General features: G+C 66.4%; 48 protein-coding genes and 1 pseudogene (1 of these 49 running past the window's edge). 19 read left to right on the forward strand and 30 right to left on the reverse strand.

The window, feature by feature from the left end; all coding sequences use genetic code 11:
- On the forward strand, nt 1-1355 hold a 1355-nt coding region (locus tag AC1DHX_RS06280), incomplete at its 5' end, for an FGGY family carbohydrate kinase (protein ID WP_476899907.1).
- Nucleotides 1356-1518: 163 nt separating this feature from the next.
- Here AC1DHX_RS06280 and AC1DHX_RS06285 read toward each other — a convergent pair.
- The 6 genes from AC1DHX_RS06285 to AC1DHX_RS06310 form a co-directional block, all read right to left on the reverse strand.
- Entirely contained in the window at nt 1519-2355 is an 837-nt protein-coding gene (locus AC1DHX_RS06285; RefSeq protein ID WP_476859964.1) for a hypothetical protein, read from the reverse strand.
- Between the two features lie 217 nt (nt 2356-2572).
- On the reverse strand, nt 2573-3883 hold the full coding sequence (locus AC1DHX_RS06290) for an MFS transporter (protein WP_476899908.1): 1311 nt from the start codon (nt 3881-3883) through the stop codon (nt 2573-2575).
- Nucleotides 3880-5010 carry a sugar phosphate isomerase/epimerase family protein gene (locus tag AC1DHX_RS06295; RefSeq protein ID WP_476859963.1) on the reverse strand — a complete coding sequence of 377 codons (1131 nt, stop codon included), beginning with the start codon at nt 5008-5010 and terminating at the stop codon, nt 3880-3882. Before AC1DHX_RS06295 ends, AC1DHX_RS06290 begins: the two co-directional genes overlap by 4 nt.
- Before the next feature lie 66 nt (nt 5011-5076).
- Nucleotides 5077-6567, reverse strand: a complete 1491-nt coding sequence (gene pdxR / locus AC1DHX_RS06300; RefSeq protein ID WP_476857603.1) for a MocR-like pyridoxine biosynthesis transcription factor PdxR — start codon at nt 6565-6567, stop codon at nt 5077-5079.
- Between the two features lie 151 nt (nt 6568-6718).
- On the reverse strand, nt 6719-7420 hold the full coding sequence (locus AC1DHX_RS06305) for an SCO1664 family protein (RefSeq protein WP_476849699.1): 702 nt from the start codon (nt 7418-7420) through the stop codon (nt 6719-6721).
- A gap of 43 nt (nt 7421-7463) precedes the next feature.
- Nucleotides 7464-8138 (reverse strand): MSMEG_4193 family putative phosphomutase, encoded by a 675-nt coding sequence (locus tag AC1DHX_RS06310; RefSeq protein ID WP_476849698.1) that lies wholly within the window; start codon nt 8136-8138, stop codon nt 7464-7466.
- A gap of 148 nt (nt 8139-8286) precedes the next feature.
- Here AC1DHX_RS06310 and AC1DHX_RS06315 point away from each other — a divergent pair, with 148 nt between their 5' ends.
- Nucleotides 8287-9675 (forward strand): sigma 54-interacting transcriptional regulator, encoded by a 1389-nt coding sequence (locus AC1DHX_RS06315; protein WP_476899909.1) that lies wholly within the window; start codon nt 8287-8289, stop codon nt 9673-9675.
- A gap of 25 nt (nt 9676-9700) precedes the next feature.
- Nucleotides 9701-11704 (forward strand): vWA domain-containing protein, encoded by a 2004-nt coding sequence (locus AC1DHX_RS06320; protein ID WP_476859962.1) that lies wholly within the window; start codon nt 9701-9703, stop codon nt 11702-11704.
- Nucleotides 11705-11773: 69 nt separating this feature from the next.
- On the opposite strand, the gene AC1DHX_RS06325 is transcribed toward AC1DHX_RS06320, so the two are convergent.
- The 4 genes and pseudogenes from AC1DHX_RS06325 to AC1DHX_RS06340 form a co-directional block, all read right to left on the reverse strand.
- A complete protein-coding gene (locus tag AC1DHX_RS06325; RefSeq protein WP_476899917.1) occupies nt 11774-13816 on the reverse strand; it encodes an ATP-binding cassette domain-containing protein in 2043 nt (680 codons plus the stop codon).
- A 15-nt stretch (nt 13817-13831) separates the two neighbouring features.
- Nucleotides 13832-14038: pseudogene (locus tag AC1DHX_RS06330) on the reverse strand (FHA domain-containing protein); the annotation flags it as partial.
- Between the two features lie 11 nt (nt 14039-14049).
- Complete coding sequence (locus tag AC1DHX_RS06335) at nt 14050-15702, reverse strand: serine/threonine-protein kinase (protein ID WP_476899910.1); 1653 nt, start codon at nt 15700-15702, stop codon at nt 14050-14052.
- Between the two features lie 3 nt (nt 15703-15705).
- Nucleotides 15706-17466 carry a zinc ribbon domain-containing protein gene (locus tag AC1DHX_RS06340; protein WP_476859960.1) on the reverse strand — a complete coding sequence of 587 codons (1761 nt, stop codon included), beginning with the start codon at nt 17464-17466 and terminating at the stop codon, nt 15706-15708.
- A gap of 293 nt (nt 17467-17759) precedes the next feature.
- Between AC1DHX_RS06340 and AC1DHX_RS06345 the strand changes: the two genes are divergently transcribed.
- Nucleotides 17760-19217 (forward strand): MFS transporter, encoded by a 1458-nt coding sequence (locus AC1DHX_RS06345; RefSeq protein WP_476859959.1) that lies wholly within the window; start codon nt 17760-17762, stop codon nt 19215-19217.
- 40 nt (nt 19218-19257) lie between these two features.
- Here AC1DHX_RS06345 and AC1DHX_RS06350 read toward each other — a convergent pair whose 3' ends face one another.
- The 10 genes from AC1DHX_RS06350 to AC1DHX_RS06395 form a co-directional block, all read right to left on the reverse strand.
- Entirely contained in the window at nt 19258-19863 is a 606-nt protein-coding gene (locus AC1DHX_RS06350; RefSeq protein ID WP_476859958.1) for a hypothetical protein, read from the reverse strand.
- Entirely contained in the window at nt 19860-20255 is a 396-nt protein-coding gene (locus AC1DHX_RS06355) for a PEP-utilizing enzyme (protein WP_476859957.1), read from the reverse strand. The genes AC1DHX_RS06350 and AC1DHX_RS06355 overlap by 4 nt, the downstream gene beginning before the upstream one ends.
- Nucleotide 20256: 1 nt before the next feature.
- Entirely contained in the window at nt 20257-20670 is a 414-nt protein-coding gene (locus tag AC1DHX_RS06360; protein ID WP_476859956.1) for a hypothetical protein, read from the reverse strand.
- 207 nt (nt 20671-20877) lie between these two features.
- The gene (locus AC1DHX_RS06365; RefSeq protein ID WP_476859955.1) at nt 20878-22587 is read right to left on the reverse strand and encodes a phospholipase C; all 1710 of its coding nucleotides are present in this window, start codon (nt 22585-22587) and stop codon (nt 20878-20880) included.
- Nucleotides 22588-22668: 81 nt separating this feature from the next.
- The gene (locus tag AC1DHX_RS06370; protein WP_476899911.1) at nt 22669-23676 is read right to left on the reverse strand and encodes a DUF6454 family protein; all 1008 of its coding nucleotides are present in this window, start codon (nt 23674-23676) and stop codon (nt 22669-22671) included.
- 174 nt (nt 23677-23850) lie between these two features.
- Nucleotides 23851-25392: a glycoside hydrolase family 32 protein gene (locus AC1DHX_RS06375; protein WP_476899912.1), complete on the reverse strand. Its 1542-nt coding sequence runs from the start codon at nt 25390-25392 to the stop codon at nt 23851-23853.
- Between the two features lie 36 nt (nt 25393-25428).
- Complete coding sequence (locus AC1DHX_RS06380) at nt 25429-26316, reverse strand: carbohydrate ABC transporter permease (RefSeq protein WP_374706634.1); 888 nt, start codon at nt 26314-26316, stop codon at nt 25429-25431.
- Nucleotide 26317: 1 nt separating this feature from the next.
- Nucleotides 26318-27277, reverse strand: a complete 960-nt coding sequence (locus AC1DHX_RS06385; protein ID WP_476849686.1) for a carbohydrate ABC transporter permease — start codon at nt 27275-27277, stop codon at nt 26318-26320.
- 83 nt (nt 27278-27360) lie between these two features.
- Nucleotides 27361-28656 (reverse strand): sugar ABC transporter substrate-binding protein, encoded by a 1296-nt coding sequence (locus tag AC1DHX_RS06390; RefSeq protein WP_476859952.1) that lies wholly within the window; start codon nt 28654-28656, stop codon nt 27361-27363.
- A gap of 153 nt (nt 28657-28809) precedes the next feature.
- Nucleotides 28810-29832, reverse strand: a complete 1023-nt coding sequence (locus tag AC1DHX_RS06395; RefSeq protein ID WP_476859951.1) for a LacI family DNA-binding transcriptional regulator — start codon at nt 29830-29832, stop codon at nt 28810-28812.
- Nucleotides 29833-30058: 226 nt separating this feature from the next.
- Here AC1DHX_RS06395 and AC1DHX_RS06400 point away from each other — a divergent pair, with 226 nt between their 5' ends.
- Genes AC1DHX_RS06400 through AC1DHX_RS06410 form a run of 3 tightly spaced genes read left to right on the forward strand, consistent with a single transcriptional unit; the run spans nt 30059 to nt 33677 of the window.
- Entirely contained in the window at nt 30059-30835 is a 777-nt protein-coding gene (locus tag AC1DHX_RS06400; RefSeq protein WP_476859950.1) for an electron transfer flavoprotein subunit beta/FixA family protein, read from the forward strand.
- 11 nt (nt 30836-30846) lie between these two features.
- Nucleotides 30847-31830, forward strand: coding sequence for an electron transfer flavoprotein subunit alpha/FixB family protein (locus AC1DHX_RS06405; protein WP_476859949.1), 984 nt, complete (start codon nt 30847-30849; stop codon nt 31828-31830).
- 2 nt (nt 31831-31832) lie between these two features.
- Nucleotides 31833-33677: a cytochrome b/b6 domain-containing protein gene (locus AC1DHX_RS06410; RefSeq protein WP_476859948.1), complete on the forward strand. Its 1845-nt coding sequence runs from the start codon at nt 31833-31835 to the stop codon at nt 33675-33677.
- A gap of 16 nt (nt 33678-33693) precedes the next feature.
- Here AC1DHX_RS06410 and AC1DHX_RS06415 read toward each other — a convergent pair whose 3' ends face one another.
- Nucleotides 33694-34362: an alpha/beta fold hydrolase gene (locus tag AC1DHX_RS06415; RefSeq protein WP_459385649.1), complete on the reverse strand. Its 669-nt coding sequence runs from the start codon at nt 34360-34362 to the stop codon at nt 33694-33696.
- A gap of 102 nt (nt 34363-34464) precedes the next feature.
- Entirely contained in the window at nt 34465-35079 is a 615-nt protein-coding gene (locus tag AC1DHX_RS06420; RefSeq protein WP_476859947.1) for a TetR family transcriptional regulator, read from the reverse strand.
- Nucleotides 35080-35162: 83 nt separating this feature from the next.
- Here AC1DHX_RS06420 and AC1DHX_RS06425 point away from each other — a divergent pair, with 83 nt between their 5' ends.
- Both AC1DHX_RS06425 and AC1DHX_RS06430 read left to right on the forward strand, forming a co-directional pair.
- Nucleotides 35163-35942, forward strand: a complete 780-nt coding sequence (locus AC1DHX_RS06425; protein ID WP_476860001.1) for an SDR family NAD(P)-dependent oxidoreductase — start codon at nt 35163-35165, stop codon at nt 35940-35942.
- A gap of 179 nt (nt 35943-36121) precedes the next feature.
- On the forward strand, nt 36122-36604 hold the full coding sequence (locus tag AC1DHX_RS06430) for a hypothetical protein (RefSeq protein WP_476859946.1): 483 nt from the start codon (nt 36122-36124) through the stop codon (nt 36602-36604).
- A 329-nt stretch (nt 36605-36933) separates the two neighbouring features.
- On the opposite strand, the gene AC1DHX_RS06435 is transcribed toward AC1DHX_RS06430, so the two are convergent.
- Nucleotides 36934-38277: an MFS transporter gene (locus AC1DHX_RS06435; RefSeq protein WP_476859945.1), complete on the reverse strand. Its 1344-nt coding sequence runs from the start codon at nt 38275-38277 to the stop codon at nt 36934-36936.
- 267 nt (nt 38278-38544) lie between these two features.
- On the opposite strand from AC1DHX_RS06435, the gene AC1DHX_RS06440 reads away from it, so the two are divergent.
- The 3 genes from AC1DHX_RS06440 (at nt 38545) to AC1DHX_RS06450 (ending at nt 41438) form a co-directional block, all read left to right on the forward strand.
- Nucleotides 38545-39126, forward strand: coding sequence for a PadR family transcriptional regulator (locus tag AC1DHX_RS06440; RefSeq protein WP_459385646.1), 582 nt, complete (start codon nt 38545-38547; stop codon nt 39124-39126).
- 174 nt (nt 39127-39300) lie between these two features.
- Nucleotides 39301-40398, forward strand: a complete 1098-nt coding sequence (locus AC1DHX_RS06445) for an aromatic ring-hydroxylating oxygenase subunit alpha (RefSeq protein WP_028277775.1) — start codon at nt 39301-39303, stop codon at nt 40396-40398.
- Between the two features lie 35 nt (nt 40399-40433).
- Complete coding sequence (locus AC1DHX_RS06450; protein WP_476859944.1) at nt 40434-41438, forward strand: PDR/VanB family oxidoreductase; 1005 nt, start codon at nt 40434-40436, stop codon at nt 41436-41438.
- A 67-nt stretch (nt 41439-41505) separates the two neighbouring features.
- Here AC1DHX_RS06450 and AC1DHX_RS06455 read toward each other — a convergent pair whose 3' ends face one another.
- The gene (locus AC1DHX_RS06455; RefSeq protein ID WP_476859943.1) at nt 41506-41982 is read right to left on the reverse strand and encodes a hypothetical protein; all 477 of its coding nucleotides are present in this window, start codon (nt 41980-41982) and stop codon (nt 41506-41508) included.
- Between the two features lie 134 nt (nt 41983-42116).
- A complete protein-coding gene (locus AC1DHX_RS06460) occupies nt 42117-44327 on the reverse strand; it encodes a hypothetical protein (protein WP_476899913.1) in 2211 nt (736 codons plus the stop codon).
- A 1046-nt stretch (nt 44328-45373) separates the two neighbouring features.
- Here AC1DHX_RS06460 and AC1DHX_RS06465 point away from each other — a divergent pair.
- Complete coding sequence (locus AC1DHX_RS06465) at nt 45374-46549, forward strand: zinc-dependent alcohol dehydrogenase (protein ID WP_476859941.1); 1176 nt, start codon at nt 45374-45376, stop codon at nt 46547-46549.
- Between the two features lie 152 nt (nt 46550-46701).
- Here AC1DHX_RS06465 and AC1DHX_RS06470 read toward each other — a convergent pair whose 3' ends face one another.
- Both AC1DHX_RS06470 and AC1DHX_RS06475 read right to left on the reverse strand, forming a co-directional pair.
- Nucleotides 46702-47094, reverse strand: coding sequence for a VOC family protein (locus tag AC1DHX_RS06470; protein WP_476859940.1), 393 nt, complete (start codon nt 47092-47094; stop codon nt 46702-46704).
- Between the two features lie 102 nt (nt 47095-47196).
- Nucleotides 47197-48456 carry an NYN domain-containing protein gene (locus AC1DHX_RS06475; RefSeq protein WP_476859939.1) on the reverse strand — a complete coding sequence of 420 codons (1260 nt, stop codon included), beginning with the start codon at nt 48454-48456 and terminating at the stop codon, nt 47197-47199.
- 399 nt (nt 48457-48855) lie between these two features.
- On the opposite strand from AC1DHX_RS06475, the gene AC1DHX_RS06480 reads away from it, so the two are divergent.
- Nucleotides 48856-49671 (forward strand): alpha/beta fold hydrolase, encoded by an 816-nt coding sequence (locus tag AC1DHX_RS06480; RefSeq protein WP_476859938.1) that lies wholly within the window; start codon nt 48856-48858, stop codon nt 49669-49671.
- Complete coding sequence (locus AC1DHX_RS06485) at nt 49668-50639, forward strand: PAS domain-containing protein (protein WP_476859937.1); 972 nt, start codon at nt 49668-49670, stop codon at nt 50637-50639. Before AC1DHX_RS06480 ends, AC1DHX_RS06485 begins: the two co-directional genes overlap by 4 nt.
- A gap of 83 nt (nt 50640-50722) precedes the next feature.
- Here AC1DHX_RS06485 and AC1DHX_RS06490 read toward each other — a convergent pair whose 3' ends face one another.
- The 3 genes from AC1DHX_RS06490 to AC1DHX_RS06500 all read right to left on the reverse strand — a co-directional run bounded on the left by AC1DHX_RS06490 (nt 50723) and on the right by AC1DHX_RS06500 (nt 53852).
- Nucleotides 50723-50902, reverse strand: a complete 180-nt coding sequence (locus AC1DHX_RS06490; RefSeq protein WP_018775517.1) for a hypothetical protein — start codon at nt 50900-50902, stop codon at nt 50723-50725.
- 365 nt (nt 50903-51267) lie between these two features.
- On the reverse strand, nt 51268-52563 hold the full coding sequence (locus AC1DHX_RS06495; protein WP_476859936.1) for a cation:proton antiporter: 1296 nt from the start codon (nt 52561-52563) through the stop codon (nt 51268-51270).
- Between the two features lie 206 nt (nt 52564-52769).
- A complete protein-coding gene (locus AC1DHX_RS06500) occupies nt 52770-53852 on the reverse strand; it encodes a LacI family DNA-binding transcriptional regulator (RefSeq protein ID WP_476859935.1) in 1083 nt (360 codons plus the stop codon).
- Nucleotides 53853-54057: 205 nt separating this feature from the next.
- Here AC1DHX_RS06500 and AC1DHX_RS06505 point away from each other — a divergent pair, with 205 nt between their 5' ends.
- The 4 genes from AC1DHX_RS06505 to AC1DHX_RS06520 form a co-directional block, all read left to right on the forward strand.
- Nucleotides 54058-54903, forward strand: a complete 846-nt coding sequence (locus AC1DHX_RS06505; protein WP_223913949.1) for an ABC transporter substrate-binding protein — start codon at nt 54058-54060, stop codon at nt 54901-54903.
- Between the two features lie 142 nt (nt 54904-55045).
- Entirely contained in the window at nt 55046-55834 is a 789-nt protein-coding gene (locus AC1DHX_RS06510; RefSeq protein ID WP_018775513.1) for an amino acid ABC transporter permease, read from the forward strand.
- The gene (locus AC1DHX_RS06515) at nt 55831-56637 is read left to right on the forward strand and encodes an amino acid ABC transporter ATP-binding protein (protein ID WP_290370353.1); all 807 of its coding nucleotides are present in this window, start codon (nt 55831-55833) and stop codon (nt 56635-56637) included. Before AC1DHX_RS06510 ends, AC1DHX_RS06515 begins: the two co-directional genes overlap by 4 nt.
- Nucleotides 56637-57671: the 5' portion of a Gfo/Idh/MocA family protein gene (locus tag AC1DHX_RS06520; RefSeq protein ID WP_476859934.1), read on the forward strand. It continues 21 nt past the right edge of the window; only the first 1035 of its 1056 coding nucleotides appear in the window; it begins with the start codon at nt 56637-56639; the stop codon falls past the right edge of the window. Before AC1DHX_RS06515 ends, AC1DHX_RS06520 begins: the two co-directional genes overlap by 1 nt.

Here is a 57671-nt window from a genome sequence, read left to right on the forward strand (position 1 = left end):
GGCTGGCGGACGTCAGCGCGCTCTCGGTGGGGGGACAGCAGCACGGCATGGTGCTGCTGGACCACGACGGCAACGTGGTGCGCCCGGCGCTGCTGTGGAACGACACCCGATCGGCGTCGGCAGCGGCCGCACTCACCGACGAAGTGGGGGCGGACGACTTTGCCCGCAGGACCGGGCTGGTCCCGGTGGCCTCCTTCACCATCACCAAGATCCGCTGGGTCCGGGACCACGAACCGGACCTGGCGGACCGGGTGGCGGCTGTTGCGCTGCCCCACGACTGGCTGACCTGGCGGCTCCGCGGTTACGGCCCGGCAGCAACCAGCCCGCTGGGCCCGGACCTGGACCAGCTCACCACCGACCGCTCCGATGCCAGCGGCACCGGATACTGGAGCCCTTCGGCCGGCGAATACGATGTGGAGCTGTTCAAACTGGCCTTCGGCCGGGACGCCAGGGAAGCCGGCGGGGGTGCCGGGCACCGGGATYCAGGCACCGTGGTTCTGCCGCGGGTGCTGGGCCCCGGCGGCTCCGCCGGGGCGGTTCACCCCGGCTGCTTCGGCTCCGCGACTCAGTTGCCCGGCCAGTCCGGATCAAGCCCGGCCGGACCCGGGCACCGCATTCTCCTCGGTGCCGGCGCCGGAGACAATGCGGCCGCCGCCCTGGGTCTGGGGGCCGAACCCGGGGACGTGGTGGTGTCCGTCGGCACCAGTGGCACGGTGTTCTCGGTGGCGTCCCGTGCCGTCGCCGATCCCAGCGGAACAGTGGCGGGCTTCGCGGACGCCAGCGGAGAATACCTGCCCATCGCCGTCGCGCTTAATGCCGCGCGCGTGCTCGGCTCCGTGGCAGGCATCCTGGGCGTGGACTTCGACGAACTTGCGCGACTTGCCCTGGGCGCCGAACCCGGCGCCGGCGGCGTGGTGCTCGTGCCCTACTTCGAAGGTGAGCGCACGCCCAACCTGCCCCACGCCAAGGCCAGCTTCCACGGGCTCAGCATTGCCTCCAGCACCAGGAGCAATCTGGCCCGGGCCGCCATCGAAGGCATGCTCTGCGGACTGTCCGGCGGCCTGGATGCCCTCCGGGCGCAAGGGAGCCCCGCAACACGGCTCCTGCTGATCGGCGGCGCCGTGCAGAACCCCGCGGTGCAGGCCATCGCGGCCCAGGTCTTCGACCTGCCGGTCGTGGTCCCGAGCCCGGGGGAGTACGTGGCCCGGGGTGCTGCCGTCCAGGCAGTCTGGGCCTCCAGCGGCAACCGGCCGGATTGGCCGGTCGCGGTGGACGCCGCACCCGCCCCGGACTTCCACCCGGCCATCAGGCAAAACTACCTGCGGGCGAGCAGTCGCGTTGACCCCGGCAACTGAGCCGGAGCTCGTGAATGCCTTTGCTTCAACGCGGCAACGAAATGCCGGCTGACCGCTGAGAATACGGTGGTCCTCGTCGGATGAGCCAGCCGCCACAACACCGCCGCCCCGACCCCGCCATCCCTAACAGGTTCCTATCGGTCCTTGATCCCTATCATCGCCATTACGGTGCGGGCTGCTCGGCCGATCCCGAATCCGAGGACACCTCGGGCTGCGGCGTCTGTTCGGTTGCGGGGGCAGGCTGCGGGGTCTGTTCGGTTGCGGGGGCGACGTCCGCCGGCGTGGTGTCGCTTGGTGCGCCGGCTCCCGGCACTGCGGTTCCGGCCGAGCCGCTGTCCGTGCCACTGGGGCTACCCTCCGTGGTCAGGCCATCTGTCTTGGTGGCACCTTGCTCGACCTGCCCGGGCACTTGCGCGACTTGCCCGGGTCCTTCCGTCACGTCCTTGGTCGATGCGTCCGTTTTGTCCGGGACAGTCGGAGTGCCACCCAGGGCCGTGCCCAGCGTCGTCGTGGGGCCAGCCGCACCGTCGATGCTCGACGCCGACGAGACCAGGCTGGAGATGGGCTTGTTGGTTCCGAATTCGACTGCAGTGACACCGACCATCGCGATCACGAATGCGGCAGCACTGACCGCCCCGATCTTAATCCAGGTCTTTGGGGTGACCTGCCTCTTCAACCGGTTGGCTTGAGGTCCGTCGCTTTCGGCCGGGGCGCTGGCGGCCAGCATGCCGGCGTCGTCAGCGGGCAGTCCACTCCTGCGTCGCTTTGGGATTTTCGTCATTGCCACGGTGGCGGCCGAACTGAGTGTCCGGGCATACAGGGCGGCGCCCACCGTGGCAACGATGGAGCCGAGTGCGGCGCCAATAAGCGTCCCGGCAACGCCTAGAAAGGACCCCACCAAGGCAGAGGTCACCGCGGCCAACGCCGAGCCAATAGTCTGGGTGCCACTTAGCCCGAGGAGCTGTTTCGGCTTGTCTTCAATAGCGGAGTCTGCAGGCATCTTCAAACACATTTCAGTCAGATAAATGTTACGAACAGATAACTTTACCCTGCCGGCGGGTTGCACCCGGCTGCCTCCGTAATAATTTGAGACGCTTCTCACGGTAGATCTTCGGCGCCATCCATGCCTCCGACGGCGGCTCGCCCGCGCTGTCCAGCACCTCACCAAAACGGAAGCGGACGACGGCGGGAAGTCCCCGCCGTCGTCCGGTACACGATCAAACCTCGGCCGCAGCCCGTCGGGCCCGGGCGGCTCGCACGAGCCCGCTGGACACGGCCGCTCCCACGAGGGCGAGCGCCGCGAGCACGAGGAACACGATGTGGTAACCGGCGGCTCCCGGATTTGCGTCGAGGATTGTCCCGTAGACGATGAAAGCGAACATCCCTGGTGCATAACCGACCAGGCATGCGATTCCGAAAGCCGTGCCGCTGGTCTCCTCCGGAATCCCGACCTCGTCCATCGGCGCCCAGAACACACCCCGCATGGTGAAGACGATAAGCGAGAACAGCAGGGTCACGATCATCGCCGGGATCTGGCTGCCGGGATCGGCCGGGAGGAGCAGCAGCACCGCCACCACCGGGATCAGGCACAGGAACGCCAACCGGATGTACCGGCTCGCACCCTTGACCACCTTGTCCGCGAGGACTCCGCCGATCGGGCCACCGATGATTTTCAGGCCGTACTGGTTGATGATGCCGTAGGCGCCGACCAGCGCGACAGGCAGCCCGTACACGTAGGTCAAATACGGGATGAAATAGGTGAGGCCGCAGTACACGACGTACACCATGAACACGGTGAAGCTCACCCACCACAGCTGCGGCTGCTGAGCGGCACGCCAGATTTCGCCGAGGCCGGCCTTCTGCTTCTTCGCCACGGGCTGCTCGCTCGCCTGCTCGCTTGWCTGATTGCTTGGCTGACTGCGAAGCAGCAGGAACAACAGCACGCCGACGACGACGTCAATGATGGCGTAGAAGGCAATGGCCGCACGGAATCCGCCGGTACCCGAACCGAGCAGGACGAAAATTCCCAGCGCGGAGAACGCCACGGCAGTGTCGACGACGCCGCGACCGCCCTCGAGGAGGCCGAAGAGCCGCCCCTGTTCCTTCGAGCCGCCAAGCTGACGGATGCTCTTCAGCAACGCGGGCCAGACCAGGCAGTCCGAGCACACGGCGAGCAGCGCGAACAGGAGCAGGAGCGTGCTGAAGCCGGGGAACGTGCTGAGGAACAGGCCCAGCGCTCCGGTGCCCACGAGTCCGAGCGGGATGAGGATCCGCGTGGAGAAGCGATCGGCGAGGTAGCCGCCGACGATGAAGAGCGCCGTCGCGACCATCGAGTTGACGCTCAGCAGGGTGCCGATCTCAGTGTGGCTGAGGCCCATTGCCTCCTGCATGGGGACGTAGAACGCGTCCTTGAGGTTGGCGAGCTTGTAGATGGTGCCGCCCGCCATGACGAGCAGAGCGAAGCGGATCCACTTGCTCCAGTCGACGCGGTTCGTGGACTTCCCGGGGGTCTGAGTCAATGTGGTCATCGTGCACCTGCCAGGGACTTCGTTGTGTCGAGCTGCGCGACGGCGATGTCGCGCAGCGAGGCGAGCAGCTCCTTCACGTGGGCCACCTGGTGGTCGGCCCAGCCGGGTTCTGCAGCGAGCAGTTCATCCCGGGTCCATCCGGGCGGGATGCCGGTAGTGCTCAGATCGCGGTACGGGATGAACGGGTCCGCGCCTTCGCCGGCGTGGCGGAAGGCGGGAGCGTAGTAAAGATTTTCCTGTTCGAGGGCCAGGGCGATGACCTGAGGCTCGTCCTCGCCGAGCATCAGGAGCTCGAAGAGCATCCGCGCACCGGGCAAGTCGTCCTCGGGGCTTCCCTGCAGGACACCGCGGTGACCGTATCCGTCTCCCTCGGGAAGAACATGGACCCCTTTCAGGTGAACCTGCAGGATGTGCGGCGCGAGCGCGGAGAGGGCATCCATGGGACGCTCGCAGGCATTGATCATGTTCCCGAAATCGAACATGGCGTGCAGGCGCGGATGGGAGACCCGGCGCAGCAACTCGGCGATCTCGGTGGAGCGCAGTTCCTCGTGCTGCTCGAAGGAGAAGTGCAGATCGTGCTCGTCTGCGAGCACGGCGAGCCGGCGCAGGTCCTGCTCGATTAGTGTCATCACCTGCGAGAGCGTGCCCTCGAAGCGCGAGTAGACGCGGATGTGCCGGACGCCGAGGACCCCCGCGATGCGGACTACCTCGTCCACGTCCGCGCGCAGGGTGGTGCTGATTTCGAGGTGGATCCCCAGACCCAGGTGGCGCGCGCGGTCGGCGAACTCGCGAAGCCTGTTCTCGCTCATCCGGCCCAGGCTCCGCTCCTCGCCGTCGAGGAGGTGGATGCAGGCGCCGGCCAGGCCGTGCCGATGCGCGAAGTCGAGCACGTCATCGGGCCCGTACCCGCCGTAGGTCAGGTTGCCAAGGAGGGCGTAGGCGTGGGCGAACAGAGGGGCGCGGTCGATCCGTTCGATCAGGGTCCGGGCCAGCTCGTCGGTCAGGCGGGGCAGGGACTCGATCTCCTCTTGGTTGAGGCGGGATCTTAGGAGCGCCTGAAATTGGGCGTCGGCAGGGGGCATCGTTGGCTCCTCGGGAGGCGTGTCAGGGGTGGTGGCGAATGTCACTCATCATTTGTACGCCGGTAATGGATCCCAAAAAAGATCCATTAAGGCCACAGTCGTTAAGTCCATTCATGAACCTGCGGCGATGCGCTCCCATCGGTCCCACGCGGCGGCCATCCTGCCGACAGCCTGCGGCATGTGCTCCTCCGCGGTGCCGGCGAACCCGATCAGCAGCGCCGGGGGCAGCTGCCGGGTGAGCCGGTACTCGCCGAGGGGGTAGGTGTACACCCGGCCCGCGGCCAGTCCCCTGGCTACCTCGATATCGTCGACCGGTTCACGGAGCCAACCCATGACGTGCAGGCCAGCGTCGACCGGGGCGGCTTCAATCCTGTGGCTCAACTGGTGATCGATTGCTTCGAGCAGGGCGTCCTGACGTGCCGCGTAGAGACGCCGGGTGCGGCGAAGGTGGGCGTGCAGATGCCCTTCCGACAGGAAGTCCGTGAGGGCCATCTGGAGCACCATCGCGGGCGGGCGCCCAATGACCGATGATGCGGATGCGAACGGCTTCACCAGGTCCTCCGGCAGCACGCAGTATCCGAGGCGGATCGACGGCGCGAGCACCTTGCTGAAGGAGCCCACAGTGATCACCTGCCTGCTCAAATCGAGCCCGAACAGGGTGGGGAGGAATTTCCCGCGGTAGCGCAGCTCGCTGTCGCAGTCGTCCTCGACGATCCAGCTCCCGTTTCGTTGCGCCCACGCGATCCACTCCGCCCTTCGCCCCGGGCTCATCGCAATGCCGAGCGGATGCTGCCGCGCGGGGGTCAGACAGGCCAGGCGTGCCGGAGCCGCGTCGTCGTCCGGGAGGACTGCTCCCTCGTCGTCGACTGGGACGCCTCGGACAGGACAGCCCTGGGACTGGAAGGCGAGCCGTCCGGAGATGTGCCCCGGGTCCTCGACGACGACGGGGTCGCCGGCGTCGAGCAGGAGAACCGCCAGCACGTTGAAGGCCTGCTGCGCACCGGAGGTGACGACCACCTGGTCCGCCGTGCACCCCAGGGCTCTCACGTCGTTGACGTATTCCGCGATCGCTTCCCGCAGTGGGCGGTAGCCGTGGGGATCGCTGTACCCGATCGCAAGCGGATCGGTGCGCCCGGCATGGCGCCCCAACAGGCGCTTCCAGGTCGCCGCGGGGAAAGCCGAGGACGCAACCTGGCTGGCAACGAACGATTCGGTCTCGGCGGGCGCCCACGTGTGCGGCGCCTCGCTGAACAGGTCGGTGCCCCGCGAAGAGGTGGCGGCTCCGCGTTCGGACAGCGGCGGCCGGGACATCGGCCGCTGCGGGGCGGCATCGCTCCACAGGGTGTCGACGTATGTGCCGTCACCCGCACGTGAGCGCAGGAAGCCCTCAGCAGTGAGTTGCTCGAACGCAGACACGACAGTGATCCGCGATACTCCCAGCTCGGTGACGAGTGTGCGGGTCGAGGGCAAGCGGGTTCCGCTCGGCATTGAACCCGTCAGGATCTGGGTGCGCAACTGCGCATACAGCTGCTGGTGCAAAGGCTCAGCCGCTGCGCGGTCGAGCTCAAGTCCGGCCAGCAGTCGGCCACCAGCGCTCTTCATCCCGCGAACCGCGGAGCGGATTTCACCATGGCCCCATTTTACGGGCCCGATTCTAGCTGGCCGTCGGTCCGGACGTTGCGCCAGATGGCGGGATCGTTGGACAGGCCGCGGTCCCCGGCGGCATATCCGAGCCACCCGGACGGGCGGGTGCTTAAACGAGCGGCCAGGGGTAGCGCATGCCGGTGCGGTCAACCGGCAGGACCCGGGCGTGCAGCAGGCGCTGGACGCGGCGCTGCAGGGCGGTGACCTCGTCGTCGTCGAGGAGCTCGGCCACCTCGGGAGGAGCGGCCTCGGCGAGCGGGGCGATGTCCTCGAGCAGGGCATCGGGGATAGGTTCGCCGGCGAAGTCCCAGATCACGGTGCGGAGTTTGAAAGCGGCGGAGAAGCACAGTCCGTGGTCGATGCCCCAGACCCGTCCGTCGTCGCCGCGCAGCACGTGCCCGCTCTTGCGGTCGGTGTTGTTGGCGACGTAGTCGAACAGGGCAATCCGCGCCAGGTCGCGGTGCGTCTCTGGGGCGTCCTCGAACAGCGTGAAGTAGTGCTCGCGGAAGTCGCACTCGATGAACCACTGCAGCGACCCGACCCCCAGCGGAGCTTCCTCGCGGATCACGGTCGGCGGGACGAAACCCCAGCCCAGGGACTCGCTGAGCAGGTAGGCGGCGCGTTCCCGCCGGTAGAGGCCGGGCTCGAAATCGGACAGCGGCCTTTCCCCGGCCTCGGGCTTGTAGACCGCATAGGCGGCGTCGTCCCCGCAGGAGACCTGGGCGAGGAACGTCTCGTTGCTGCTGCGCGGGATACGTCCGAGCAGCTCGACGCGGCCCCCGGCGAGCAGGGTCAGCTCCCGGCCGGACACCGGCTGTACCGTATCACTGGCGGTCCCACAGTCTGTCCCGAATTCACGGCGTCCTCAGCCCGCTGAGGGGTTCCGACGTCGAATTCACCATGAGCACGGCGGGTCCCTGGCCGTCCACATAGGAGATGGCGGACACCGAGCCAGGGCTGATGACGATCCGCTGGAAGAGGTCCAGGGGCGTGCCCAGGGCGTGGGCGACGGCGGCCTTGATGGGGTCGGCGTGGGAGAAGCACACGACGACGCCGCCGGGGTGGGCTGTGCGCAGCACCTCAAGCGCTCCAACAATCCGCGCCTGCATTTCCGTGAAGCTCTCGCCCTTCGGGAAACGGAAGGTCGATGGGCTGTGCTGGACTGTCTGCCACGCCCGCAAGCGCGCCAGTTCGGCCAGCGAGGCGCCCGTCCACTCGCCGAAGTCGCATTCGAGCAGGCCGGCATCTTGCTTTACGCCCAATCCGGTGCGGGATGCCGCCGGCTCCGCCGTCTCGCGGGTGCGCTCCAGCGGCGAGGAGTAGATGCCGTCGACCCGAAGTCCCGCGAGCCGTTCCGCGACCCGGTCAGCCTGGTCCCGGCCCCGGTCGGACAGATGCAGCCCCGGTGCCCGCCCCGGCAGCAACCTGCCCGTCGTCGGCGTCTCCCCGTGGCGCACGAGAAGCAGGAGCGTGCCCTGCTGCTCGGGTGAGGGCCCGGCAGATGGTTTCGGCGCGGTTGATGCAGTCATCAAGAATCAGCCTAACGCTCACCGCCTGCCCCGTCCCTCGCAGGCTCGGACCGGGGACCCCGGGCGGCTCTCTTGCACCCCGCCCCAATGCGCAGGAATCTGCAAGAATCCCTCGATTCCCCGCACGATAGAGGTCTACGGTGGAGGAGTGAGTGATCGCCCCGATATCTTCACTGTTGGTGAACTGCGTGCCTCCGGCCACGTCCACAAGGACCTGCGCCGCGAAATCCGCGACAACCTGCTCGCCGCGCTCGCCGCCGGCCGGGATCCCTGGCCCGGGATGTTCGGGTTCAGCCGGACCGTCCTGCCCCAGCTCGAGCGGGCCCTGCTCGCCGRGCATGACGTCGTCCTGCTGGGCGAACGGGGCCAGGGCAAGACGCGGCTCCTGCGCACCCTGGCCGGGCTGCTGGACGAGTGGTCGCCGGTGATCGAGGACTCGGAACTGAACGAACACCCGTACGAACCCATCACGGAGCACTCCCGCGCCCAGGCCCTCACCGAGGGGGACCGGCTTCGGGTGGCGTGGCGGCACCGCTCGGAACGGTACGTCGAAAAACTCGCGACGCCGGACACCTCCGTCGCGGACCTGATCGGCGACGTCGACCCGATGCGGGTGGCCGAGGGACGCCGTCTCGGGGACCCGGAAACCATCCACTACGGCCTGGTCCCGCGCTCCAACCGCGGAATCATCGCCATCAACGAGCTGCCCGACCTGGCCGAGCGGATCCAGGTCTCGATGCTCAACGTGATGGAGGAACGCGACATCCAGATCCGCGGCTACGTGCTGCGACTGCCGCTGGACGTCCTGGTGGTCGCGTCCGCCAACCCGGAGGACTACACGAACCGCGGCCGGATCATCACGCCCCTGCGGGACCGCTTCGGCGCCGAGATCCGCACCCACTACCCGATCGAGCTCGACGACGAGGTCGCCGTCATCCGGCAGGAGGGGCAGCTGGTGGCCGGCGTCCCGCCCGTCATCCTCGAGATCCTGGCCCGCTACACCCGGGCGCTGCGGCAGTCGCCGGCGGTCAACCAGACCTCCGGGGTTTCCGCGCGGTTCGCCATCGCCGGCGCCGAAACCGTTGCCGCGGCGGCCCTGCGCCGGGCCAGCGTGCGCGGCGAAGACGAGGCCGTCGCCCGGATCATCGACCTGGACGCCGCCGTGGACGTCCTCGCCGGGAAGATCGAGTTCGAATCCGGCGAGGAAGGCCGGGAACAGGACGTCCTGGACCACCTCCTGCGCATGGCCACCGCGGAAGCCGTGCGGGCCCACTTCCACGGCCTGGACATGGGCCCGCTCGTGGCCGCGCTCGACGGCCACGCCACGGTCACCACCGGTGAACTGGTCACTGCGCGGGAGTTCCTCCACAACCTGCCGTCCCTCAACGGATCCAGCCTCTACGACGACATCAGTGAGCGCCTGGGCGCGGAAAACGACGGGCAGCGCGCCGCCGCCGTCGAACTTGCACTGGAAGGGCTCTACCTCGCCCGGCGGATCTCCAAGGAGTCCGACGACGAGGAGACGATCTACGGGTAGGCAGCTTTACGGCTAAGGAGGCCTCATGACCGCTCACAACCGGTCCAGGTACGGCCGGTACACGGGAGGACCGGATCCGCTCGCCCCGCCGGTGGACCTGGCGGAGGCGCTGGACGCCGTCGCCGAGGACGTCATGGCCGGCTACTCGCCCCGGCACGCCCTCCGGGAGTTCCTGCGCCGCGGCGGCCGGAACCGGGAAGGCCTCGACGAGCTCGCCGGCCGCGTCCAGCAGCGGCGCAGTGAACTGCTGGGCCGGCACAACCTGGACGGCACCCTCAGCGAAGTCCAGAAGCTGCTTGAGACTGCGGTGCTGGAGGAACGCAAGCAGCTCGCCCGCGACGCGATGATGGACGACACCGACCGCGCCTTCCGGGAGATGCAACTGCAGAACCTGCCGCGCTCCACGGCGGCGGCGGTCAACGAGCTCGCCTCCTATGACTGGCAGTCGAGCACCGCGCGGGAGGCCTACGAGCGGATCAAGGACCTGCTCGGCCGCGAACTCCTGGACCAGCGGTTCGCCGGCATGAAGGAGGCCCTCGAAGGCGCCACCGAGGAGGACCGCGCGGCCGTGGCCGAGATGCTGCAGGACCTCAACGGGCTCCTCGGCAAACACCGCCGCGGTGAGGACACCGACGCGGACTTCCAGGAATTCATGGCCAAGCACGGCCAGTTCTTCCCGGAGAACCCGCAGTCGGTCGAGGAGCTGGTGGACGCGCTCGCCCAGCGCGCGGCCGCCGCCCAGCGGCTCCTGCAATCCATGTCCGCCGAGCAGCGCGAGGAGCTGATGCGGCTCTCCGCCCAGGCGTTCGGCTCGCCCGAGCTTATGGCACAGCTGGGCCAACTCGATTCCAACCTGCAGGCTTTGCGCCCCGGCGAGGACTGGTCCGGCTCCGAACGCTTCGAGGGCGAGGAAGGACTCGGACTCGGCGACGGCACCGGCGTGCTCCAGGACATCGCCGAACTGGACGAGCTGGCCGAACAGCTCTCCCCGGCCTACAGCGGGTCACGCCTCGATGACCTGGACCTGGACGCCCTCGCCCGCCAGCTCGGACAGAATGCCGCCGTGACGGCCCGCACCCTCGCGGAGATCGAACGGGCAATGCAGGACGGCGGTTTCCTCCAGCGCGGCGCCGACGGCGATCTCCGGCTGTCCCCGCAGGCCATGCGGCGGCTCGGCAGGTCGCTGTTGCGGGACACCGCCAAGCAGCTCTCCGGCCGGCAGGGCCGCCGGGACACGCGGGTTGCCGGGGCGGCCGGGGAGCAGACCGGCTCCAGCCGCCAATGGGAGTTCGGCGACGCCGAACCGTGGGACGTCACCCGCACCATCACCAACGCGATCCGCCGCACGATCGCCGACGGCGGTGACCCGGGCCGCGGACTGCGCCTCGCCGTGGGCGACATCGAAGTCACGGAGACGGAGGCGCGCACGCAGGCCGCCGTCGTCCTGCTTGCGGACGTGTCCTTCTCGATGGCCGCCGAGGGACGCTGGGTGCCCATGAAACGCACCGCCCTCGCCCTGCACCACCTCGTCTCAACCCGGTTCCGCGGCGACCGGCTGCAGCTGATCACGTTCGGCCGCTACGCGCAGACCATGGACATTGGCGAGCTCACGGCCCTGCCGGCCCTGCGGGAGCAGGGAACCAACCTGCACCACGGCCTGCTGCTGGCCGGCCGGTTCTTCCGTCAGCACCCGTCGATGCAGCCCGTCCTCCTCGTGGTGACCGACGGCGAACCCACCGCGCACCTGCTGGCCGACGGCGAGTCCTGGTTCTGCTGGCCGCCGGACCCGGAGACCATCCGCGTCACGGTCGCCGAACTGGACCGCCTGGCCCGCGCCGGCACGCAGGCCACGTTCTTCCGGCTCGGCGACGACCCTTCCCTGGAACGTTTCGTCCAGCGGATGGCCCGCCGCATCGACGGCCGCGTGGTGGCGCCCGAGGCCGGAGACCTGGGCGCTGCCGTGGTGGGCGAATACCTCCGCGCCCACTTCCGCGGACGCCCCTACGACGACGCCGACTGGGCCCAATAGATCCGCGGCGACTCTCCACCACTGGCGGGGTAATTGGCCACGCCGTCGGGGTTTGACCGCAGTTCGATCTCACCGCCAAGGGTTTCGGTTGACAGAATGGTGCAACGCCCAATAGGCCAGTGCGAGGAACGCGACGGCTTGAATTCCGAGGAACCCGGTGTCTGTGAGCCATTGCTCGGCTGTCGGGTCGTAGAGCGTGTCCACTTCGGGTGCTGGCGGTTTCTGGAGCCCGACAGTGGCCGCCGCAGCCGCGTAGCCAAAACGTGCAGGGAGCAGCCACGACACCTCCTCAAGTCCGGCGCGGCCTTGGATAGCGAACAGCCCACCGCAAAGGACCAATTGAGCCATCACCAAGGCGACGAGCGCAGGCATGGTTTGTTCAGTCGATGTCGCGGCAGCCGAGATCACCAGCGCGGCGGCGGTCATGGCGACGCCAACCGCTGCCACAGCCACCGCAATCTCCAGGTGCCCATTGCCGAGTACCAAGGCATCGTCCGGTCCCGGCAGACCGAGGAGAGCCATCACGGTGAACAGGATGCACTGGATTGCGACCAAGGCGCCAAGCACCACAAACTTGCCGAGCAGGTAAGCCGTAGGGGAGAGGCCAACGGCCTGTTCCCGCCGGTAGATCGGCCGTTCCGCGACCAGTTCGCGCACCGTGAGGGCTGTTCCCATGAGCGCTGCTCCGACCACCAGGACAATGAGCCGCTGTTGGACCTGATACAGATCGCCCCCGGCCTCCCGCATGGACAGCCCGGCCTCGCCGGGGAAGGCGTGCGCCATCAGGGCGAGCAGCATCGGCATGCCGACAAGGAGGACCACGAAGAGGCGGTCTGCGGCGACGACGGCGGCGTTGCGCCGCATCAGCGTCCACAACTGGCGCAGCGGGGCCGCGCGGGGCGGAGGGGGCGTGTCGCCCACAGGTACGGGCACTTTGGCTGAAGCGGTCCTTCCTATGTACGCGTCACGAGCAGGCGATTGGGCGTATTTACCCACCCACGTCGGGTCCTCGAGTGCCGCAAACGCCGCAGGGTAGTTGTCCACACCGAAGAATGGGAGTACTTCGGCCGGTGGTCCAAAGAACGCCACGCGTCCGCCCCGGGCGAGGACCAGCACACGGTCGCATTCGTCCAGGGCCAGGACGCTGTGGGTGACCACCAGCACGACGCGGCCGGCGTCGGCGAGTGAGCGCAAGCTGCCCATGACCTGCTTGTCCAGGCCGGGGTCGAGCCCGGAGGTAGGTTCGTCCAAAAAGAGCAGCTGGGGCGCTGTGAGCAGCTCGAGGGCGATCGAGGTCCGCTTTCGTTGCCCACCGGAGAGGGAATCGATGCGCTGGTCGATTTGGTTCGTCAGATCGACCTCGGCGACGACTTGATTGACCCGTTCGTCGCGCTCTGCGGAGCTAGTGTCTGGGGGCAGGCGCAACTGAGCGGCGAAATGGAGCGCGCGGCGGACAGTGAGTTGCCGGTGGAGGATGTCCTCCTGGGGAACCAGGCCCACCAGGAACCGGAGCTGGGCGTACTCGGCGTAGAGATCCCGCCCGTTCCAGCTGACGTGCCCGCGAGTGGCCGGACGCAGCCCGGTAAGGGCGCCCAGGAGGGTGGATTTGCCAGCGCCGGAAGGCCCTATGACCGCCACGAGCGTCCCGGCCGGGACGGTGATGGACACATCGTCCATCAGGTGGGCGCCAGTCTTGGTGGTGACCTCCAGGTGCCGGGCGCTGAACGCGGGACGTTGCGGTGGCGGCATGGCCGCGGTGGCGCCGTCCCAGAGTAAAGTGCTCGATCCGATACCGATGAGGTCACCGATTGAGAGCAGGGCGTCACCGTGGACGCGTTCCCCGTTGAGGAATGTTCCATTGAAGCTGCCGGCGTCGCGCAGGACGGCGGCTTCGCCGACCTCGACCACGGCGTGACTCCGGGACGCGAGGGGGTCATCCACCACAACGTCGCACGAGTGTGACCGCCCAAGGGTGAGCATCCGTGGCCTCACCGGCTGTCCGGGCGGGTGGGCCCTGAGGAGCACCTCGGGTCCGTCCATAGCGCCAAGACGGAGCCGAAGCCCGCCGGTGAGTAGCGGCACCGGGCCGTCCAGCACCCGGTCCGACTCCATGTCCCAGGTGCCGTTGCGGCTTGCCTGATCTGCCGCCCACCATCTGCCCTCGCTGTGCCAGAGCCGGACGTGTTCGCGGCTGACACGATCGTCATCGATAGGGACATCGGCGCCAGCATCCCGACCAACCTGAACTGTCTGCTGCGGCGGAAAGCTCCACTCACGGCCATTTGCGCGCACGAAAAGCGCAGTTCCGTCCGGGGGTGGCACTTGGTCCGGCATGGCGACCTTCCTTACTTCGTCCGGCGTAGAGAACCGACGACGTGATCGAAAGTTTCCGTGCGCTGCTCGAACAGCGACGAGGGGGCGAAAAAAACCAGGAGTTGGACCGGATCGGTCTCAACGACGAAGACCSGGACCTGCAGCGTGACGGCGGATGAGAGGGGAATCGTCCCCTCCATGGCCTGCCCCTTAACCTCCCCGACGGTAGCCGGCCCGCGGTCCACCAGATGCGCGTCCCGGCCGGGCAGGAGCGCCTCCGCCGTGCGGACGCGGGCGGTGGGGGATTGATTGGTCAGCCCGGCGGGCCGGTGGTAGATGGCGAGTCCGGCGACTTTCTCCGGTTCACTGGCCGTTCGGGCCGCGGCAGCCGGAGCGTCCGGCTCGTCGGCGAAAAGCGCCGTCAGGTCCGCGTCCGAGAGCACACTGACGGTGCTGTCGCCCGCTTCGTGAGTTCGAGCGGTCCAGCTCTGCGGGACATCGAGGGTGTACGGGACGCCATCCGCACGAAAGGTCACGTACTTTTCTCCAGACAGCATCGGCGGGAGCAGCGCRCCGGCGAGGATGGCGAGGATTAGGAGGAGGAGCGCCCCGCCTAGCAGAGTCAGCCGTGCGGCCCGGCCCGGCCGCCGATCAGCGCGCCTACCCCGGGACCCGGTGGAGCGTCCGCCCAAGTGGGCGTTCCCGCCCGCGCGGGCGAGGGTCCCCACTTCCACCGGGGCGCCGCCGTCGTTGTCCTTGCCGGGTGTAGTGGCGCGGGGCGGGACTGCGTGTTTCCCCGCGCCTCGGGGCTGCTGCGCTGGAACAACCTTGCCAGGCGGGCCGCCGGACATCATGGTAACGAGCGCGCCGCATGTTGGAGGCCGGTCCTCGGGTTGTTTCGCCATGCCTTTGACGATGGCAGCCTCCATTGCAGGAGGGACCTCCGGCCGTTCCAAGGTGAGGCGCGGCGGCTCCTCGGTCATGTGTGCCCACAGTTGGGCCGAGTCGTCGTCATGGTCGAACGGCGGGTGGCCTGCGAACAGCGTGTAGGCCACGCACGCCAGCGCGTACACATCGGCCCGACTATCGATGGTCCCGCCGCGGATCTGCTCGGGTGCGACGTAGTCCAAGGTGCCGAGGAAATGACCGGCCGTCGTCACGCCCGTGGCGGAGGTGGTGCGCTTTGTGAGACCGAAGTCCGTGAGGTAGACGAGCCGATGGCCGTTTGCCGGGTCGTCAGAGAGCAGTATGTTGCCGGGCTTGACGTCCCGGTGGACAAGGCCCGCGCCGTGCGCGGCGTCCAGGGCCGCGGCCGTGTGGGAAAGAATGCCCAAGGCCTCGGTCAGCGGGAGAGGGCCGCGTGCGTCAAGTTCTGCCTTGAGATCAGTGCCGTGCACAAAGCGCATGGCGATGTAGAGCAGTCCCGACCATTCCCCGGCAGCGTAGATCGGCAAGATGTTGGGGTGGTCCACCGAGGCGGCGAGCCGGGACTCACGGACAAACCGCTGGCGGAACTTCTCGTTGGCTGCAAGTTCCGGGGCCAGGAGCTTGAGTGCGACGGGTCGGCCGAGCTGCACGTCCAGCGCCCGGTACACGACTCCCATGCCGCCGCGGGCGACCAGGGACTGGATCTGATAACCCGCGAATTCTGCCCCGGGATAGAGGTAATCCTGAACGGGCTCCACGGTTCACCCGACCGGGTAACCGCAGCTGGAGCAGAACCGCGCTCCGGGGCGCACTGATCTGCCGCACTGGGAACAAAACGTCCTGCCCTGTCTCTCCGCGGCGCGGGGTGCCAGCGGTCCGGCCGTGCGGGTTTCGCCACCATCTGGGCCCGTATTTACGTCCCCGGTCGCCCCCGAAGCCGGCTGACCTCGCCCGCCAGATGCCGGAGATTGCGACGGAGGAGAACTCTTGTGCCCGGCTGCTTCGGTCCGCACGGGGCCCGTCCCGCCGTGTCCGGCCTGCTGTCGCAGGACCTGATCTTCATCAGCCCGCGCAGCCCGGGTCATTGCGGTCTGGCTCTCGCCGGTTTGGGGTTTCAGAGGGGCAACAGGTCTCCCTTCGGCACCCTTTGAGCTTGAACGGCCAGCGGGGCGAGGCGGGGCCCCGCCGACGCCCCGAGCGGCTGACGCCCTGCCGCGACGCAGGACCAGTACGGCCAGGATTCCGGCCAGGAGCAGGAATCCGGCGAAGCCGGGCAGGAGGGCAGCCTGCAGGGGGCCGTCCTTGCCAGCGTCTGCGGCGGCGGTCGTCTGGTCTCCCATCGGGTGCTCGCTACTCATTTTTCGGGCCTGCTCAAGATAACTTGTCGCCAAGGCGGAATCGAAGTAGGTCAAGGACTCTTCGAGTGCGCTCTCGGCCGATCCGCCCATGCCCGATGAGAGGTGATCGATGCCCCGCCGGAATACAGCATCGAACTTCGATGGGGAGGCCTCAACGCCCGCCGCGGCCATCGCTGCTTGAATAGACGCGGCCGGCACCAGAGTGCCCTGGCCGTCTGGCTGGCGGGGCCCCATCAGGCCGAGGACCTGGCCGGTTGCCCCGTCGAGCACGGGGCCGCCGGACACGCCGGCGTCGAGCGGCCCGGCAAGGTCCTGACTAGAGCGGATTCGGCCCGCGGCGGTGTCCACCGCCACCGGAAACTGCGCCGGTCCCGCCTTAGGGCTCGGATCCTCGGTGAAGCCGACCAGTACGGGATTCGCACCTGGTGCTGCGGCCGGCGCGGCCAGCGTGGCTGTCGGCGCGCCACCGCCGCCACTGATCCTGAGCAACGCGATGTCCTTGGGCCCGGTCGGGTGGTTGAGCAGTTCGGCCATGACGGTCGCAGGCTCCGCCGTGTAAGTGTGCACCCGGTACTGGGGGACGCGAAAGACGATACAGTGCTCCACCTGGTCGTAGCAGTGCTGCAGGTGCGGCGCCCAGTATCGATCAGGCGTCGAGCCTCGCCGCAGCGGATTCCCGCCGTTTCCAACGATCGGCACTCCGATCACTTTGGCGAAGAGCTCGTTCGCGCTGTAAGCGGCCACAGCGCCCTCGTCGACGGCAAGATTCTCCCAGGTGGTCGCCACAATCCCGTCTGCTGAAACGACGACGCCGGTAGCGGAACCGAGCGGCACTGTGGACCGGCCACGGGAGATCACTACCTCGCCTGTGCTGTGGTCAATATGGGCGATCTCCGCGATGGCAAGGAGGTCGATTCGCACGAGAGCAGCCTTGGACCCCTCGGCATCGCTYTTCAATGTGGCAGATGGAGTAGGCATAGGACTGGCCGCCGATGTCAGCGTCAGTGCAGCGGCGACGCCGACGAGAAAGACCAGGAAGCCGGAAATGCGCCTGTGCATCATCCAAAGCTTCGCCATGAACAGATACATGACGACGGCCATGCCCGTGTCGCGAGACGTGAGGCGGGAACAGAAGACGGTGGCGGCAATTCGCTTTTGGTTCATGGCGGATCCTCTGGTCGAATATGAGACCGTCACGCGGATACGCCTGTGGGTTTGATCAGCCCGTCCCCCGCCATAATGCTAAGCCTTCTGATCATTTGTGTCATCGGAGTTCTTCGGAATAGTTCACAGATCAGGAAGCCGCGGTGGAACGCCATTTGAAGGGACAAGCCGGTCAATCTCCCGTCTGCCCGGGCTGCAAGATCCTGGACCGGGACTAATTTGTCGAACGGGGAAGTTATGCTGTCGGGGCCGTAACCGGTTCACGCACCGCGCTTCGGGCGCCGATGGGAGTGATGCACGTGACCACCATGCCTGCCGAGGGAGTCGGTTTCCGCTCCAAACGCGGACCCGTCCTCATCGCCCTGATGCTCTCCACCGGCCTGGTGGCGATCGACGCGACCGTGGTGGCGACAGCAGTGCCCGCGATCGTGCACGACATAGGCGGGTTCACCTCGTTCCCCTGGCTTTTCTCCGCCTATCTGCTGGCGCAGGCCGTGTCCGTCCCGGTCTACGCGAAGCTCTCCGACACCATCGGCCGCAAGCCGATCATGCTGATCGGAATCGGCCTGTTCCTGCTCGGCTCGATCCTTTGCGGAGTCGCCTGGAGCATGCCGGTCCTCATCGCCTTCCGCGTCGTGCAGGGCCTGGGCGCGGGCGCGGTCCAGCCGATGGCCATCACCATCGCCGGCGATATCTACACCCTCGCCGAGCGGGCAAAGGTGCAGGGCTACCTGGCGAGCGTGTGGGCGGTCTCATCAGTGGTGGGTCCGACGCTCGGGGGAGTGTTTGCCTCACTCGGCATCTGGCGCGGCATTTTCCTTGTGAACATCCCGCTGTGCCTGGTGGCCGGATGGATGCTGGTCCGGTCCTTCCATGAGAACATCGAGCCCGTAAAGCACCGGGTCGACTATCTCGGCGCGGGGCTGCTCACCGTGTCGCTCACCCTGCTCATTCTCGGGGCCCTCGAGGGCGGCCAGGCCTGGGCCTGGGACTCCGCCATCAGCGACGCAGTGTTCGCCGGCGGTGCCCTCCTGTTCGTCGCGTTCATCCTCGTCGAACGGAGGGCGGCGGAGCCGGTGCTGCCGCCGTGGGTGGTTTCCCGGCGGCTGCTGGCGACGACGGCGATGGTCGCCTTCGGTGTCGGAGCGGTCATGCTGGGCATCACTTCGTACGTTCCGACGTTCCTCGTGGGAGCCCTCTCGACCTCCCCGATCGTGGCCGGACTCGCCCTGGCAGCGCTGACCATCGGCTGGCCGATCAGTGCCTCCCAATCGGGCCGCCTGTATCTGCGCATCGGGTTCCGGAACACTGCCCTGATCGGCATCGCGGTCACCGTCATCGGCACAGCGGTCCTGGCCGTCACGGCCTCCGTCCCCAACGTTGCGCTGGTCGCCGTCAGCTGCTTCATCGTCGGGCTCGGACTCGGCCTGGTCGCGACCCCCACCCTGATCGCCGCCCAGACGAGCGTCGAATGGAACGAGCGCGGCGTGGTCACTGGCACCAACCTTTTCGCCCGGTCGATCGGCAGCTCCATCGGCGTCGCCGTCTTCGGCGCGATAGCGAACGCTGTCTACGCCGGCACCCCGCACGGCGACACGGATCCCCACACCATCGTGGCGGCCTCATCCGCCGTGTTCCTGGCCGTCATGATCGCCGCCGTCCTCACCGTCATCGCCGTGCTCGGCATGCCCGCCACCAAACCCGTCAACCAGGTCCAAGCCGCCGCGCGCGGGTCATCCAGCACCGGTTGACCGCGGTTCCGCTGTCACTTTTGGGGTCGTGCTGGGGCGTTCATCGCCGGATGCCGAGGGTGGCGATGAGATCTTCGTGCAATTCGAACCAGATGCGGTGGAAGGAGTCGCGGTCTGTGGCGGTGAGCCACGCTGGCTCCGTGGCTGCGTTTTCCACTGCCAGCTCGAGGCGTTCCGCGTATCCGCTGAACCGCGGCAACACAGCGGTCAGGCGGACTTCCAGATCGCTGAAGGACGCCAACGCCTGGGTGAAGGTTTGCTGTGTCGGCTCGTCGATCCCATCGTTGGGCTGAATTCCCTCGGCGAGCCGGCGGAGTTGGAGTTTGCTGCAGGCGGCCACGACTCCTGCGTTCAGCGGTGCAAACTTCGCGTGCACGGCGGTGACTGCTGCCTGGCCGCCCACGCTGTCCAGCTCCTCGGCCAGGAGCCGTTCGTTTTCAGTCCTGCCGGCCACGGTCAGGGACCAGCCCCGGTTTCCGCCGAATGAGGAGCGCGACGCCCACCCGTTCGCGCCGGCGTCAATGAGGAGCCGTTCGACGTCGTGCAGATCCTGGCCAAACCGGGCGGCAACTGACTCAGTGTCAGCGAAGCCGAGCAGCCTCAGGGCGTGGAGGGTGAGCAGCATGGATGGCTGCTGCGGGCTCATGGACCCGCTCCGGGACCTGCTGGTTTCGCGTGGACGGTTCCGTGGGTTCCGTCGACCACGAGCGTCGTTCCGTCCGTGATGCGGGTCAGCGCGCCGGTTACCCCCAGAACGGCGGGGATGCCCTGTTCGCGGGCCACGATGGCGGCGTGCGAGAGCATCCCGCCCGTTTCTGTGATGACGGCAGCGGCGATCCCGAACAGTGGCGTCCAGGCGGGGTCAGTGGTGCGGCAGACCAAAACGTCGCCGGGGGCCGCCGCGGAGAATTCGTCGACGCTGTGAACTGTCCGGGCCGTCCCGCAGGCGGTGCCCGGGCTGGCGCCGATGCCGGTGAGAACCGCGCCGGCGGGATCGCGGCCTTCCCTTCCGGCACTGGCCTGAGGAGTGAATTCCACGTCAGCCCACCACACCCGTCTCGGGCCTGCCGGACAGCCGATCCAGTCTCTGCTGCGCGGCCTGCGCCGAGCGGAGACCAAGGCTCTGGGCAATCTGGGGCCAGGTCATCCCCTCGGCCCGCGCCAGGAACAGGAGTGCCGTTTCCAGGCCATCCGTCTCTGCCCGCGCGGCTGACACAAGGGTGAGGGCGGCCCGCACGTCCAGACCATCCACCGGCTCTCCGCGGTCGGTCCCGTTGGACCGCCACAGGACGTGCTGGATCAGGTCACTCGCCGAAGGGGGCTGCCGCTCATCGAGCCAGGGCCGGGGCGGCAGTTCGGAAGCGCCCCGGTCCAGCAACATCCGCGTGGCCTGGCTTTGGCGCTGAGCCTCCGCAGCGTCGCCGCCCGGACGGGTCCAGTCGGTCTCGTTCATTCCAGACTCCATTTTCCCGTCGGCTCGGCACCCCTCAACACCACCAGCTTCTGGCATCAACATCCTGTTGTCAACAAACTGTTGATGCTTCGGTGGGAGGACGAGTCGTTGAGGCGGCGCGGACAGGAACGCCACCCGGCCGTTAGCCGGGTGGCGTTCCAAGGGGGGTGTTTTGCCGGCGGTCCAGGACCGTGCTGTTGCAGGTGTTTACTTTCCGGAGTTGTTGTGGGAATTGTTGTTGCCGTGTTCGGTGGAGGCGACGGCGCCGGTCTGTTCGTTGAGCAGGACCTGGTCGTTGCGCTGTCTGCCGAAGTTGAACATGGCGTTCACCGACCCGGCGGTGGCGTCGGCGGAGGCGTCGCCGATCCGGCCGGTGTGCCAGTTGTCCTCGATGAAGCGCAGGATCGACGCCTGGTCGGTCTGGGTGTGGTCCACAAAGTTCTTCTTCGCGTAGGGGGAAATGACTACCAGCGGCTGGCGCGGGCCGGGGCCGCAGCGGTCAGCGTAGCCGCCGGCCATCGGGACGCCGCTGGCTGCGGCGTGCTGGCACCAGGCGTCGTCGTCGGCGGTGTTGGAGGAGTTCTTTGCCTTGGCGGCGACGTGGTCGTACCAGCCGTCCGAGTCGTCGTAGGCAAGCACCACGGCAGTGTTGTCCCAGTTCCGGGATTTCTGGATCTGGTTCACGGTGCTGGTGATGAAGTTCTGCTCGTCGATCGGGTCAGAGTAGGCGGCGTGGCCGTCCTGGAACATTCCCGCTTTCAGGAAGGACACGGCGGGCATGTTGTCGGTGTTGACCACCTTGTTGAACGCGGTGAGGTCGTACTGGTGGTTCGCCTGTCCGTTGTGGCCGATTTCCGCGTCGGACGCCGGTGCCAGGTGGTGCGGGTTGGCGGTGGAGGCGTAGTACTGGAACGGCTGGTGGTGAGGGGAGTAGTCAACCACGCTGGCGCCGGCGGCGTTCGTGTGGCTGGACAGGCACGACGCCGGGGAGTCCGCGGTCGCGGCGGTGGTCGGCGTGAAACCGCCCTGGAACCAGCCCCAGGACGTGCCCTTGGCGTTGAGCAGGTCGCCGATGTTCCTGCCGCTCATGCCGGCCAGGTTGCCGGTTTTGGCGTGGCTGCTGTTCGAGCAGTCGTCGTGGACCGGGTCCGGGTCGTTGATGACGGTGCCGACGCCGTTCGCATCAGGCAGGCTGACAGCACTGCTCCCGGCCGCCGGGGTGGCCACAGGTTGTCCTGCGGCGGTGTACTCGGTGGCCCCGTGGGTCTGGCCGGATACCAGATTCAGCGCCCCGGGTGTGGAGGGTCCGAAGACAGTGCTGAAGTGGTTGTCGCTCATGGAGTAGTTCTGGGCGTAGTTCCAGATGCCGGTGACGGTGTTGCCGTCGTAGTAGTCCATGGTGAGGCCGGGGCGGCCGTACTGGTTGGTGCCGCAGGCGTCGCGGCTGGTGAACTCGACGAACTTGTCCATCGCCCCGCCGTTGTATGCCTTCTGCTCGGCGGTGTATCCGTGGTCCTGGTCGCAGGTGACGGCCTGCGCCGGCGAGAGCCGGGCAGGCTGCGCCGAGTTGGGGTTGTTCGGTGCCAGGAGGCCGGCGGTGGCCAGAGTGTTGATGTCCTTGGGGGTGTTTTTGGCGGCGGTGAAGGAGGCCGTCGCGGTGCCGGTGCCCTGCTGGGTTTCACCCGGGAGATTGGCGGCCTTGGGGTAGGTGGCGAAGTAGTGGTCGAAGGAAACGTTCTCCTGGAAGATCACCACCACGTGCTTGATTGGCGTCGCGGTACCGTTGTGGTTTTCACCGGCGGAGGCCGGACCTGCGCCGATACCGAACATTCCGGCTGTCAGTGCCGAGGCGGCCAGGGCTGCCGCGCCCGTGGCGGCGACCCGCTTCCGGGTGAATCGTTGTGCTGGATGAGGCATGGGGGTAGCCAATCGTTGGTGTTCAGGGATGCCGGCGGCTGATGGCAGGCATTCGTATGCTGCTTGGGTGAGCGGCCTGCGTTACTTGGCCGGCGTGACCGTGGCCTCGTAGGTGAGGATTTCGGTGCCGTTGCCTTCCTCGCCGTTGTCGGGGGCCACCTTCATGGTGAGGTGCCCGCCGTCGGCCGTCATTTTGAACGGGTTGCGCGTGGCCACATGGCCTGCGGTGGACCACTGCTGGAAGGGGACCTCGCGGATTACGCTGCGGGATTTGAGGTCGATCATCGCCATGCCGCCGAGTTCGTAGGTGGCGCCGGTGCCGCCGGCCGCCGGGGTCTGCGGGAGGTTGGTGATCCCGCTGCAGAGCATCCGGGAGTTGGCCACGTACTGGCAGTCCTGGTAGTCGATGAAGTAGTTCGGGTTCTGCCAGGTCGAGAGCTGCTTGCCCTGCAGATCCCATTCGGCGAAGCGGCRCGAGCCCCAGGTGTTGCCGACCAGGTGGCCGGTCTGCTTGTCCATCACGATGCCGCCGAAGTGGTCCTTCACCTCGAACTGCTTGTGCACGTCCAGGGTGGTCGCGTCGACTCGGTAGATGATGGCGCTGCTGTCCGGCCGGTACTGGGCCACGGGGATCCAGACGCTGGTGCCGTCGAAGTCGATGCCGCCGGGGTGGTACATGTCGCCCTCTCCCAGGACGATGTCCTTTTGCAGGGCGCCGGACTTGTCCATGACGAACAGGTGGCCGACGCCCTTGCCGGGGGTTCGGTCGAAGCCGTTTTGCGGGGTCGGGAACTTCACGGTCGGTTCGATGATCTGAACGGCCGAGAGGAAGATGTGGTCCTGGCTGTAGGCGATTCCCTCCGTGTGGTACGTCGGGAAATTCAGCTTCAGCTTCGACGTCTGCTGCCAGTTCGTGTTCCGGTCAACGCCGTTGAAGGCGTCGGCCAGGGCCGTGTTCCTGTCACCGTGGTTGCCGGCGCCGGTGGGATTGTCTGCGGCCTGGGCGGCCGCGGTGATGCTGATTGCGGACGCGGCCAGGACGATTGCTGCGGCGGCCGTGAGGATGCCTCGGGTGTGAGTCGTGCTCATTCGGGAGCCTCTCAAAGGTTGGATCTCAACAAGAGATCGCAACGCTACTTCCCGGTAATTAATCCCCGATACGGGCAGGTGAACGGCAGATGGCCGGCAGCGGTCCGGCGGACCGGCTTCGTTTCAACACGGATCTGCCCCCCGCCGTCGCTGGCTTTGGGCCCTTTCAGCCGCTCAGGCGAGGACGGCGAGGCCCGCCAGGGTGCTGCCCTCGCCTTCGGCCAGCAGCCCGACGGCGGTGCCGGAGTTCGCGGGAAAGACCAGATCGGTGATGGTGGCCAGGCCGTCCTGCGCGAAGACCTCGACCGAGCAGCGGTCCAGGAAGACCCGGAGCCTTAGCCGGCCGTCCTCCAAGGACACGGCAACGTGCTCCACCGACGGGAACGACTCGTGGAACCCCACGTTGCCGGATTCGGTCCGGTCCAGGCTGAGCTCCGCCGTGCGGCAGTCGTAGGCCAGGACAGTGCGCGCTCCGGCTCCGGGCCCGGACCTGGAGCCGGATTCCCCGTCCGTTGCGCCGCCGGCCCGGAGCACCAGACCCACCCTGCCGGCGGCGCCGGGCTCGAAGTCCGCATCGATGCGCAGCACATCACCGCAGGCCTCGGCCGGAAGCCAGGTCACCCCGTCCGCCAACGGCTGCCGGTCCAGCGCGAACACCTCGGTACCGTGGGTGTGGAACGGGTCCACCGCCTCCTGCACCAGCACCGGGCGGCCGCCGCGGCACACCAGCCTGACCTCGCGGACCAGGGACATCGCGCTGCGCCAGCCGTCCGAGGGCGTTGAGGCGGCGTACTGCCAGTTGTTCATCCAGCCGATCATGAGCCGCCGTCCGTCCGGGACGTTGCTGAACGACACGGCCGCGTAGTAGTCCCGGCCCCAGTCGAGCCACCCGTAGTCGGCCATCCGGCTGTCGTCGGCCTGCACGCCGTCGGTGACGGTGGTTTCGGAACGGAACGTCACGCCGTCGAAGGTTCCGATGAAGTACTGGCCGCCCGATCCGCCGGCGATGCCGCCGGGGCTCAGGTTGACCACCAGGACCCACCGGGTGTTGGAGGCGTCGCCGTCCACCGGCAGTTCGAAAAGGTCCGGGCATTCCCACACCCCTTCCGTGGCGTTCGCCGGGCCGAAGGTGCTCAGGTACTCCCAGACCAACAGGTCAGCCGACTTGTAAAGGACCACCTCGTGGTGGACCGCCTCGACGGCGACCATCACCCAGTAGCTGCCGGCGGCGCCGTCGTGCCAAAAGACCTTGGGGTCGCGGAAGTCCGCGGAGGCGCGGTCCAGCACCGGGTTCCCGGCGTACTTGGTCCAGGTGGCGCCGTCGTCCGTGCTGTAGGCGAGGGACTGTGCCTGCCGTCCGGCGAGCGGTGAGGCGGGCGAGTACGCGCTGGTGTAGATGGCCACCAGCGGGGGCACGCCTCCGACGCCGAAACCGCTGGTGTTGTGGACATCGACCACCGCGGAGCCGGAAAAGATGGCCTCCTGCTCATCGCAGGCGATGGCCACGGGTTGTTCGTCCCAGTGCTGCAGGTCCGTGGAGGTGGCGTGGCCCCAGGACATGTTGCCCCACTCCTCGCCGTGCGGGTTGTGCTGGTAGAAGAGGTGGTAGATGCCGTTGGCGTAGACCAGCCCGTTGGGGTCGTTGAGCCAGTTGCGCTCCRCCGAGTAGTGCCACTTTGGCCGGTACTGGCAGTCGAGTTCTGTGAATGCTTTCATGAGGGTTCTTTGCAGGCTTTCGCGTGAGGAGGCTGGTCAGCCCTTGACGCCGCTGGAGGCGATGCTGTTGATGAAGGATCGCTGGAACGCGATGAACAGGACCACCACGGGAATGGTGATGAGGGACGCGTAAGCCATCACCTCGCCCCAGGAGACGTTGAGCTGGAAGAAGTACTGGATGCCGATCATCACCGGGCGGAGTTCCTCGGACTGGACCACCATGAGCGGCCAGAGGTAGGAGTTCCAGGCGGGCAGAAAAGTCAGGATGGCCACGGTGGCGGTGGCCGGTCCCGCGAGCGGCATCACCACCTTGCGGTAGATGGTGAACCAGCCCGCGCCGTCGATCCGGGCGGCCTCGTCCAGTTCCTTCGGGATGGACTCGAAGTACTGGTGAAACAGGTAGATGGAGAACGCGTTGGCGATGAACGGGATGATCTGGACCTGGTAGGTGTCCAGCCAGCCCTTCGAGATCTCGAGGCTGAACCCGTTGAGCTCAAAGTACGGCAGCTGGTTGACCCACCACACCAGCGGCAGCGCCAGCGTCTGGAAGGGCACGATGAGGGTGGCGAGGATCGCGGTGAACACCACGCGCTTGCCGCGGACCTCCATCCGGGACAGGGCAAACGCGCAGAGGCTGTTGATGAAGATGCCGAGCACCACCGTGACGGCGGAAATGCCGATGGAGTTGATCAGGAAGCGGGCGGCCGGCACCCGGTCGAACACGGCAGCGTAGTTGTCCAGTGAAATGTTGCCGACCGGCAGGAACGCCGCCACCGAGGACATGTCGCCGAAGATCTGCTGGTCCGGCTTGAGCGAGGACACCATCATGAACACGATGGGGAAGGCGGCGACGGCGGCGAACAGGAGGCGGACCGCCGTGGTCGCGGCATTGCCGAGACCCTTGGAAATGAGTGTCTGTTTCACGTCAGTCCTTCTCTCGGGTCAGGTAGCGCTGCACCGCGGAGATCAGCAGCACGAGCACGAAGAACACGAGCGAGATGGCCGAGGCGTAGGAGGTCTCCTGCTGCTTGAAGCCGGAGCGCACCGCCTCGTAGATGATGGTGGTGGTGGAATCGAGGGGCCCGCCCTGGGTCATGACGCTGACCTGGTCGAAGAGCCCGAGCGCCTGGATGGTGATGGTCACCAGGACCAGGGTGCGGGTGTGGGTGAGGCCGGGCCAGGTCACGAAGCGGAACTGGTGCCAGCGGCTGGCCCCGTCGAGTTGGGCGGCCTCGTAGAGTTCCCCGGAAATGCTTTGCAGGCCTGCGAGCCAGATGATCATGTGGAAGCCTGCGGCCTGCCAGATGGACAGGGCAATGATGGCCGGCATGGCGGTGGCGGGATCGTTGAGCCAGTCCGGGCCGTTGATGAGGCCGAAACTGGCCGCCGACAGCAACTCATTGATCAGGCCGTCCTTGCGGTACATGAACATCCACAGCAGGGACACCACCACCATGGACGTCACCACGGGAAGGAAGTAGATGGTGCGGAAGAAGTTCACGCCGCGGAACTTCTTGTTGATCAGGAGGGCCATCGCCAGGGCGAGTCCGGACTGGACGGGCACCACCACGACGGCGAAGTAGCTGACGTTCAGCAGTGAGCGCCAGAACACGGGATCCGCGAAGAGCCGCGCGAAGTTGTCCGTGCCGACAAACTCGACGGGCCGCGGGGAAACAAGCCTGGCGTTCGTGAATGCCAGGCCGAAGCCCAGGATCGCCGGGAGAAAGACGAAGGCGAGCAGGAGGACCGCGGCCGGGGCGATCATGCCCCACCCGCTGATCTGTTCGCGAAGGTGGCGCGGCCGGCGACGCGGTTTGCTGGGCGGTGCGGCCGGGGCCGGGTCCGCCAGACGGCGGCCGGGGGAGGGGAGTTGGGTGGTTGTCATGGTTTTCTCCGTCGACAGTCAGGGCCTGAGGTACTTTCGACGGCGGTTGCGCACCGCCGTCGAAAGTACCGTTTGGCAGCCGGCTAGTTCTTGTAGCCGCCGTTGGACTTGATGTTGGCGTCGATGGCCTTGACCGACTTGTCCAGCGCCGTCTTGGGGTCGGCGCCGGCCAGGATGTCCTGAACCGCCTTGCCGTATTCGGTGGCGATGAAGGGATAGGCCGGGGTCTCGGGACGCATCACCGCGTAGTTGCGGGAAAGTTCCATGAAGATCCGGTTCGTGCCGTCCTTGGCATATGCGGGGATGAGCGCGGCGGCTTCGTCGGTGGCCGGGATGGTGCCCGTTGCCTTAGCCACCGCGGCCAGGTTTTCCGGCTTCAGTGAGTAGGAGAGGTAGTCCATGGCTGCCGCGGAGTTGTTGCAGCCGCTGGTCACGCCCCACTGCCAGGAGGCGCCGCCGATCTTGGGGCCGGTCCCGAGATCCACGGACGGCATGACCACAAGGTCCTTACCTACCGCTGCGCGTGCCTTGTCCGCGGCCCAGGAGCCGGTGTAGAGAAGGCCGCTCTTGTTGTTGAGGAAGTCCTGGGTGGAGTCCTTGCCGCTCTTCTTAGCCATGAAGCCCTGGTCGGCAAGGCCGCGGAACCACTGGGCCCACTCGATGGCCTTGTCGCCATTGAGGACGCCGTCTGCCGACTGGAACCCGTCGCGGTTGATCAGGTCCCCACCGAAGGACTGCAGGAACGGGGAGTAGGCGTAGGGCAGCCATTCGCCGGTTCCGGCGGTACCCATGTCCAGCGGGTATTCCCACTTGCCCAGCGCCTTGAGCTTGGTCAGCGCGTCCTGGAACTCGTCCTTGGTCCACGGCTTCTCGACCGTGGCGACGCGGATACCGGCTGCCTTGAGGTCAGAGGCGCGTGCGAGCATCGCCAGTGCGACGTCATAGGTGCCAACGGCGTAGGTCTCGCCCTCCCATTTGGCCACCGTGCTCGGCAGGTTCTTGGAAACATCCGCGTCGAGTTTCAGGGGTGTCAGGTACTTCGCCCAGGCCCAGTTGGGAACATTGGGGCCATCGATGTCAACAATGCAGGGGAGCTTTCCGGCGGCCGCGGCCGAGACCACGGAGTCGTTGTAGGAGTCCTGCGGGAACGCCTGGACCTTGATCTTGGCCTTGGCACCGGCGCTCTTGTTGTAGGAATCGACGATGTTTTCAACCGCCTTGAGTTCTTCGGCGTTGCCCGCGTTGTGGGTCCACATGGTGATCTCATTGGAGCCGGCGGACGGGGCGGAGGCGCTGCCCTTGCCGCAGGCGCCCAGGGAGCCGACAAGTGCCGCCGCAGCTACACTGGTGGCGAGGATCCGGGTGAATCGCTTGTTCATGATGGTCAATCTTTCTGCTGAATTTGGCGTGGGAGATTGCCCCGGGTCCTTCGGGACGCGGCCGGTGCAACGGCTGCGTCCCTTCTTATTGCGGTCCCCGGGCGGCGGAGCAGTGGAACGGTGTGGTGCTGCCGGCTTGATGCCGGCAATCGGCTAACTTGGCGGCGGGCCGAGCGACCCCCGCTCAATCAGGGGGCAGTCCAGTTGCGTCTGGACTGCGGGTGCGCCGGGATTTTCGATGTCGTCCAGGATTCGGTGGACCGCCCAACTGCCCATTTCGTAGTGGGGGAGGGCTACGGTGGTGAGCCCCGGCCAAAGGGCGTCCGCGATGATTTCGAGATTGTCGATTCCCACAATGGACACGTCCTCCGGAATGCGYAGGCCCAATGCGGTGGCCGCCTGGTAGGCGCCCATGGCAACCCTGTCACTGAAGCAGAACAGTGCTGTGGGGCGGTCGGGCTGACCGAGCAGGCCCAGCGCGGCCTCGCGGCCTCCCGTGGTTTCGGGCTGGCCGATCACGAGGTGGCGGGGGTCGTGCTGCAGGCCGTGCCGCCGGAGAGCGTTGAGGAAGCCCTCCCTGCGGCCGTGCGTGGCGGGGATGTCGTCGATGTTGTTGATCATCCCGATCCGGGTGTGGCCCGCCTGGATGATTGCTTCAACGGCCGTCTCGGCGGCGCCCACCTCGTCGGGGATAACCGAGGAAATGGACTTGTCGTCAGTGATGGAATCCAGCAGCACGGTGGGAAGTCCCTCCAGTTCCGCGGGGACCTGCACGCTTTGGTGGTACATCCTGGCGTAGACCACGCCGTCCACCTGGTGCTGCCGCAGCATATTGATTTCACGGTTTTCCAGCTCGCTGTCCAGGCCCGAATTGACCACCATCACCACGTAGCCGCGGTCGTAGGCGGCGTCCTGCGCCCCGCGGATCATGGCCCCGGCAAAGGGGGTGGTGGTGATTTCGTCACTGACCAGGCCAAGGATCTGGGAGCGCTGGTTGCGCAGTCCGCTGGCCATCTTGTTCGGGGCGTACCCAAGATCCCTGGCCACGTCCCGGACGAGTTGCTGCGTCGCTGCCTTCACCCGGAAGCTCGTGGCGTCGTTCAGGGCATGCGACACCGTGGTGACGGAGACCCCGGCGGCCTTGGCCACGTCGCGTATTCCCACTCTTGTCGTCATTGACTTCCCTTTGCAAAACGTTTTGTATCTGGTGTGAGACACGTTACACAAAACGTTTTGCAGTTGTCAACGGGACGTCCGGCTTTACCTTGATCCCGGTCCCATGGCCAGGCACTTCACTTCACGACACGGGCTCTGTCAGCCGGAAAGGGCACTAGTTTCGTAGACTCGATGGGTTCGACAATGTCTCCTCTCCAGGGACAAGCCGCCACAGGAAGAGCCATCGATGAAGATTATCGTCCTAGTAAAGGAGGTCCCCGACACGTACGGGGACCGAAAACTGAACCTTGAAACCGGCCTCGCCGATCGAGGAGTCAGCGAGGCAGTCATTGATGAGATCGGTGAGCGGGCCCTGGAGCTGGCACTGACGCACGCCGACGCGAACGAGGGCACTGAGGTCGCGATTCTTTCCCTCGCCCCCGAAGGTGCGACGGCAACCATCCGCAAGGGGCTTGCGATGGGCGCGGGAAGCGCCACCCACGTCTCTGACGAGGCGCTCCGGGGTGCGGATCTTGGACTTACCGCTGAAACCCTCGCCGCAGCGATCCGCCGCATGGGGTTTGACCTGGTGATCACCGGCAACGTCTCCACTGACGGATCCGGCGGCATGATTCCCGCGATGCTTGCAGAATTGCTTGACGTGCCGCATGCCACCGGCCTCAGCTTCGTCGAGATCAGCGACGGTGCGGTGTCTGGCTCCAGGGCCGTTGACTCCGGCGTGCAGAAGGTCTCAGCCAACCTGCCCGCGGTGATCTCCATTACCGAGGCACTTCCCGAGGCGCGCTTCCCGAACTTCAAGGGCATTATGGCCGCGAAGAAGAAGCCCCTTGAGGTCCTGACCCTCGCGGACCTCAGGGTCACGGCCGACAATCCGGAGGCGGCGCGTTCGATCATGCTGACCGTTGCGGAGAGGCCCCCGCGCGCGGCGGGCGTGAAGATCATCGACGAGGGTGATGCCGGCGAGAAGCTCGCTGAGTTCCTGATCGAAAACCGACTGGCCTAAGGATCAACGACATGACTGAATTCCCTCGTGACGCAATCCTCGTTGTCGTGGAAGCCCGGGCATCCGGTGAACTCGAGAAGGCTGCGGCCGGGCTCTTCGGTGCCGCCGCTGCCGTTGGCACCCCGGTTGCATTGGTACTTGCCTCACCCGGCGCCGGGAGCGCCGCCGCCGCGGAGGCAGCGGCCCTTGGTGCCGCGCGCGCACTCATCGCGGAGAGTCCGGATCCTTCCGTGCTTGGGGTGCCGGGCGTTGACGCGCTTGCCGCCGCCGTGGAGCAGGTGCAGCCGGACGCGATCCTGATTTCGCATTCCCTGAACGGGCGCGACCTCGCCGGCCGTTACGCTGCCCGTTCCCGTGCGGCGATTTCCTCCGATGCGGTCGATGTGTCCCGTGATGACGAGGGCGTCGTGGCACACCACTCCGTCTACGGCGGCGCCTACAACGTGACGTCGACGTCCACGTTTGGGGCGCCGGTGATTACGGTCCGCCAGGGCTCCATCGAGGCGCGGGCGGCGGCTCAGCCGCAAGCGTCGGAGACCTTGGCCGTGACGGGCTCCGCGAAGCCAGCCGCCCGGATCGACTCCTTCGAGGAGGCGCCTGCTGCCACTTCGCGGCCGGAGCTGCGTGGTGCCGCGAAGGTTGTCGCCGGTGGCCGCGGCCTCGGSTCGGAAGAACAGTTCGCACTCGTTGGACAGCTCGCCGATACCCTCGGTGCCGCCGTTGGTGCGTCGCGCGCCGCGGTGGATGCCGGCTACGTCCCGACGGCGCATCAGGTCGGCCAGACCGGGGTTTCCGTGTCACCTCAGCTGTATGTCGCGCTGGGCATTTCCGGCGCGATCCAGCACCGGGCCGGCATGCAGACCGCGAAGATGATCGTCGCCATCAACAAAGATGGGGACGCGCCGATCTTCGAGGTCGCGGACTACGGTGTGGTCGGCGACGTCTTTAAGGTTGTTCCCCAGCTCATTAGCGCACTTGAGGCCCGGAAGAAGTAGCAATGGCAACTCTGTCTCGGTCCATCCGGCGGGGCCTGCCGCGCGTCGAAGGTGGCGAACCCTGGCCTCCAGCAGGCCAGGCGCCCGCACACATTGCCACGGCAGAAGCGGCAGAAGCGGCCGATCTGCCGACGTCAGTTTCCGCGGTGGAATCGGCCGCGGCCGCCGCGCCCTCCGCCCCGGCTGCTGTCGAGGAAACGGCGCCGGGTGCGGCGCTGTCCGCGCCGGGTGCGGCGCTGTCCGCGCCGGTCCCGGCGGTGATTCCAGGCTCCGCGGTGGCGCGGCAGCTTCGCCGCGGCCTGCCGCGCGTGCCGGGCGGTGAACCTTGGCCGCCAGCGGGAGAAGCTCCGGTATCGGAGGCGGCTCTGTCCGGGGCTCCGGCCATCGGCGCCACGGCGGCATCTGCCGTAGATGTGGCCGCAGATGCTGCCGTGGCTGGTGCTGCTGAGAAAGCAGCAATGCCGGCGGCGGCTGCAGCTGCTCCGGCAGCCGCGCCTGCCACACGGATGACCGGAACCGCCTCGCTGCGTCGCGGGCTTCCCCGTGTCCCCGGTGGCGAGCCGTGGCCGCCGGCTGGGCTTGCTCCGGCGGCCGCTGCCGCCCCTGCGGTGCAGACACATCCCGAACGCGTTGCCGACGCTGTCCCTGACCCGGCTGCCAGCGTGGTGAAGGCCGACGTCGAGACGGAGCCCTCGGCGTCGAGTGCACCCGCACCCGCACCGGCGGCCACCACCGTCCCGGCACCCGCGGCGCAGCCCGCCGTCACCGTCCCGGCACCGGTGGCGCAGCCCGCCGCCGTCGCGGCACCCGCGGCCACGACCGCCCTAGCGCCCGCGGCACCCGCGGCCACGACCGCCCTAGCGCCCGCGGCACGGCCCGCCGCCCTGGCACCTGCGGCACGGCCCGCCGCCGTCGAAAAGCCCGTGAAGCCCAAGGCCGAGGCAAGGCTCTACGGCTCACGTACCCTGGGCCGGTGGATCAAGCTCGTCGTGCTCTTCGGCATCGGCGGAGTGGCCGCCGCAGCGATTCTTGTGCTCGCCGCGCGCGGCGTGACGACGCTGCCGGGCGTGCCCGAGTTCCTTGAGAGATACCCCGGCGCTTATGACCTGCCCGATACGGTGGAGCCCGGCTTCCCGTGGTGGGCACAGTGGGCGCACTTCCTGAACATCTTCCTGATGGTGCTCATCATTCGCTCCGGCTATCAGGTACGCACGCAGCAGAAGCCGCCGGCGTACTGGACGCCGAAGCGCGGTGGCAAGAAGATCAGCATTAACCTGTGGCTGCACCAGTCGCTCGACATTTTGTGGCTGGCCAACGGGCTCATCTTTGTGGTGCTGCTGTTTGCCTCTGGCCGCTGGATGCGGATCGTGCCGAGCAGTTGGGAGGCCGTCCCGAACGCGCTCTCCGCGCTCCTGCAGTACATGACACTGGACTGGCCCGTTGAGACCGGCTGGGTGAACTACAACAGCCTGCAGCAGATCATGTACTTCGTGGTGGTCTTCATCGCGGCCCCAGTCGCTGCGATCACGGGTGCGCGCATGAGCGAGTTCTGGCCGAAGAACGCGAAAACGCTGAACAAGATATACCCGTTGGAGGTTGCGCGCGCGGTGCACTTCCCGACCATGCTGTTTTTCGTGCTGTTCATCCTCATCCACGTGTTCCTCGTGTTCGCGACCGGTGCGCTGCGCAACCTGAACCACATGTTCGGTGGCACCGACGTGGTGAACTGGGCCGGGTTCTGGCTCTTCGCGGCCGCCATCGCCATCACGGCGGCCGGATGGTACGCCGCCCGCCCGCTGGTGCTCGCGCCCATCGCGAAGCTGTTCGGCCAGGTGAGCAGCCGCTAGGCCGGAATTCCCACGTTCAGCGGCGCAGCAGGTAATCGACCACACCGTCGGGGTTTGCCAGGGCGAGGAGATGGCCGCCAGGCAGGACGTCGGGCTCTATGCCGAGGCGTTCGCGGGCGAGCCGTTGTTGGAAGGCCAGGGGAAAGAAGCGGTCTCCCTCTCCGGCCAGGACGCGGGTCGGGATCCCGGGCCAGGCCGTGAAGTTGCAGGCCGACTCGAACACCGCGTCTGCTTCGGGGCGTTGGTGCGGTTCGCCTTCCGCGGCGACTTCCGGCGGAACGTCGTGCAGGAAATAGGTGTCCGTGTCGAACTCAGTGCTGTACCCGTGGGCCTGGGCCGCGCTTTGCTGCGCCGCAGCCCAGCCGGTGGTGTCCCACCATGCGCCGGGGGACTCGCCCGGTACGGGGATCATCGCATTCACCAGGACAAGCCCGGCGACGGGGGCTTTTTCGCACACCAGCGGGGCGGTGAAGCCACCCAGCGACTGCGCAACGAGCACCACGTCCTGGCGGCCACCGACGGCTTCGAGCACCAGGCGCGCGTACTCGGGCAGCCCGGCGCTTTCATCGTCGCCGGGCAGATCGACGGCAACGGCTTCGTGGCCGGCTCCCTGCAGCAACGGAACGACGCGGCTCCAGTACCAGGCCGCGCCGCCCGCTCCGGGGATCAGGACGAATCTGCTCACCGCAGCACCAGCCAAGCCACGACGGCGGGACCCCGGGTCCGGACCGGCAGGCGGCGGCCGTTGGGCCGGCTTCGTTTCGATGCGGATCTCATCTCCCCATTGTCACCCCGCCCGCGTCGACTCCGGCACCCGCAATACCCCCACCGCCGCCACCAAATACGGCACCGGATCCGGGTCCGTCCCGGCGGCCCACTGCATCCAGGCCTCGAACGTCGCGCCGATCAGCGCGGCACACAGATAGCCCGCAACGTCCTCGCGGACGCCAGCCGACACCAGATAGGCCCTGGTCCGCTCGCGCTGCGGCGCCAGTGACTCGTAGGTGCGGCTGGCCAGTTCGGGGTGCTCGGCGATCAGCCGCAGCCGGCCGCGCGTGACCGCGAGGTCCGGCAGAACGGCAACCCCGGCGACGGCCGCGTCCCGCAGCCCGGCCAGGACGTCGCCGCCGGGACCTTCAGCGCGGGCCGAATCGAGCACGAGACGGGAAGCCTCGACCACTGGCTCCATGCCGCCCCAGACGAGCTCGGCCTTGCTGGAGAAGTAGCGGTACAGGCTCTTGCGGCCGATCCCTGCCTCGCGCGCGATGTCCTCCATGGAGGTCTGCTCGTAGCCGCGCTCGGCGAACAGCCGCAGCGCGAGGGCGGCCACGGCGTCGGGATCAATCGTCACCGGCCGCCCAGTGGGGCGCGGAACGGCGGTCTTCACGGTATCCGAAGGCATCCCACCAGTATTCACCCTTACATAATGACACAGGGTGTCATAAGGTGGACCGCATCACCGTCAGCAACGTCTGGAAGGACATCATGGGCAACGAAGCTACATGGCAGGAAGCCACCACCACCGGCCGGTTCGCCGGCAGGACCGTCATCGTCACCGGCGCCGCCTCCGGCATCGGCCAGGCCACCGCCCTGCGCATCGCAAAGGAAGGCGGCCGCGTCATCGCCGCCGACATCAGCAAGGAGCGCCTGGACGACCTCGTGGCCGAGAACGACGGGCTGGACCTGATCCCGGTGGCCGGCGACATCTCCACCGAGGAGACCGTGGCCGCCGTCGTCGCTGCCGCCGGTGGCCGGGTGGACGCTCTGGCGAACGTCGCCGGCATCATGGACAATTTCGCCCCGATCCACGAGGTGGAAGACGAGCTCTGGGACCGCGTCTTCCGGATCAACGTCACCGCCCTCATGCGCCTCACCCGCGCCGTGGTGCCGCTGATGCTGGACGCCGGCACCGGCTCCGTGGTCAACGTCGCCTCCGAGGCCGGCCTGCGCGGGTCCGCCGCAGGCGCCGCGTACACCGCGTCCAAGCACGCCGTCGTCGGCCTGACCAAGAACTCCGCCGTGATGTACGGGCCCAAGGGCCTGCGCTTCAATGCCGTGGCCCCTGGCCCCACCATCACCAACATCGTGGCCAACTGGGGATCCCAGCTCGCGGCCGAACGCCTCGGCCCGCTGATGCAGGCCACGGTCCCCACGCCCGCCACCGCCGCGCAGCTCGCCGCCTCCATCACCTTCCTGCTCAGCGACGACGGCACCAACGTCAACGGCGCCATCCTCGCCTCCGACGGCGGCTGGTCGGCGCTGTAGGTCAGCGGCACCAAAACGCAGGCGGGCGACGGCGGGAAGTCCCGGCGTCGTCCGCCTTCCTGTAGGAAGGGAGCGCACTGGGGAACCCCGGCGTTCGTGGTGGTTGCGGCCGGGAGGGCCTGTTTCTACGGTGCCGACCGCCGTAGGCTATGGGCATCCACCACATCGAGGAGGCACTCATGCGCACGGCAACACCCAAGAACCAGGCCGACCAGTTCCGCCATCTTTCAGAGAATCTCATCTCTCAGCTCACCGAGGGGAGGGAGTGGGCCACTCCCGGGGTCGAGGCGGCATTGAAAAGAGTGGTGGCCGGGCTCGATGCCGGGATTGAATCGGCGTCTCCGAGGATCCAGACCGGACTACGGCGGCTCGCGGACGACCTCGCCGGTGGAGTGGAAACTCTTGCTCCCCGTGTTCAAGAGGGCCTGAAACGGGTTGCACCGAGTGTTGTCACGGCACCCGCCCGGGCTAAGTCGCGGCGGACGGCGTCCGGGAAAGCCTGGGCGATTGCCGGAGTGGCGGCCGTTGCGGTGACCGCGGGAGTCGCGGCCTGGCTCTATGTTCGCCGTGCGGATAACGAGCCGGTGCCGTCCGTGGATACGCAGCGAACCAGGGGCGTGGACCCCGACCTGCGCGCCGCCTCCACAGAGGACCAGGCCTGAGGGACCCTCAGACACCAGGGAGCCCTCTGCGTCCGACGCGGACAGGCCGGTCAATCCTCCAGCGCTGCCGAATACCTATGGGGCTCTTCCCCCGCTGGCCTAGCTGCAAGACCGTCGACTCGGTCAAGGGATGGCGGGCCGCAGAGTTGTGTGCCGTGGGTTCCGCAGGAAGGAGCGGACGACGGCGGGAAATCCCGCCGTCGTCCGCACTGTGTGGGTCTGGTTTCGTCGGCGTTGAGGCGCATAGCGTTGTGCTGCCGTGGGATTCGGCGGGAGCATCCGGAACAACATCGCCTACGGCCGTCTGAGCCTCGCACATTGACCCTGGATTATGCAGGCAGAGCTAGTTCCTTCTCTCCGTCGATTAGGGCGCCGTCATCTTGCTGGGATGGCCGCATTGCCGCGACTGCGCCGCCTGCCACCAGGACTACTACGCCGACGCCCATGTACAGCATGGACGCTGTCCAGTGCGCGTCGAGCAGGGCTCCGGTGATGAGCGGAGCGACGATGGCACCAACGCGGCCTATCCCGATGGCCCAGCCCACGCCGGTGCTCCGGACGGAAGCGCCATAGAGCGCCGGGGTAATTGTGTACATGCCCGCGATGCAGCCGTTGATGAGCATGCCGACAACGCCGCCCGCGACGAAGGCGAGGACCAGCATACCCGCGGTGGAAATGAACATCACCATGGTGGCCGCCGACAGGACGGCGAAGATGACCATCACCTTCCGGCTGTTCCAGCGGATGGTCAGCAGTCCATAGAGCAACGACCCGAAGGTGCCGCCTAAGGTCAGCATCAGCCCGCCGACGACTCCCTGGCTTTCGGTCATGCCGGCCGTGACGAGGAGCCGCGGGGTCCAGCTGTTCACGAAGTAGAAACCGAACATGGTGGCAAAGAAGGCAAGCCAGACGAGCCAGGTGGAGCGGCGGTTGCCGGCTGTGAACAGTTCGGAGACCTTGTTCCTGCGATCATTCTTGGCCGCCACTGCGGGCAGTTCGGTGACGGCGGGCTGTCCGATCTTGCGCGCGATCCTGTTCAGGCGGTCCAAGACATTGCGGGGACGCCGGTTAGCGAGGAAGTCCACAGACTCGGGCAGAAGGACAGCGAGCAGTACGAAGACGGCGGCAGTGCAGATGCCGCCGAATAGAAACACAGAACGCCAGCCGAAGCTGGCCTGCAGAGTCACCGCCGCTGCGCCGCCGAGCGTTGCCCCGATGCCATATCCCGCGGTGTAGATGCTGATGGCCAGCCCGCGCCAGCGCTTGGAGGAGTACTCGCTGGCGATGACATTTGTGCAGGCGAGTATCCCGCCGATACCGAGGCCCGTGACCACGCGCCAAATCCCGAGTTCCACGGCAGAGTGCGCTACGGAGGCCAGCAGCATCCCGGCAGTTGCGAGACCGACCGAAATCAGGACCATGGGCCGGCGCCCGATGACATCGGCAAAGGGCGCGAGGCCCAGCGAGCCGATGGCCATCCCGACCAGTCCGGCGCTTAGCAGGATACCCAGTTCGGCGCCGCTAAGGCCGAAGTCCCGGGTCACGCTGTTGGCGGTGAAGGCCATGGCCAGCACATCGAAGCCATCGAGGGCGTTTAGGACGATGCACAGGCCCACGATCAGCCATTGATACAGAGACATACGGGACGCGTCGATGCGTTCTTGAAGTTGCATGGGACTACTTTCTAGAGGCCACGGACGGTCCGGGCAGATGCTGAAACTGAGGTGCAGAAGATCTGGTGGCTCTTCTGGAGGCGGAGGCCGGGCCTCGTCGTTGAAGGCTGGCAGCCGGGAAACTATCTATACTGATAGGTAAATGTGGCGCGGGACACAGCATAACTATGAACGTAGTTAGTTGACAAGGGGTTTAATGGAGGCGGCGCCCGGCCCTGCCGCAAGGCATCGGCAGCAGGGCGCCCTGACGGAGAGGATCGGTGACGGGTGAGTTTGCGTTATGCCCTGCTTGCGCTGCTGACGTCTCAGCCCCTCACGGGCTATGACGTTTTCAAGCACTTTGAACAATCCGTCGGCTACGTCTGGCACGCACCGGACTCGCAGATCTATCCCGAACTCCGGCGAATGGAAAAGGATGGCCTGCTGAGCGGAGTGGAAGAGCCCTGGGGCAAAAAAGGCAAAAAGAAGCGCTATCACATCACTCCGGAAGGGGTCGAGGCTTTCCGGGCATGGATGAATACCACCCTGGACTACGCCCGGGAGCGTGACCCGATCCATCTTAAGGCGGCCTACCTTGAATGGGCCGACCCCGAAGCCGCGCGAGCGCAGATGCGCGCCCATATTGCCTATCACTCCTCCCGCGCGCAGCAGTGGCAGAACATGGTTGCCGCCTTGGAAGACCGGAGCAACCCCACGCTTGCGCGCCGCCTCGAGGCCGCGCCTGAGGAGGACCGGGCCAAGATTGCCGGCTACAAAATCTTCACCTATGAAGGCATGATCGAACGCGCCAAAGCGGAGATCGAGTGGGCCAGGCGCGGCCTGGAACTGATCGACAAGCTCGAGTCTTGAGTGCCGAAAGGCCCGGATGCCCGCCTGGGTGTCCGGGCCTTTTGTCGTCCCCTTCTGCGGTTTCGCTTATGGGGGCAGCTGGGGGGGGCCTTGCCACTACCTATCAACATAGTTATGCTGTGATCCAAGCCACTACCTATGAGCATAGGTATACCGTGAGGGGAAGGATCGATCATGACCGCGCTGATGCAGTCCATGAGCTCTACAACGAACAAAGTGCTTGGTTATCCGCTTAACGCCTGGTATGTCGCCGCGTGGGACCACGAGGTAACCCGCAAGCCGATGTCGCGCCGGATTGCGGACCGCCCGCTCGCCCTGTACCGCACCGAGGATGGCAAGGCAGTGGCGCTGGCGGACGCCTGCTGGCACCGCCTGGCCCCGCTGTCCATGGGCAAGACCCTCGGCAAGGACCAAATCCAGTGCCCGTACCACGGCATTATCTACAACTCCGCCGGCCGCTGTGTCTCCATGCCCGCCCAGGAAACCATTAATCCCAGCGCCACCGTACCGTCTTTCCCCGTGATCGAGCGCTACCGCTATGTGTGGGTGTGGCTTGGGGATGCCACCCTCGCGGATCCGGCCCTTATCCCGGACATGCACCAAATGAGCTCGGATGATTGGGCCGGTGATGGCGAGACCATTTTGGCGCCGTGCAACTACCAGCTCGTTCTGGACAACCTGATGGACCTCACCCATGAGGAATTCGTCCACTCTTCCTCGATCGGCCAGGACGAGCTGAGTGAGTCCGATTTCGTCGTGACCCATGACGACAACACCGTCACGGTATCGCGCTGGATGCTCGACATCGAGGCTCCGCCGTTCTGGCTCAAAAACATGCGGGACAAGTTCCCGGGTTTCGAAGGGCGGGTTGACCGCTGGCAGATCATCACCTTCCAGTCGCCCTCGACCATCAACATCGACGTCGGAGTAGCCAAGGCGGGCACTGGCGCCCCCGAAGGCGACCGCAGCCAGGGCGTCAACGGCTTCGTGATGAACACGATTTCGCCGGAAAGCGCCAAAACATGCCACTACTTCTGGGCCTTCATGCGCAACTACCGGCTGGAAAGCCAGCTGATCACCACCCAGCTGCGCAACGGCGTACACGGCGTGTTCGGCGAGGACGAAGAAATGCTGGCGGCCCAGCAGAATGCTATCGACGCCAACCCGGACTACGAGTTCTACAACCTCAACATCGACGCGGGCGGCATGTGGGTGCGACGGCTGATAGAGCGACAACTCGCCGCCGAAGGCCGACTGATCCCCACCGCCTGACCCGATCGCCCGATCCCAGGAAGTTAGAAGAAGACATGGCTGCAACGAACATCGAAGTCTGGCAGATCGGCACTGTGGTCGAGGCGGAGGACATTACCGCAAAGACCCGGCGCCTGGTCCTGGAACAGTCCAGGCCCATGAACGCCGAGCCGGGCTCGCACATTGACGTGATGGTCTCGATCAACGGCGAGCAGCACAGGCGCTCCTACTCCATCGTCGATTCGAGCGGGGACGGCCGACGTGTGGCGATCAGCGTCTTCAGGGCCCCTCAATCCCGGGGCGGCTCCCACTTCATGCAGGCCCTAGAGCAAGGCGACCGGCTGGAGATCACGCAGCCGCTGCAGAATTTCCCTCTGCGGATCGGCGCTCCGCGCTACGTCCTGCTGGCCGGCGGGATCGGCATCACCGCCATGATCAACATGGCCCGGGTGCTCCGAAACATCAAGGCCGACTACACCTTCGTGTACGCCGGCCGCAGCCGCCCCGCCATGGCCTACCTGGCGCAATTGGAGCAGCTGCATGGCGACGCGCTGCGAGTCCACGTGGACGATGAAGGCACAGCACTCAACGTAGATGAGCTGCTGGCCACGATTGAGCCGGACACCGAGCTGTACATGTGCGGCCCCATCCGGCTCATGGACGCCGTCAAACGGGGCTGGGATGCCCGGGCGCTCAGCGTGACAAACCTCCGCTACGAGACCTTTGGCAACAGCGGCTGGTTCGACCCCGAGGAGTTCGTGGTGCGCGTGCCCCGGTTGGGCGTCGAGGCCACCGTCCCCGCCGGAAAGTCCATGCTGGAAGCGCTCGAGGACGCCGGCGTCGACATGATGTTCGACTGCCGCAAGGGCGAATGTGGGCTGTGTGAAGTGCGTTTGCTCGGCCTGCGGGGCTCCATCGACCACCGCGATGTCTTCTACAGCGAACGCCAGCAGCATTCCGCAGCCAAGATGTGCTGCTGCGTCTCCCGGGCCGTCAGCCTAAAATCCGGCGCCCGTGCAGACTCGGCAGCCTCCTGTGCCATCGTCACAATCGACGTTTGAGTGCCCACAACTCCGCCGCTCGGGGCGGACCGGGAGTCCGCTGGCGAACCTGGACCACTCCCCGCTTTTACTCTTCGACGGCCCCGCCCGTTGACACTCCGCTCAGGGTGTCAATGTAATCGAGCGTTTTGGGACTGACATGCCGCACGGCCCCAAGAGCCTCCCGGAGAACGGCTCTGCGGGCGTCGTCGCCAAGTGCTCCTCGGAGTTCGACTACCGTCTCGATGCCCTGGCTCTCGAACACGCGCGTCATGTCCTCTACCTGGGCGAGGCGGCCGGGGGACGGCCAGCTGATAACTTCGGAAAGCGTCCCGGTATCGAGGCGCCGCCGGAATCCGCTGGTCGTGGCGGCATCAAGCCATGCCCCGACCAGAGCGACAACGCGCGGCCTGACGGTCGCGTGGTAGTTCTGTCGCCGCTGCAGGGTCGCATCGACAATGATGGCCCCGATGTGGTCCCAGCCACGGCTGACTTCGAGCGAGTCGTCTGTGCCGTGAGAGTCCAATTGCGCCGGGAGGTTGGCAGCATCGTTATCGATAGTCATAGGTGAATACTCCCATGTGACAGCACTGAGCGTGCGGCCGCGGCAGCCCAGATCGGAGCGAAACCGGGGGTATTCCGCTATCAGCAGTCCTGGCTGCCGTCCGACTGCCGGTTATGTGCGACCGCCGGCAGGATTCATCCGGGTGACTGACGTCTGATGGAAGCTGAAATTCGATCCTCCATGGCTCGAACGCCGCCGACCGCCGCGGGCCCCATCTGCTGCCTTGCGCGGTTCACCGCGTCGCGGACTTCGCGACGCACTACCCGTTCATTCTGGCTCGACGACTTTTCTCGCGTTTCCCTGGCTAAATCGAGCAGAGCCTGCGGAGCGTAGTGATTGACGCTCATGTCCGTGAGCAGGGGGAGCTGCACTCTCAGGTCCTGCTCGATGGCGGTGCGGAGCGGGCCCAACCGAAGCAATTGAGTGAGGAAATCCGGGCTCAACACCGGCGACGCAGGCGCTTGCGGGCCAAGGCGCTCCCGCAGGTGGTCCTTCATCTTCATGGCTGTTCTGTCGAACGTCAGCCACCATGCAAGGTAGCCCATGGGCGATGGTCCAATCGTCCGCCGATACTCGATGACGCCGACTGAGTTTTCAACGTCGTGGGCAACCAGGCGAGACCGTGTCCCTTGCTCGGCTCCGTACTCACCTCGTTGACGCCTTCTCTCGTGAGTCTCATTCCATAGTTCCTGAACCGCACCCCGGAGTTCGGTCGATGCGGCATCGGAGTGCTCGAGGAGACTCTTGGTCTCGATAGAGAATTCGTCGGCAAGGTAGTCGCTGACGTCCTGCAACGGCTGTTCTCGTCCACAGATATTCCGTTGCCAGTCCAGGAATTCAGTCTCTGGTCGGCCCGATAGCACGAAGGCCGAATAAAGGAAGGGGACCCTTCCCGACCAAGTCGATGTTCTGTTGTGACCATAAGCAACGGCCAGGTTGAGGTGTCTTTCAACTTCTTCTACGACTCCGTCCGTTACATATAGGAGCAACCCTGCGTCTACCGCTGCGCGCATCAGAATCGTAAAGTGGCGCTCTTCCGGATCGTCTACCAGGCTCTCTCCGATAAGCGGCAGGATCGCGGTGGTGTCCATCCATATGTCGCCTTCACTGAAGACGTTGAGCACGACTTTCTGGACGTCCGGGGTTTGTTTCAGGAACGCGAAAAGCGTGTATRCGTCAGCTAGTCGCCGAAGATGCGACTGTGTTTGCGGCGAAGGCTGTTCCAGTACGTGCATTATGGCCGCGGCCGCGGCATCAGAACTGAGCTCATGGATGCCGCCATTTGCTGTGATTCGGTCCGCTATGGCTACAGGGCTGAGTTGGAACGGTGCTCCTGTTTCCACGGCTGCGGCAAAAGACTCGCCTCGTTCCAGAAGTGTTTCTTCCAACACTGTCCGCAGTTGCCGAGAAACCTCGGTCAGCTGTGCTTCGCTCAGTGCCTTCGGTGCTTCGACGGCCCGAACCGCCGCGAGGAGTTTCGCATCGAGGACAGCTTCATCAAGAAGGAACTTGGCTGTCTGATCATTTATCCTCTTGGTTTCTTCAAAACTGAGATGGTAGGTGTCCTCGGCCCCGGTCGCTGATTTGTGTTGTTTGACGGGGCCCTTCCGAGACAGGCGGTTCAATGCGCTCAGGGTCAGAGCATCGACCTGCCCTCGCTTCCCCACGGGCATGCGGAGTGCGACGCCGTCTTTGATTTCGCTCAGGCTGAGCCTGTTGTATGTGCTCGAATCGTGAAGCGCCGCCAAGACCAATGACTCGAAGCAGCTCTTGGTAAGGCTCTGCTCGGTTGCCTGATCTTCGCCGTCGAGAGCCAAGTGCAGCACCGCGACCTTGCTCTCATCGGCGGTCAAGGTCGATATTCTTTCGAGGACCCCTCGTTTGGACAGGAGCGGATCCACAAATCTCTGAGCCAGCTCTTCACTGGCCACTCGTCGTTGCGGATAGGACTTCTCGCGGTCCACAAACCACGACCGGTCCCGGATGTCCACGGTTATATTCCGATCACGTCGGGACTCTTCCCTGAGTTCATCGGCGGCCGGACCAATCACCTGGTTGGTCAGGTAGATCATGGTGCTGACCGAAGGAAAATTCCTCTTGAGGGTGTCCAGTGTGCTCGTAATTTTAGTCTTCCAACTCGCCGTGACAGAGTACTGAAATGCAACTTTTGGCACCCCATCAATCGTGAATATTTCGGCGTCCCTGCCCTTGTCTCCGTTCGGAGCTGCCATCGTCCGCAGGGCTGGATATTCGACGGCTAAGAACTCCGACGCGAACGATTCGAATATCGCCCAGTCTCCAGGGCCAATCCGTTCTAAGGCGAGAGACAATCGCGGGTTCGGCATGACCGAATCATAACCACCACAAACCTTTCTTGAACATCGCCCCTGGGTTCGACAGCCGATTGTTTTTCGGGGGAGCGGCGGCCCGGTTCCGGTGCTTGCCTCGCGAGCGGCTTGGTCAAAACTTCCGCGCGGAATCAGGTGTAAACAGCCCGTTGACTTTCGTGTCTCCTGCGAGGACCATGACGAGTGAAAGTCAATGATGGGGGGGATAACTCAAAGTCTGACGTGCCAAAAATACGCATGTGTGCCGATTATTCCCGCGCCAAATTTTAGGCTGCCGCGGAATATCACTTACGYGAAGCTCGTGCTTACGCGTCTGTTAGACAACTCCGAATCTGGGGATCAACGGAGAGAAAATGATTAGCAATTCCTTTAAGCCGGTTGCAGACGCGCCCGGTGTTTTTACATCTGAACCTCTAGCGTCCGGCCAGAGCGATCGAATTCGTGCAATGACGCACGGTCGTGCAGCACTGTTAACAGCCGAATGCGATGCAGAGCGCAAGACGCCAGATTTCGTGGTCTCAAGGACAGCGAGCCCTGGGTTTGACGCAGCTGCGTTCAGTCTGTCGGGTATATGGGACGCGGCTAAGGACCTCACCGGTCGCGCTTGGGACGCAATTAACGACGTTCTGACTAACGAGGGCGGCGGCGGCGGTGGCGGCGGCGGTGGCGGCGGTGCTCGCATAATAGCGAGCACGGACGAAGCCGAAATCGTCACAGCCACTCGCGCGCCGGCACTGTAGGTAAACGACACCAAACGCAAACGGACGACGCCGGGAGTCCCGCCGTCGTCCGCTTTGTACGAAGGTGCCGCTGACCCGCCGGGCGGCTATTTGGGGCGGGCGGCCAGGGCGGATGCCAGGCCGTGGCCGCACCCTGTCCTCAGCCGCGGGCTTCCGCCCTTCGAACGCGCTTATCGCCAGCCGGCCCGAACTCAGCCACGGCTATGTAGGACTCAGGCCGACGCTCCTTCCCATCCGGGCGCGAACAAGGCATGCTTATTGATCAGTAGACTTACTAATTTGGTTGCGACTGAAGGAGCGAACATGAAGGCACTTACCTGGCAGGGCAAGCGGTCGGTCAGCGTGGAGATGGTTCCGGATCCGGTCATTGAGAAGGGCACGGACGCCATCGTCAGGATCACTTCATCGGCCATATGCGGCTCGGACCTCCACCTGTACGAGGTCCTTGGCCCCTACATGAAGGCCGGCGACATCCTGGGGCACGAACCCATGGGCGTCGTTGAGGAGGTCGGCTCCGAGGTCAGGAACCTCAAGCCGGGCGACAGGGTGGTCATCCCCTTCAACATCTCCTGCGGCCATTGCTGGATGTGCAAACAGGGGCTGCAGTCCCAGTGCGAGACCACCCAGGTCCATGCCCACAACAGCGGGGCGAGCCTGTTCGGGTTCTCCGAGCTCTACGGTTCGGTCCCCGGTGGGCAGGCGGAATACCTGCGCGTGCCCCACGCCGACTACGGGCCGATAAAGGTCGGGCACGAACTGCCTGATGAGCGGTACCTCTACCTCTCCGATATTCTTCCCACCGCCTGGCAGGGAGTGAAATACGCTGACGTCCCCGCCGGCGGCACACTGGCCGTCTTTGGTCTCGGCCCGGTGGGGCAGTTCGCCAGCCGCGTCGGTCGACACCTCGGCCAGCGCGTCATCGCCATCGAACCGGTTCCGGAACGCCGCCGCATGGCCGAGCGGCACGGGGTGGAAACGATCGATTTCACAGAGGACGTCAGTGACCAGCTTCGCGATATGACGGATGGAAGGGGCCCCGACGCGGTGGTCGACGCCGTCGGCATGGAAGCGCACAATTCGCCCGTCGGCGCCTTTGCGCAGAATGCGGTGGGGCTCTTGCCGGATGCCTTGGCAAAGAAGGCCATGGAGACTGCGGGCGTAGACCGCATGACGGTCCTCCATGCAGCGATCGACTCCGTGCGCCGGGGAGGCACCGTTTCGCTAAGCGGGGTGTACGGTGGCACAGCGAGCCCCATGCCCCTGCTGAGCATGTTCGACAAGCAGATCCAACTCCGGATGGGCCAGTGCAACGTCCGCCGGTGGACGGACGAGCTGCTCCCGCTCGTGGAAGATTCCGCAGACCCGCTCGGCGTCATGGACCTGAAGACTCACGAGGTCGACCTCGACGGTGCCGCGGCCGCCTACGAGATCTTCCAGAAAAAGGAAGACGGCTGCATCAAGGTGGTCCTGAAGCCGTAGCGAAGATATCCCCGCTCCGGGAGATCTCCTCAGGTCTTCCGTCAGCCGGACCCAAGCGCAGCTGGGCTCCCCATTCGACAGGAACGGGAGCCCAGCTAGCGACCTCGGTGAAGAGGAATCCCGCCGTCGTCCGCTTGTGTGTGAAACGTCCGCTATTCGCCGGCGGGTTGGAATAACTCGACAACGTTCCCGGACGGGTCCTCCAACAGGATCTGCTGTCCGCCTGGGCCCTTGACTATGTCGTTCCGGAACGTGACGCCTGCGGCGCGCAACCGTGCCACTTCGGCCGCGATATCGCCCACGATGAGGTGGATGCGGTTCCATCCTCCCGGGACGGGCACCGTGCCGTCCGGCATGGGACGGCCTGCCGAGCTGGCCGGCCCGCTCAGGAGGAGCCGCAACCGGCCGCGGGTGACATCGGCGAACGCCGGCGCGGCGCTCATCCTGACGGTGAATCCGAGATGCGTTGTATAGAAGTCGACCGCGGCATCGACATCGGCCACCAAGTACCGGACGCTGACCAGTTCCGTAAGGTCGTTGGGCATTTCCAGCTCCTTTCCGAATTCGTTTGGGAGTACCCGATGTCGATAGATCACACTGTGGATCGGTTTGGCACCCGGCGCAAGCCCACGACGGCGGGAGGTTCGCTACGCCCGGGAGCCGCCGGGGCCGGACTCCAGCAGCCCGCCGCCGGCCCAGCGCCGGAGCGCGAGCTTTTCGGCGTCGTCGAACTCCATGAGGGCCAGCCGGCACAGCTCTTCCACGTTTCTGGTCCACGCGGCAGCGAGTTCCGCCGCTGACATCTCCGCTGCGAGGGAGCCGCCGGCGTACACCACGCCCTGGACCACGAAGTTGACGGCCGAGCGGGACACCGGCTGCCCGGCTGCCACGCAGTCGTCCCGGACGGAGCGTGCCAATTCGCTGCGGTTGCCCGAATGGTCGCGCAGCTTCGCCGCCAGGGACAGGAAGACCTGTCTGAACTGTTCTGCCGACAGCGCCGGAACGTCCGTGACCCGGGTGACCTGCTCCTCGATCGCGGGCCGGGCGTCGGAGGCCAGCGAGGAGGGCTCCGGGGAAAACCGCTTCGCGTCCCACACCCAGCCGGGCGACGGCGTGGACGAGTATTGGATGCCCTGGCCGATCTGGGCGATCCAGGCCCCGAACTTGCCGTGCCCGCCCCAATCGGTCTTCAGCGACGGGTCCGCGGTCAGGGCCCGGTGCGCCGCGACCGCTCCCGTGACCGGACCCGGCGCGGCCTGCACCAGGGCCCGGACCTCGTCGGCGGCCGACGTCGCGGACCCGGGCGTGCCCTGGGCGGTGCGGAGCGGGGTGCCAAGTCCGGCGGACGGGACCATGCGGGGGATGCCGGCCGCGGTCCCGTTGAGGATTGCCACGAAGTCGTGGGACTCCACCACGCTGTCCGCCATCTCCCGGTATGCGAACGCCACGGCGCCGGCAGCGATGACGGTGGTCATGCGGTCGGCCGCCCGGAACCGCTGGACCAGCGAGGTGAAGTCGGCGTCGGCAGACGCGACGAAGAACTCCTCAATATGTGCCGCGCCGGCCAGGGCATCCATTGCGTCCAGCACCAGGTTGATGTCGGTGCTGGACTTGCCCCGTTGCGTCAGGGAGGGGCAGTCGATCACGCGGAAGCCCGCGCGGGTCCAGTACGGCCGGTACTTGGAGTAGATCACCGGATTGAGGTAGCAGTTGCGGATCAGGAAGCGCCGGGATTCTTCGCCCGCGCCGCCGGCGGCCAGCGCCTCCGTCCAGTGCTTGGGGTCCTCGGCGAACCTCTTCGCGGCCGCCGGGTCCAAGGCCATCAGGCCGGTATAGACGTTGTCGAAGTCCACGAACATCGCGGCACGGATGCCAGGCCGCCGGGACTGGGGGAGGGGATCACTCATCGGCTCAGTGTGCCAGCAGGAGGGCGGCGCGTGCCAGGGGTGGCCGCTTGGTTGCCCAGTTGCCGTCGTGTGCCGGACCTCATGGCGGGAACAGGAGGTCCATACGTGTATCCGGGATCGGCCGCGCGCGCAGGAACAGCTTGCTACGGCCAGTTTTCGGCTGTAAGCATCCCCGCCAGAAACCCCGCGTGACCTGCGAAGACGCATGTCCAGGCCCGCGGCCCACCGGACTAAGATGGATCCACGTCGTCGAAATACATCCTTGTAATATGGGAATTTTCGTGGGGCGGCGCCTGCAGGCGCCGGACGGATTTTTCTGGGCCCGAGGCCCGGACGAATTGTGCAGCCGTCGGTCTCGATAGGTGGGTCCATGTGTGAATTGGAAGAGCAGGTTGGCCGATGATGTCCGGTGCGGCAGCGCGCAACAACGTCCAGGTGCACGGGCCAGAAGACGGCCCGGCGCTGGTGTTCGCCCACGGGTTCGGCACCGACCAGAGCATGTGGGGCAAGATTCTGCCCCGGTTCACCGACCGCTACCGGGTGGTTCTGCTGGACCATGTGGGCTCCGGCGGCTCCGACCAGTCCGCCTACGATTCGGCCACCTACGCCACCCTTGAAGCCTACGTATGTGACCTGGTGGAAGTCTGCGGCGAACTCGACCTGCAGGACGTGACCCTCATCGGCCACAGCGTCGGGTCCATGATGGCCATCAGCGCGGCCGCCCGGGACGCAGGGCGCAGGTTCGGCCGGCTCGTGCTGGTCACGGCCTCGCCGAGCTATCTTGACCACCCCGAGGACGGCTACGTGGGAGGGTTCACCCGGCAGGACATCGACGACGTCTTCGAATCCCTGGATGCCAACTATGTGGTCTGGGCCGAGTCGATGGCCCCGGTCTACATGAATACGCCGCACGCTCCCGAACTGGAGCATGAGATCCAGGGCAGCTTCGGACGGATCAGCCCCCGGGTTGCCCGTGACTTTGCCCGGGTGGCGTTCCTTTCCGATGTCCGGCACCTGCTCGGCGAGGTCACCATCCCGGTGCTGGTCCTGCAAAGCACCGACGACGTCGTCACGCCGGACCACGTGGGAACCTACCTGCACCACGCGCTCCCGAACAGCACTCTGGTCCGGCTTGCGGCCACAGGCCACTTCCCGCAAAGCAGCGCGCCGGAGGAAACGTCTGCCGCCATCCTCGAATTCCTGAAGCCGGCATGACCCGGACCAGCGCCACGGCCGTCGATTACGGCCAGCTCTTCCACCAGGCGCCCGCTGGCTACATCGTTGCCGGTACCGACGGGACCATCCTGGCCGCGAACGCCACCATGTGCGCCTGGACCGGAATCCCCGAAGGCGGCCTCGACGGCACCCGCCTCCTGGACCTCATGCCGGCCGGGGACAGGCTGATGTACCGGACGCACGCCGGGCCAAAGCTGGAACGCGACGGGCACCTCGCCGAACTCTCGATCGAGCTGTTGGGACAGGACGGGCAGCGCAGGCCCGTCCTGCTGTCCGTCACCCGGACCGTGGACGGGGTGGAACCGAGGGATTTGATGATCTTTTTCGCGGCCCCCGAGCGGCGGCGGTATGAGCGCGAACTGGCCAGCGCTCACCGGCAACTCGAGGATGCCGAGGCGGACCGCGCCACGCTCCTGCGGGAAGCCCACCATCGGGCGTTGCATGACCCGCTGACCGGCCTGCCGAACCGGCGGCACCTCGAGGAAAACCTGCTGGCGGCCCTGGCCAGCGCCGGCGAACAGCGGAACCGCGTCGGCGTACTCTTTTGCGACGTCAACAAGTTCAAACAGGTCAACGACACCCTGGGCCACGCGGCCGGCGACCAGGTCCTGGAACACGTGGCGCTGATGCTCTCCCAGGCCGTGCGCGGCGCGGACACCGTCACACGCTACAGCGGGGACGAGTTCGTTGTCCTGATCCCTCGGCTGGAGCACGCGGCGGAGCTCGAGGCGGTTGCAGAGCGCGTCCGGAGCTGCCTGGCCGGCGCCATCACCATCGCGGGGAGCGAGCTCCGGCTGGGCATGTCCGTTGGCCAGTCGGAAACGGTTGTCCCGGCGGACGCTGATCCGGCCGCGCACAAAGAACTGGCCACGGCCCTGCTGCTGGCCGCAGATCAGGACATGTACCGGGTCAAGACGGAAATGCGCGGGGCCGTGGGCGCCGGTTGATCCGCGGGCTTAAACGCCAAACGACGACGGCGGGACGTGGGTCCCGCCGTCGTCGTTCGGCCTTGCTGCCTGGAACCCGGGCTTTAGGCGCCGTGGTTCAGGCTGAGGGTGAAGGTGTTCGGGCCGCTGGCGTGGACCGCGATGTTGCTCTTGGCGGTGTTGTGGCGCTCGGAGAGCTCGTGGACCAGTGCGTCCAGCTCGTGGTGCATGGTGGAGCGGTCCCAGAGCTTGTGGGTTACAGAGTTGGCAGTTTCAAACGTCATTGTTCAGTGCTTCCATTTCATGAATCCGGATGTCCGGCTGCCGCACCGATGCGGAGCCGCCGTAGGGGCCAAACCAGGAACGCCTGAGACCGTGGGCAGCTCTGCGAGCTCACCGGTTTGGCCTCATTGCGTCCACCAGGATGGGTGCCCGGCGTTTACTGCGGACGCGGAACGTCGCAGAAATTCGTCAGGCTGCACCGGCAGGAACGTCGCAGTCCCTGCCTTGCCTTTCCATAGTGCACAGCGCCGCGCGGGAGGCTCAAGCCAGATGGCGAAATTTGCGCGTGAGACTCATCACAGCCGCTGTGCCGGAACGCGGACGGCGACGACGGCACCCGAGTCCGGCGCGGACGGTTCAGTGCGGTCTAGGGACGGGACCGCTTCGACCGAAAATGCGGAGGGTGGATGTGCATGCGGCTCAGCCCCCGGGCGGGGGCCGGAGAGACCGGCACCGGTCCGCCGGGCTCCGGTCCCGCTGCGGCAGCGGCCCGTCCGTAGCGGGCAGCCAACGGTGCGGCGCTGAAGCCGTGGGCCAGGACGCTGAGCAGTACGGTGGCGGCGATGACGGCCACAGCCTGATCGGACACTGGTCCAAGGGCTTCCAGCGCCAGCAGCGCGAACACCAGGGACGCCAGTCCGCGCGGGCCGAACCAGCCCACGAACAGGACGGTCTTCCGGTCGAGGCCGGCGCCAATTGAGGCCAGCGCTACCGGCAGCATCCGCACCACCGTGAGGCTGAGCACGGCATACGCGATGGTCAGGGGGAGGGAATGCTTCAGCATGATCGGCACGGTGATGGCTCCGAAGGCCAGCCACACGAGCAGGGACACCAGGCCGCTCATCTGCTCAACGAAGGCCAGTTCTGCCGGCCCCCGTTCCCCGGCGCACGTGCCGAACGCCAGCCCGGCGCAGAACGCGGCGACGAAGCCGTTGCCGCCCACCGCGAGTGCGGCGCTGTAGGAGAGCAGGCTCAGGGCCAGGACGCCGATGCCGGCGAAATCCTCGGTTGCGGTCCCGCGCCGGCGGGCCAGCTGGAGCAGCCACCCTCCCGCGGCGCCGGCCGCTGCGCCGACACCGGCGCCGATGAGCAGCTCCATGGCCGCGCTGCCTGGGCCTTCGGCGCTCTCCAGGCCTGCTGCGGCGGCCGCGCCGGCGATGGCGAGCATGACGACCGGGGTAGCGATGCCGTCGTTGAGGCCGCTTTCGACCGTGATCAGCTGGCGGATCCGCGACGGCACCGCCGGATTCGTCACCACGGGTATTCCGAGTGCGGCGTCGGTAGGGGCAAGCGCAGCACCGACGAGGAGGGCCAGCCAGAACCCGAACTGGGGAAAGAACCAAGCGGCCAGGGCCCACCCGAACACAATCGTCAGCGGCAGACCGACTCCCAGCAGCCGCACGTAGCGGCTCACGTCTTGGCGCAATTGCTGGAGCGGCAAGCGGGCGGCGTCGGAGAAGAGCACCCACACCAGGGTGACCTCGACAACCGGGGTGATACTCGCCAAGGGCGACGGGCCACTAACCAGCCCGGACCAGGCCAGGGCTGCGCCGACAGCGGTGAACACAATAGGAGCGGTCAGGTCCGCCTGCTGCAGCCGCGCCGACACCAGCGCCCACGCGAACAGGAGGGCGGTGATGAGGACAATGACCGTCAGCTCCATGGCGGATCGGCGCCCGTTTCCGTGGGCGCAGCGTGAGGGCGGCCCGATTCCAGCAGCCGGATGGGTCCGCCCACAGGGATCACGCTCCCTCCGCCGATTGCACCAAACGTTCCCCTGCAGTTCAGTGAATCCGCCGGCCCGGGACCGCGCCAGAGAACTAAGCCCTGTCCTTTGGGTCGAGGCGCCCAATGGCGCCCGCAAGCGGACTAAGTGTGCTCGCGGGCCGCCCGCGGGGCCGCGACCGAGCCGCGGCGGATCAGTGCGGCCGTGAATGTCGGTGCGGCCGCCGGTGCCTTGCGGCCTTCGATCTGCCGGATCAGGGCTGACGCGGCCGCTACGCCCATGTCGTAGACAGGCTGGGCGATAACCGTGAGCGGGGGCGTGGTCAGGCGCGTCCAGGCGAAGTCGTCATACATGAGGAAGGAGACATCACCCGGAATGGAGAGGCCGAGCTCGTGGATCGCTTCCACCACGCTGAGGCCGATCAGCCCGTCGGAGGCGATGATCGCCGTCGCCGGGTCAGGGCGCTGCACCAGCTCGCGGGTGATCTTCTTGATGGACTCGTCGTCGCCGGCGTTGAGGCGGATCAGATCGACGGGCAGGTCCAGCCCCGCCTCCTCGAATGCGCGTTTCATGCCGTCGCGCCGGTCCGAGATCTGGGACGAGTCCAGCTGCATGCCGTCGTGGTACGGCCCGGCTGTTTTCAGCGTGGAGACGAAGGCGATCCTCCGGTGGCCGGACTTGAGCAAATAGCTGGTGGATTCATGGGAGATGTCCTCCATGTCCACCGCCACGGTGTCGACGTCGAGCCCTGGCGCCTTGCGGTCCAAAAGGACCAGCGGACGGCCGGATTCGTAAACGCGCCGTAAATGTTGCGTTTCCACGGAAGACGCGGGTGCCACGATCAGGCCGTCAACGCGCTTGTCGAGGAGCACCCTGACGGCGTCGATTTCCGCCTCGGTATCCTCGTCCGTATTGATCAGGATGACATTGAATCCACTCCGCTTGGCGGTATCCGTAATGCCCCGCGTGGCCAGGCCGAAATGGGGGTTTTCGATGTCGCCGACCACCACCCCGATGGTGTGCGATTTCCCGGTGTTCATGCTGCGGGCGAGCTCGTTGGGCCGGTACTCCAGTTCCTCGGCGGCAGCCAGCACCCGCTCACGCACGTCGTCGCTCACGGCCCCGTAGTTGCCCAGGGCGCGGGCGGCCTGGGCCTTGGAAACCTGGGCTGCTTTGGCGACGTCGGCGACAGTGACATCGCGGCGCCGGGAAGCATCACTATTCATTACGGCCTTTCGTAGCGGACCCTTGACGCCTGATGTGGCTTCGATTACATTTCTAGCAATCGATGTGAGTCCGGTCTCAATCCTAGGGACTGAGACCGGACTCAGCAAGACTTCCATCGATAAAGTGCCACTCCACGGGGCCCACTGCCTGCCTGCCCCGCTGCTCACCCCCACGATTGGAAACGCTGTGAACACAGGAAACAAAATGCGCCCCGGGGCGCTCATCGCCGCTGCTGTTGCCGCGGTCCTGGCACTCTCCGGCTGCGGAGGCAGCTCATCCGCCTCGTCCTCGCCGGCGGACAACCCCTACGGCCTGATTGAAGCCGGCACCATCCGCGTTGCCAGCCTGGGTGATTCGAAGCCCTATACCTTTGCCGACGCCCAGGGTAACTTCACCGGCTTCGACGTCGAGCTCTTCAAAGACGTCGCCCACCGCGCCGGAGTGGACAAGGTCGTCTTCACCGGACAGGACTTCTCCGGGCTGCTCGCGGCCGTCTCCAACGGCCAGTTCGACGCCGGCGTTGCGGCGATCGGCATCACTGACAAGCGCAAACAAACCGTCGACTTCTCCGATGGCTACCTGGCCGGCTACTTGACCGTCATCACCACGAAAACCTCGGGCATCACCGGCGCCGACGGCCTCGGCGGAAAGCGTCTCGGCGTCGTGCAGGGAACGCTGCAGGAGGCTTACGCGGTCAAGAACTTCACCTCCGCGAGCCTGGTGCGCTTCCCGGACAACAACACCGCGATCGCCGCCGTCAACAGTGGATCCGTTGATGCACACTTCCTGGACTACGAGGCCGCCAAGGCCTATGAAACGCAGTACGGGCTGATCAGCGCCGCGGACATCCCGTCCTTCGACGCTCCCGCCGGCTTCGCCGTGGCCAAGGGCAAGACCGCTTTCAAGGACGCCCTCAATAAGGGCCTTGCCGCAGCCATGGAGGACGGCACCTGGAAGAAGCTCTACCAGAAGTGGTTCCCGGGCTCCCCGATGCCCGAGCAGTACCTGCCGAAAGCTGAGCAGACGGCAACGCCTGCGCCGAGCAAGTAAACGGCCCAGCAAGTAAGCGGCCGGCAACCAACAGGCACCGAACCATCGGCACGTCGGCACATAGCCCGGCTGCCACCTGACCGGGCGGGCCGCACTGCGCGGCCCGCCGGGTTCCACAAGCTATCTACGTCTGAGAGCAACCATGGACTGGTTAAGCACCATCACCCGCACCTTCTTCGACTTCGGCGCAATGGCCGAGGTCCTGCCCCAGCTTCTGGGAGTCGGTCTCCTCAATACCCTCATCATCTCCGTTGCGGCGACCATCATCGGCGTTGCCCTCGGCATGGTCGTCGCCGTGATGGGGATATCTCCCTCGCGGTGGCTTCGGGTTCCGGCCCGGATTTACACGGACCTCTTCCGCGGACTCCCCGCCATCCTGACCATCCTGCTGATCGGCCAGGGTTTCGCCCGCTTCAGCCAATCGATCTTCGGTCCCTCGCCCTACCCCCTGGGGATCATCGCCCTGAGCCTGATCGCCAGCGCCTACATCGGGGAGATCTTCCGCGCCGGTATCCAGAGCGTGGACAAAGGCCAGGGTGAGGCCTGCCGCGCGCTGGGCATGAGCTACGCGAAGTCCATGGCCCTGGTGGTGGTTCCGCAAGGAGTCCGCCGGGTCCTGCCAGCGCTGGTGAACCAGTTCATCGCGATCGTCAAGGACTCCTCGCTGGTTTATTTCCTGGGCCTGCTGGTCACGGAACGCGAGCTCTTCCGCGTGGGCCAGGACGCCGCCGTGCTTTCCGGCAACCTCTCGCCCCTGGTCATGGCCGGCATCTTCTACCTGCTGATCACGGTTCCGCTGACCCATCTGGTCAATTACTTCGATAACCGCTTCCGCACCGGCCGACGCCGCCCCGCCGCACCCAGCAGCGGTCTCAAGGAAGTCAAAGAACTCGCCGCGGCTTCACCGCTGACCACCGGGAGCAACACATGAGCCTCGCCAGCAACACCGCAAGCAGCACCAACACCGCCAGCAATGCCAAAGAATCAGTCCCGGACATCGAGACGTTCCACGGCTCCAGCCTGGAACTGCAGAACCTGACCATGGCCTACGGCGACGTCGAGGTGCTCCGCAATGTCAGCCTCAACGTCGCCCCGGGCACCACCACCTGCATCATCGGGCCCTCYGGCTCCGGCAAATCCACTCTCTTGCGCGGCGTCAACCGGCTTCACGAACCCAAGAGCGGGGACGTGCTCCTGGCCGGCGAGAGCGCCCTGCAGGTCAAACCGGACCTCCTGCGCAGCCGCATCGGCATGGTGTTCCAGCACTTCAACCTCTTCCCGGACCACACCGCCCTCGAGAACGTGGCGCTGGCCCTCTGGAGCGTCAAGGGCATGCCCAAGGCCGAAGCCAGGGAACGCGCCCGGCGCCGCCTAGCCGAGGTCGGTCTTGCCGAACGCGCCGACCACCGCCCCCGCGACCTCTCCGGCGGACAGCAGCAGCGCGTCGCGATTGCCCGAGCCCTGGCCATGGAACCGGAAGTCATGCTCTTCGACGAGGCCACCAGCGCCCTGGACCCGGAACTGGTCAAGGGCGTGCTGAACCTCATGGCAGGCCTGGGCCGCCGCGGCATGACCATGCTGGTGGTCACGCACGAGATGGGTTTTGCCCGCAAAGTCGCCGACCAGGTTGTCTTCATGGACGAAGGCGAGGTCGTCGAGTCCGGCACGCCCGCCGACCTCTTCGACAACCCGCAAAGCGAACGCCTCCAGCGATTCCTCTCGGAAGTGCTCTGATGGAGACCCTGAAGGGAAGCACCGCGGCAGCACCCATCCGCACCGCCGTCGTGGGGTTCGGCATCTCGGGCAAAGTCTTCCACGCACCGCTGATCGCGGCGGATGCCAACTACTCGCTGGACGTGATCGTCACGGCGGATCAGGACCGCGCCTCGGAGGCGGCAAGGCTCTACCCGGACACCCGGATCGTCCCGACGCCGGAGGACCTGTTTGCGCTGTCCGGTGACCTCGATCTGGTGGTCCTCGGAACGCCACCGCTGACCCACTTCGACCTCGCCGCAACGGCCATCGCCCATGGCCTCCACGTGGTGGTGGACAAACCGTTCGTCACCACGCCGGGCCAGGGGCAGGAGCTCATCTCCCGGGCGGCCGACGCCGGCGTGCAGCTCACGGTATTTCAGAACCGGCGCTGGGACGCCGATTTCCTGACGCTTCAGAAGCTTATCGGGGAAGGAGCGCTGGGCGAGGTCCGCAGCTTCGAGTCGCGCTTCGAATGGTGGCGGCCGGAGGGCTTCGGAAACTGGCGGGACACCGCCGCCGTGCCCGATGGCGGCGGCATCCTCAACGACCTCGGTGCCCACCTGATCGACCAGGCCATCCAGCTCTTTGGCCCGGTGACCGAAAGCTACGGCGAAACGGCGAACCGCGGCCCGGATCCGGCCGGTGCCGACACCGAGGCCTTCGTGTCCCTGCTCCACGAATCCGGGGTCCGCTCACGGTTGTGGATGAACGGCATGACGGCGCAGGTCGGCCCACGCTTCCACGTCCTGGGCTCCCAGTCCGGCTACACGAAGTGGGGCCTGGACGGCCAGGAACCGGCCCTCGCGGCCGGAACGATACCCACGGAGCCGGGCTACGGCGTCGAACCCCAAACCCATTGGGGGACCGTGGGTGTCGACGGAGACCTGCGGCCAGTCGCATCTGAACCCGGCGCCTATCCGCTGTTCTATGCAGAGCTCGCGACTGCCCTCCGTGGCAAGGGCCCACTTCCCGTCGACCCCGAAGAGTCCCTCGACGTCCTGAGCGTCATCCAA

This window comes from Arthrobacter sp. 05N33_2 (assembly GCF_056397425.1).

Coding starts and splice junctions, on each gene's coding strand:
- AC1DHX_RS06285 (WP_476859964.1), bottom strand. CDS start 2,355: ATGCCTGCAGACTCCGCTATTGAAGACAAGCCGAAACAGCTCCTCGGG.
- pdxR (WP_476857603.1), bottom strand. CDS start 6,567: ATGAAGAGCGCTGGTGGCCGACTGCTGGCCGGACTTGAGCTCGACCGC.
- AC1DHX_RS06310 (WP_476849698.1), bottom strand. CDS start 8,138: ATGACTGCATCAACCGCGCCGAAACCATCTGCCGGGCCCTCACCCGAG.
- AC1DHX_RS06320 (WP_476859962.1), top strand. CDS start 9,701: ATGACCGCTCACAACCGGTCCAGGTACGGCCGGTACACGGGAGGACCG.
- AC1DHX_RS06325 (WP_476899917.1), bottom strand. CDS start 13,816: ATGGAGTCGGACCGGGTGCTGGACGGCCCGGTGCCGCTACTCACCGGC.
- AC1DHX_RS06345 (WP_476859959.1), top strand. CDS start 17,760: ATGCACGTGACCACCATGCCTGCCGAGGGAGTCGGTTTCCGCTCCAAA.
- AC1DHX_RS06350 (WP_476859958.1), bottom strand. CDS start 19,863: ATGAGCCCGCAGCAGCCATCCATGCTGCTCACCCTCCACGCCCTGAGG.
- AC1DHX_RS06360 (WP_476859956.1), bottom strand. CDS start 20,670: ATGAACGAGACCGACTGGACCCGTCCGGGCGGCGACGCTGCGGAGGCT.
- AC1DHX_RS06365 (WP_476859955.1), bottom strand. CDS start 22,587: ATGCCTCATCCAGCACAACGATTCACCCGGAAGCGGGTCGCCGCCACG.
- AC1DHX_RS06385 (WP_476849686.1), bottom strand. CDS start 27,277: ATGACAACCACCCAACTCCCCTCCCCCGGCCGCCGTCTGGCGGACCCG.
- AC1DHX_RS06390 (WP_476859952.1), bottom strand. CDS start 28,656: ATGAACAAGCGATTCACCCGGATCCTCGCCACCAGTGTAGCTGCGGCG.
- AC1DHX_RS06400 (WP_476859950.1), top strand. CDS start 30,059: ATGAAGATTATCGTCCTAGTAAAGGAGGTCCCCGACACGTACGGGGAC.
- AC1DHX_RS06410 (WP_476859948.1), top strand. CDS start 31,833: ATGGCAACTCTGTCTCGGTCCATCCGGCGGGGCCTGCCGCGCGTCGAA.
- AC1DHX_RS06420 (WP_476859947.1), bottom strand. CDS start 35,079: ATGCCTTCGGATACCGTGAAGACCGCCGTTCCGCGCCCCACTGGGCGG.
- AC1DHX_RS06425 (WP_476860001.1), top strand. CDS start 35,163: ATGGGCAACGAAGCTACATGGCAGGAAGCCACCACCACCGGCCGGTTC.
- AC1DHX_RS06430 (WP_476859946.1), top strand. CDS start 36,122: ATGCGCACGGCAACACCCAAGAACCAGGCCGACCAGTTCCGCCATCTT.
- AC1DHX_RS06435 (WP_476859945.1), bottom strand. CDS start 38,277: ATGCAACTTCAAGAACGCATCGACGCGTCCCGTATGTCTCTGTATCAA.
- AC1DHX_RS06445 (WP_028277775.1), top strand. CDS start 39,301: ATGACCGCGCTGATGCAGTCCATGAGCTCTACAACGAACAAAGTGCTT.
- AC1DHX_RS06450 (WP_476859944.1), top strand. CDS start 40,434: ATGGCTGCAACGAACATCGAAGTCTGGCAGATCGGCACTGTGGTCGAG.
- AC1DHX_RS06455 (WP_476859943.1), bottom strand. CDS start 41,982: ATGACTATCGATAACGATGCTGCCAACCTCCCGGCGCAATTGGACTCT.
- AC1DHX_RS06465 (WP_476859941.1), top strand. CDS start 45,374: ATGAAGGCACTTACCTGGCAGGGCAAGCGGTCGGTCAGCGTGGAGATG.
- AC1DHX_RS06470 (WP_476859940.1), bottom strand. CDS start 47,094: ATGCCCAACGACCTTACGGAACTGGTCAGCGTCCGGTACTTGGTGGCC.
- AC1DHX_RS06475 (WP_476859939.1), bottom strand. CDS start 48,456: ATGAGTGATCCCCTCCCCCAGTCCCGGCGGCCTGGCATCCGTGCCGCG.
- AC1DHX_RS06480 (WP_476859938.1), top strand. CDS start 48,856: ATGATGTCCGGTGCGGCAGCGCGCAACAACGTCCAGGTGCACGGGCCA.
- AC1DHX_RS06485 (WP_476859937.1), top strand. CDS start 49,668: ATGACCCGGACCAGCGCCACGGCCGTCGATTACGGCCAGCTCTTCCAC.
- AC1DHX_RS06490 (WP_018775517.1), bottom strand. CDS start 50,902: ATGACGTTTGAAACTGCCAACTCTGTAACCCACAAGCTCTGGGACCGC.
- AC1DHX_RS06495 (WP_476859936.1), bottom strand. CDS start 52,563: ATGGAGCTGACGGTCATTGTCCTCATCACCGCCCTCCTGTTCGCGTGG.
- AC1DHX_RS06500 (WP_476859935.1), bottom strand. CDS start 53,852: ATGAATAGTGATGCTTCCCGGCGCCGCGATGTCACTGTCGCCGACGTC.
- AC1DHX_RS06505 (WP_223913949.1), top strand. CDS start 54,058: ATGCGCCCCGGGGCGCTCATCGCCGCTGCTGTTGCCGCGGTCCTGGCA.
- AC1DHX_RS06510 (WP_018775513.1), top strand. CDS start 55,046: ATGGACTGGTTAAGCACCATCACCCGCACCTTCTTCGACTTCGGCGCA.